The 55,425-nt window shown below is 54.5% G+C and carries 57 protein-coding genes and 3 pseudogenes (1 of these 60 running past the window's edge); 23 read left to right on the forward strand and 37 right to left on the reverse strand.

What is annotated here, in order from left to right; genetic code table 11:
• From EPD59_RS20715 to EPD59_RS20735, 5 genes are all read right to left on the reverse strand, one after another.
• Window positions 1-1,752: the start of a T9SS type A sorting domain-containing protein gene (locus tag EPD59_RS20715; protein WP_133274439.1), read on the reverse strand. 1,830 nt of this gene lie to the left of the window's left edge; 1,752 of the gene's 3,582 nt are visible here — the first part of the coding sequence; it begins with the start codon at window positions 1,750-1,752; the stop codon falls past the left edge of the window.
• A gap of 170 nt (window positions 1,753-1,922) precedes the next feature.
• Entirely contained in the window at window positions 1,923-2,450 is a 528-nt protein-coding gene (locus tag EPD59_RS20720) for a hypothetical protein (RefSeq protein WP_133274440.1), read from the reverse strand.
• Window positions 2,451-2,492: 42 nt separating this feature from the next.
• A complete protein-coding gene (locus EPD59_RS20725; RefSeq protein WP_240731541.1) occupies window positions 2,493-3,842 on the reverse strand; it encodes a DNA/RNA non-specific endonuclease in 1,350 nt (449 codons plus the stop codon).
• Window positions 3,843-4,213: 371 nt separating this feature from the next.
• Window positions 4,214-4,720, reverse strand: a complete 507-nt coding sequence (locus EPD59_RS20730; protein WP_133274441.1) for a GNAT family N-acetyltransferase — start codon at window positions 4,718-4,720, stop codon at window positions 4,214-4,216.
• A 223-nt stretch (window positions 4,721-4,943) separates the two neighbouring features.
• Window positions 4,944-6,536, reverse strand: coding sequence for a family 43 glycosylhydrolase (locus tag EPD59_RS20735; protein ID WP_240731542.1), 1,593 nt, complete (start codon window positions 6,534-6,536; stop codon window positions 4,944-4,946).
• 605 nt (window positions 6,537-7,141) lie between these two features.
• Here EPD59_RS20735 and EPD59_RS20740 point away from each other — a divergent pair.
• The 3 genes from EPD59_RS20740 to EPD59_RS20745 all read left to right on the forward strand — a co-directional run bounded on the left by EPD59_RS20740 (window position 7,142) and on the right by EPD59_RS20745 (window position 8,999).
• On the forward strand, window positions 7,142-8,173 hold the full coding sequence (locus EPD59_RS20740; RefSeq protein ID WP_133274442.1) for a Gfo/Idh/MocA family oxidoreductase: 1,032 nt from the start codon (window positions 7,142-7,144) through the stop codon (window positions 8,171-8,173).
• 212 nt (window positions 8,174-8,385) lie between these two features.
• A complete protein-coding gene (locus tag EPD59_RS23355; protein WP_262712916.1) occupies window positions 8,386-8,514 on the forward strand; it encodes a hypothetical protein in 129 nt (42 codons plus the stop codon).
• A 41-nt stretch (window positions 8,515-8,555) separates the two neighbouring features.
• The gene (locus EPD59_RS20745; protein ID WP_165963686.1) at window positions 8,556-8,999 is read left to right on the forward strand and encodes an Hsp20/alpha crystallin family protein; all 444 of its coding nucleotides are present in this window, start codon (window positions 8,556-8,558) and stop codon (window positions 8,997-8,999) included.
• 59 nt (window positions 9,000-9,058) lie between these two features.
• Here EPD59_RS20745 and EPD59_RS20750 read toward each other — a convergent pair whose 3' ends face one another.
• Entirely contained in the window at window positions 9,059-9,742 is a 684-nt protein-coding gene (locus EPD59_RS20750; RefSeq protein ID WP_133274444.1) for an alpha/beta hydrolase, read from the reverse strand.
• A gap of 239 nt (window positions 9,743-9,981) precedes the next feature.
• On the opposite strand from EPD59_RS20750, the gene EPD59_RS20755 reads away from it, so the two are divergent.
• Complete coding sequence (locus tag EPD59_RS20755; protein WP_133274445.1) at window positions 9,982-10,365, forward strand: Hsp20/alpha crystallin family protein; 384 nt, start codon at window positions 9,982-9,984, stop codon at window positions 10,363-10,365.
• An 84-nt stretch (window positions 10,366-10,449) separates the two neighbouring features.
• Here the strand turns inward: EPD59_RS20755 and EPD59_RS20760 are convergent, their stop codons facing one another.
• Entirely contained in the window at window positions 10,450-10,773 is a 324-nt protein-coding gene (locus EPD59_RS20760; protein ID WP_133274446.1) for a hypothetical protein, read from the reverse strand.
• Between the two features lie 45 nt (window positions 10,774-10,818).
• On the reverse strand, window positions 10,819-11,094 hold the full coding sequence (locus EPD59_RS20765) for a VF530 family protein (protein ID WP_133274447.1): 276 nt from the start codon (window positions 11,092-11,094) through the stop codon (window positions 10,819-10,821).
• A 117-nt stretch (window positions 11,095-11,211) separates the two neighbouring features.
• Here EPD59_RS20765 and EPD59_RS20770 point away from each other — a divergent pair, with 117 nt between their 5' ends.
• From EPD59_RS20770 to EPD59_RS20780, 3 genes are read left to right on the forward strand one after another with little or no spacing between them, the layout of a single operon-like run.
• A complete protein-coding gene (locus tag EPD59_RS20770; protein ID WP_133274448.1) occupies window positions 11,212-12,063 on the forward strand; it encodes a glycoside hydrolase family 25 protein in 852 nt (283 codons plus the stop codon).
• Window positions 12,064-12,103: 40 nt separating this feature from the next.
• Window positions 12,104-12,493 (forward strand): septal ring lytic transglycosylase RlpA family protein, encoded by a 390-nt coding sequence (locus EPD59_RS20775; protein ID WP_133274449.1) that lies wholly within the window; start codon window positions 12,104-12,106, stop codon window positions 12,491-12,493.
• A gap of 40 nt (window positions 12,494-12,533) precedes the next feature.
• Entirely contained in the window at window positions 12,534-12,728 is a 195-nt protein-coding gene (locus EPD59_RS20780) for a hypothetical protein (RefSeq protein ID WP_133274450.1), read from the forward strand.
• A 66-nt stretch (window positions 12,729-12,794) separates the two neighbouring features.
• Here EPD59_RS20780 and EPD59_RS21710 read toward each other — a convergent pair whose 3' ends face one another.
• A complete protein-coding gene (locus tag EPD59_RS21710) occupies window positions 12,795-13,307 on the reverse strand; it encodes a DUF6799 domain-containing protein (protein WP_165963687.1) in 513 nt (170 codons plus the stop codon).
• 67 nt (window positions 13,308-13,374) lie between these two features.
• On the opposite strand from EPD59_RS21710, the gene EPD59_RS20790 reads away from it, so the two are divergent.
• From EPD59_RS20790 to EPD59_RS20800, 4 genes are all read left to right on the forward strand, one after another.
• Window positions 13,375-13,713: a DUF3140 domain-containing protein gene (locus EPD59_RS20790; protein ID WP_133274452.1), complete on the forward strand. Its 339-nt coding sequence runs from the start codon at window positions 13,375-13,377 to the stop codon at window positions 13,711-13,713.
• 117 nt (window positions 13,714-13,830) lie between these two features.
• The gene (locus EPD59_RS23955) at window positions 13,831-14,292 is read left to right on the forward strand and encodes a DnaJ domain-containing protein (RefSeq protein WP_317128420.1); all 462 of its coding nucleotides are present in this window, start codon (window positions 13,831-13,833) and stop codon (window positions 14,290-14,292) included.
• Between the two features lie 2 nt (window positions 14,293-14,294).
• On the forward strand, window positions 14,295-14,777 hold the full coding sequence (locus EPD59_RS23960) for a DnaJ C-terminal domain-containing protein (protein WP_317128421.1): 483 nt from the start codon (window positions 14,295-14,297) through the stop codon (window positions 14,775-14,777).
• 45 nt (window positions 14,778-14,822) lie between these two features.
• Window positions 14,823-15,146 carry a chaperone modulator CbpM gene (locus EPD59_RS20800; RefSeq protein WP_133274453.1) on the forward strand — a complete coding sequence of 108 codons (324 nt, stop codon included), beginning with the start codon at window positions 14,823-14,825 and terminating at the stop codon, window positions 15,144-15,146.
• Window positions 15,147-15,158: 12 nt separating this feature from the next.
• Here the strand turns inward: EPD59_RS20800 and EPD59_RS22995 are convergent, their stop codons facing one another.
• The 8 genes and pseudogenes from EPD59_RS22995 to EPD59_RS20835 all read right to left on the reverse strand — a co-directional run bounded on the left by EPD59_RS22995 (window position 15,159) and on the right by EPD59_RS20835 (window position 20,019).
• Window positions 15,159-15,596 carry a ZIP family metal transporter gene (locus tag EPD59_RS22995; protein WP_240731543.1) on the reverse strand — a complete coding sequence of 146 codons (438 nt, stop codon included), beginning with the start codon at window positions 15,594-15,596 and terminating at the stop codon, window positions 15,159-15,161.
• Window positions 15,566-15,895 carry a hypothetical protein gene (locus tag EPD59_RS23000; RefSeq protein ID WP_240731544.1) on the reverse strand — a complete coding sequence of 110 codons (330 nt, stop codon included), beginning with the start codon at window positions 15,893-15,895 and terminating at the stop codon, window positions 15,566-15,568. The genes EPD59_RS22995 and EPD59_RS23000 overlap by 31 nt, the downstream gene beginning before the upstream one ends.
• Before the next feature lie 101 nt (window positions 15,896-15,996).
• Window positions 15,997-16,716 carry a class I SAM-dependent methyltransferase gene (locus EPD59_RS20810; protein ID WP_133274454.1) on the reverse strand — a complete coding sequence of 240 codons (720 nt, stop codon included), beginning with the start codon at window positions 16,714-16,716 and terminating at the stop codon, window positions 15,997-15,999.
• 245 nt (window positions 16,717-16,961) lie between these two features.
• Window positions 16,962-17,336, reverse strand: a complete 375-nt coding sequence (locus tag EPD59_RS20815; RefSeq protein ID WP_133274455.1) for a hypothetical protein — start codon at window positions 17,334-17,336, stop codon at window positions 16,962-16,964.
• A 119-nt stretch (window positions 17,337-17,455) separates the two neighbouring features.
• The gene (locus tag EPD59_RS20820; protein ID WP_133274456.1) at window positions 17,456-18,079 is read right to left on the reverse strand and encodes a hypothetical protein; all 624 of its coding nucleotides are present in this window, start codon (window positions 18,077-18,079) and stop codon (window positions 17,456-17,458) included.
• Between the two features lie 68 nt (window positions 18,080-18,147).
• A pseudogene (nadC, locus tag EPD59_RS20825) lies at window positions 18,148-19,006 on the reverse strand (carboxylating nicotinate-nucleotide diphosphorylase).
• 170 nt (window positions 19,007-19,176) lie between these two features.
• Complete coding sequence (locus EPD59_RS20830) at window positions 19,177-19,575, reverse strand: DUF4783 domain-containing protein (RefSeq protein ID WP_133274457.1); 399 nt, start codon at window positions 19,573-19,575, stop codon at window positions 19,177-19,179.
• 45 nt (window positions 19,576-19,620) lie between these two features.
• Window positions 19,621-20,019: a DUF4783 domain-containing protein gene (locus tag EPD59_RS20835; RefSeq protein WP_133274458.1), complete on the reverse strand. Its 399-nt coding sequence runs from the start codon at window positions 20,017-20,019 to the stop codon at window positions 19,621-19,623.
• A gap of 156 nt (window positions 20,020-20,175) precedes the next feature.
• Here EPD59_RS20835 and gpmI point away from each other — a divergent pair, with 156 nt between their 5' ends.
• From gpmI to EPD59_RS20850, 3 genes are all read left to right on the forward strand, one after another.
• Window positions 20,176-21,726: a 2,3-bisphosphoglycerate-independent phosphoglycerate mutase gene (gene gpmI / locus EPD59_RS20840; protein ID WP_133274459.1), complete on the forward strand. Its 1,551-nt coding sequence runs from the start codon at window positions 20,176-20,178 to the stop codon at window positions 21,724-21,726.
• Window positions 21,719-22,306, forward strand: a complete 588-nt coding sequence (locus EPD59_RS20845) for a hypothetical protein (RefSeq protein ID WP_133274460.1) — start codon at window positions 21,719-21,721, stop codon at window positions 22,304-22,306. The genes gpmI and EPD59_RS20845 overlap by 8 nt, the downstream gene beginning before the upstream one ends.
• 168 nt (window positions 22,307-22,474) lie before the next feature.
• Entirely contained in the window at window positions 22,475-23,608 is a 1,134-nt protein-coding gene (locus EPD59_RS20850; RefSeq protein WP_133274461.1) for a glycoside hydrolase family 43 protein, read from the forward strand.
• 98 nt (window positions 23,609-23,706) lie between these two features.
• On the opposite strand, the gene EPD59_RS20855 is transcribed toward EPD59_RS20850, so the two are convergent.
• From EPD59_RS20855 to prfA, 3 genes are all read right to left on the reverse strand, one after another.
• The gene (locus EPD59_RS20855; protein WP_205703456.1) at window positions 23,707-24,138 is read right to left on the reverse strand and encodes a secondary thiamine-phosphate synthase enzyme YjbQ; all 432 of its coding nucleotides are present in this window, start codon (window positions 24,136-24,138) and stop codon (window positions 23,707-23,709) included.
• Between the two features lie 8 nt (window positions 24,139-24,146).
• Window positions 24,147-25,664: a hypothetical protein gene (locus EPD59_RS20860; RefSeq protein ID WP_133274462.1), complete on the reverse strand. Its 1,518-nt coding sequence runs from the start codon at window positions 25,662-25,664 to the stop codon at window positions 24,147-24,149.
• 91 nt (window positions 25,665-25,755) lie between these two features.
• Window positions 25,756-26,826 carry a peptide chain release factor 1 gene (gene prfA, locus EPD59_RS20865; RefSeq protein ID WP_133274463.1) on the reverse strand — a complete coding sequence of 357 codons (1,071 nt, stop codon included), beginning with the start codon at window positions 26,824-26,826 and terminating at the stop codon, window positions 25,756-25,758.
• A gap of 407 nt (window positions 26,827-27,233) precedes the next feature.
• Between prfA and thrA the strand changes: the two genes are divergently transcribed.
• From thrA to EPD59_RS20890, 6 genes and pseudogenes are all read left to right on the forward strand, one after another.
• Complete coding sequence (gene thrA / locus EPD59_RS20870; RefSeq protein WP_133274464.1) at window positions 27,234-29,681, forward strand: bifunctional aspartate kinase/homoserine dehydrogenase I; 2,448 nt, start codon at window positions 27,234-27,236, stop codon at window positions 29,679-29,681.
• Window positions 29,682-29,896: 215 nt separating this feature from the next.
• Window positions 29,897-30,073: pseudogene (locus EPD59_RS23005) on the forward strand (hypothetical protein); the annotation flags it as partial.
• Window positions 30,074-30,165: 92 nt separating this feature from the next.
• The gene (locus EPD59_RS22020) at window positions 30,166-30,714 is read left to right on the forward strand and encodes a homoserine kinase (protein ID WP_205703457.1); all 549 of its coding nucleotides are present in this window, start codon (window positions 30,166-30,168) and stop codon (window positions 30,712-30,714) included.
• Between the two features lie 60 nt (window positions 30,715-30,774).
• Window positions 30,775-32,066 (forward strand): annotated as a pseudogene (gene thrC / locus EPD59_RS24260) (threonine synthase).
• Window positions 32,067-32,131: 65 nt separating this feature from the next.
• Window positions 32,132-32,842 (forward strand): c-type heme family protein, encoded by a 711-nt coding sequence (locus tag EPD59_RS20885; protein WP_133274465.1) that lies wholly within the window; start codon window positions 32,132-32,134, stop codon window positions 32,840-32,842.
• 36 nt (window positions 32,843-32,878) lie between these two features.
• Entirely contained in the window at window positions 32,879-34,138 is a 1,260-nt protein-coding gene (locus EPD59_RS20890; protein ID WP_133274466.1) for a protoporphyrinogen/coproporphyrinogen oxidase, read from the forward strand.
• Window positions 34,139-34,262: 124 nt separating this feature from the next.
• On the opposite strand, the gene EPD59_RS20895 is transcribed toward EPD59_RS20890, so the two are convergent.
• Window positions 34,263-37,292, reverse strand: coding sequence for a M16 family metallopeptidase (locus EPD59_RS20895; RefSeq protein WP_240731545.1), 3,030 nt, complete (start codon window positions 37,290-37,292; stop codon window positions 34,263-34,265).
• Between the two features lie 315 nt (window positions 37,293-37,607).
• Between EPD59_RS20895 and EPD59_RS20900 the strand changes: the two genes are divergently transcribed.
• Window positions 37,608-38,030, forward strand: a complete 423-nt coding sequence (locus EPD59_RS20900) for a hypothetical protein (protein WP_133274467.1) — start codon at window positions 37,608-37,610, stop codon at window positions 38,028-38,030.
• A gap of 58 nt (window positions 38,031-38,088) precedes the next feature.
• Here the strand turns inward: EPD59_RS20900 and EPD59_RS20905 are convergent, their stop codons facing one another.
• The 9 genes from EPD59_RS20905 to EPD59_RS20935 form a co-directional block, all read right to left on the reverse strand.
• Complete coding sequence (locus tag EPD59_RS20905) at window positions 38,089-39,186, reverse strand: glycosyltransferase (RefSeq protein ID WP_133274468.1); 1,098 nt, start codon at window positions 39,184-39,186, stop codon at window positions 38,089-38,091.
• A gap of 250 nt (window positions 39,187-39,436) precedes the next feature.
• Complete coding sequence (locus EPD59_RS23965; RefSeq protein WP_317128422.1) at window positions 39,437-39,565, reverse strand: hypothetical protein; 129 nt, start codon at window positions 39,563-39,565, stop codon at window positions 39,437-39,439.
• The gene (locus EPD59_RS20910) at window positions 39,562-40,854 is read right to left on the reverse strand and encodes an MFS transporter (protein ID WP_317128423.1); all 1,293 of its coding nucleotides are present in this window, start codon (window positions 40,852-40,854) and stop codon (window positions 39,562-39,564) included. Before EPD59_RS20910 ends, EPD59_RS23965 begins: the two co-directional genes overlap by 4 nt.
• A 95-nt stretch (window positions 40,855-40,949) precedes the next feature.
• Window positions 40,950-42,785 carry an alpha-amylase family glycosyl hydrolase gene (locus EPD59_RS20915; protein WP_133274469.1) on the reverse strand — a complete coding sequence of 612 codons (1,836 nt, stop codon included), beginning with the start codon at window positions 42,783-42,785 and terminating at the stop codon, window positions 40,950-40,952.
• A gap of 116 nt (window positions 42,786-42,901) precedes the next feature.
• Window positions 42,902-43,609 (reverse strand): SDR family oxidoreductase, encoded by a 708-nt coding sequence (locus EPD59_RS20920; RefSeq protein ID WP_133274470.1) that lies wholly within the window; start codon window positions 43,607-43,609, stop codon window positions 42,902-42,904.
• Between the two features lie 155 nt (window positions 43,610-43,764).
• On the reverse strand, window positions 43,765-44,004 hold the full coding sequence (locus EPD59_RS23010) for a cyclomaltodextrinase C-terminal domain-containing protein (RefSeq protein WP_240731546.1): 240 nt from the start codon (window positions 44,002-44,004) through the stop codon (window positions 43,765-43,767).
• A complete protein-coding gene (locus EPD59_RS20925) occupies window positions 43,938-45,680 on the reverse strand; it encodes an alpha-amylase family glycosyl hydrolase (RefSeq protein ID WP_240731547.1) in 1,743 nt (580 codons plus the stop codon). The genes EPD59_RS23010 and EPD59_RS20925 overlap by 67 nt, the downstream gene beginning before the upstream one ends.
• Window positions 45,681-45,834: 154 nt before the next feature.
• Entirely contained in the window at window positions 45,835-46,644 is an 810-nt protein-coding gene (locus EPD59_RS20930; protein WP_133274471.1) for a hydrolase, read from the reverse strand.
• The gene (locus tag EPD59_RS20935) at window positions 46,611-47,276 is read right to left on the reverse strand and encodes a hypothetical protein (RefSeq protein ID WP_133274472.1); all 666 of its coding nucleotides are present in this window, start codon (window positions 47,274-47,276) and stop codon (window positions 46,611-46,613) included. The genes EPD59_RS20930 and EPD59_RS20935 overlap by 34 nt, the downstream gene beginning before the upstream one ends.
• A 238-nt stretch (window positions 47,277-47,514) precedes the next feature.
• Between EPD59_RS20935 and EPD59_RS20940 the strand changes: the two genes are divergently transcribed.
• Together EPD59_RS20940 and glgP are read left to right on the forward strand one after the other, a co-directional pair.
• Window positions 47,515-47,967 carry a ferritin-like domain-containing protein gene (locus EPD59_RS20940; protein ID WP_133274473.1) on the forward strand — a complete coding sequence of 151 codons (453 nt, stop codon included), beginning with the start codon at window positions 47,515-47,517 and terminating at the stop codon, window positions 47,965-47,967.
• A 148-nt stretch (window positions 47,968-48,115) separates the two neighbouring features.
• The gene (glgP, locus tag EPD59_RS20945) at window positions 48,116-49,765 is read left to right on the forward strand and encodes an alpha-glucan family phosphorylase (RefSeq protein WP_133274474.1); all 1,650 of its coding nucleotides are present in this window, start codon (window positions 48,116-48,118) and stop codon (window positions 49,763-49,765) included.
• A 211-nt stretch (window positions 49,766-49,976) separates the two neighbouring features.
• Here the strand turns inward: glgP and EPD59_RS20950 are convergent, their stop codons facing one another.
• From EPD59_RS20950 to EPD59_RS20980, 7 genes are all read right to left on the reverse strand, one after another.
• Complete coding sequence (locus EPD59_RS20950) at window positions 49,977-50,552, reverse strand: arylesterase (RefSeq protein WP_133274475.1); 576 nt, start codon at window positions 50,550-50,552, stop codon at window positions 49,977-49,979.
• 75 nt (window positions 50,553-50,627) lie between these two features.
• Window positions 50,628-51,239: a TetR/AcrR family transcriptional regulator gene (locus EPD59_RS20955; RefSeq protein WP_133274476.1), complete on the reverse strand. Its 612-nt coding sequence runs from the start codon at window positions 51,237-51,239 to the stop codon at window positions 50,628-50,630.
• A 75-nt stretch (window positions 51,240-51,314) separates the two neighbouring features.
• Window positions 51,315-52,004, reverse strand: coding sequence for a carotenoid biosynthesis protein (locus EPD59_RS20960; protein WP_133274477.1), 690 nt, complete (start codon window positions 52,002-52,004; stop codon window positions 51,315-51,317).
• A 100-nt stretch (window positions 52,005-52,104) separates the two neighbouring features.
• A complete protein-coding gene (gene crtD / locus EPD59_RS20965; protein WP_133274478.1) occupies window positions 52,105-53,616 on the reverse strand; it encodes a 1-hydroxycarotenoid 3,4-desaturase CrtD in 1,512 nt (503 codons plus the stop codon).
• Between the two features lie 214 nt (window positions 53,617-53,830).
• Complete coding sequence (locus EPD59_RS20970; protein WP_133274479.1) at window positions 53,831-54,256, reverse strand: ArsI/CadI family heavy metal resistance metalloenzyme; 426 nt, start codon at window positions 54,254-54,256, stop codon at window positions 53,831-53,833.
• A gap of 73 nt (window positions 54,257-54,329) precedes the next feature.
• On the reverse strand, window positions 54,330-54,905 hold the full coding sequence (locus EPD59_RS20975; RefSeq protein ID WP_133274480.1) for a sigma-70 family RNA polymerase sigma factor: 576 nt from the start codon (window positions 54,903-54,905) through the stop codon (window positions 54,330-54,332).
• 75 nt (window positions 54,906-54,980) lie between these two features.
• Window positions 54,981-55,406, reverse strand: a complete 426-nt coding sequence (locus tag EPD59_RS20980) for an arsenate reductase ArsC (protein WP_133274481.1) — start codon at window positions 55,404-55,406, stop codon at window positions 54,981-54,983.
• Window positions 55,407-55,425 lie beyond the last annotated feature (19 nt).

Consider the following 55,425-nt stretch of genomic DNA (forward strand, 5'->3'; position numbering starts at 1 on the left):
TGCCGTCCAGTTGTTAGCTGTTAGCAGAGGGCCCGCTGCGTAATCAAAGTTTTCTTCCAACAGCAGAGCAGCGGGAGCAGCTGAGGTTTTCTGGATTAAAGTCTCGGGATTCGTTAATAGATAATTTTCGGCGTAGGGCGTATCATTATCATTGAAAGCGAAGACCGAAAAATGGTACGTGGCGTTGGCGCGCAGCCCTGTTATAGTCACATTGTCACCGGTGCCGTTGTAGACCACAAAGTTGCCAACACCCAGCACGGTTCCTTTACCGAACTCGGCATCTGCCGTGTACGTGGTTGCGTCAGTGGGCACGGCATCTACGGCACTGCCGCGGCGGGCTACTATCAGGTGCTTTTTGCCGTCGCCGCCCGCCAGGTTCAGTTGGAGTGAGGTACTAGTTACTTGGCTGGCGGTGAGTTTGGCCTGAGTAGTCGGCTCAGCAGCCAAAGGCACCGTTACGGTAGTGAAAGAAATCTCCTGGCCGTAGGCTGTGCTTACGCCATTAGTCGCATAAGCCCGCACGAAATAAGTAGTGCCGGGCACCAACTCCGTAATAGCGCTGGCGAAAGCACCTGTACCGGCGCCATTAACAGTTTTGGTAGTGACAGAAGTGGTTGGATTAGGGGTCTTAGCCCACACAACGCCACGTGCCGTTACCGCGCTACCGCCATCAGCAGCTACATCGCCGCCAGTGGTGGCACTGGTTGGAGTAAGCTCGGTCACAGCCGTAGTGCTTAGTGTAGCCGGATAAACAGGGTTGACACCTGTACCGGTAACTGCTACCGACTGATTATGTAAGCCAGCACTCGTCACGGGAATAGATTCGCTGTACGCTTGGGGAGCAGTTGGAGCAAATCGAACGTCAATTGTAGTGCTGGGCACATTGCCACCAGTCGGCTGCAACTCGATGGTGCAGCAGGCAAATGGGTTATTGCCCGTCCGGATTTCAAACCCGGCGGGTGGCGTGATAATAATGCCTCCCGTTAAGTTATTGCCCTCTACCGTAAAGCTTTTCAACCCGGTTCCGGCTCCAACGGCCAGATTACCAAAATCGGCAAGGGTGGATGCCGACACCAATAAGGCCGGCGTAGTAGGAGGCGCTGATACAGTTACCGTGATGGGCGAACTTTGGCCAGTTGCTGTGCCACAGTCGGTAGTGAGAGTGGCTTGGGCAACCACATAGTAAGTACCTACACCCGGAAAATCTGCCCCCCGCACGGTGTAAGAAGCGGTAGTAGCCCCACCGATAGCAGTATACGTACCAGATGTGCTAGTGCTATAAAGCCAAGAAAAAGTAGAAGTAGCCGAAGCACTAGCAGTAAGGGCATCTCCGGTGCCGGTAGTAAGTACCGACTGAGCAGTGGACGGCGTTACGGTAACTGGGTTGCTGTTAGCCAGTAAGTTAACAGTCAGGTCGGAGCCATTGGTGGAGCCGTAGGTAGCAGGTGCATCGTTGACTACCCGCACCCGATACTTGGTGCCACTCGGCGTAGCAGGCGGAATAACGGCCGCAATGGGAGAGCTAGTGCCGCTACCGATAATGTTGTCGGTTACGTTCGTTGGGAAAGAGCCCGCAGCATTTGACAGCTGAACTTTGAAGCCGCCCGTGAAGGTGCCGCTGCTGGTATAAGCTACATTGAAAGGAGTGCTTCCGGAACTAGCAGTGATGCAATAAGGGCTGTTAAAAGTTGAAGCGGTAGTGGTAATGCTGGTTGTTGGAGCAGGTGGAGTGCCCGTACCAGTAGTAACCACTAAGTTATCGATGCTAATTTTTGGACGGCTACCAGTACTGGGAAGAGCGTCTGTTGCTGGTGGTATTACTGAGGTTATTAAAAAGAAGCGGATTTTAGCATCCGGCTTGCCAGCCAATTCTGCCGGTAAAGGAAGATTAACAAAGCTGCCATTTGCAGCTACGTTATTAGTTATAACCGTTGTTGTAGCTGCGAGATCAACAAAAGCCCCCCGTCACCAGTGTTGGTTTGCACTTTAAAGGTAGACTGTCTATTTCCCGTTGAGTTGCTTATTTGAGCCCAATCGAAGCTAATGGTACCAGAAGAGGAGTTAGTAAAGTCTATGTTAAGATCAAAAGCGGAAGCATTGCTTCCACTAGGCGTACCAGTTGCTAACAGTACAATCTTTCCTTCGGTGGGAGAACCAACAACTCCTTTTTGCACACCACCTCCACTGCCAGTAGCAAATACCGTATTGGTGTTAGGTAAAGTAGGCGAAGGAGTTGCTTTGCTATAAGGAGCAGCACCAATACCGGAGGCAAAATCCGTCTGCCAGCCAGCTATATTGGTAAAAACCTCTGAGTAGGCACCCTGCGCTAGTTTATGTGGAACGGGTGCTACTACTTGTCCCCAACTCTGCTGTGCACCAAAGAAAAATAAGCAAATCAGAAAAGCTGACACTTGGCCAAACTTCCCAGTATTTTTATAAAAACTTGTCATATAGACGGTTATGTCGTTTTGAAAAGATCTGAAAGAATGGACTTAGTTGGTTGAACCAGTGTCAACTTTCGACTCAATGGCCGTCTGTACCTCTATTGGCAAGGCTGAGAGCAGGTCATAACCAGTAGACGCTTCAATGGCGTCAACGCTGGTGCGGTACGTGCCCCAGTTAGTATTTAGTATCGCCTGAGTATTAGGCATGTCCACGGCAATGACACGCGTGGAAGCTGATATGCGGGCCACATCATTATCGCCAACAGGAATCACTACAATCACCTTCCACGTGCGATTTGGGACGGTGATGCGACCCTGATCGAGGGTAGTGGTTACGCCACCGTTGCTACCGGTGCCGCCTATGCCATAGCTACCGCAGATAATGTACACCTCACTATTACCAGCAGGATTCGTTGCGCTAGGCAAGAAAGAGCGAGAATACTCCTCCAAATCCGCCCAGGGACCTTGGTTGTTACCTGGTGCCTGAGGCATCATGTTGGTCATGAAAAAAGTTGCCGCATTATCTTCTGGGCTAGAAGTGCGGTCGGCTGAAGGGCAGTTATGGCCGCGGTCGAAACCTGAGCCGGTGTAGCTATTCGCCTGCACCTGATACCACCCTTCAGGAAGGGTCGGGTCGGGTCCAAAAACGTCTACTCGGGGAGCAGTACCCCGATCTGAAGCATCAAGATGCCAGCTTACCCAGTTAGGCTTACCCTGATCCCGGTTGTAGCTTAGCTTATACTGAGGCTTTACTATCAGATAATTACTCGGAAAGCTTACATCGGTGACCGCACCGCTAGGATTACCTAGAGCCAGATGGTCGTTGTCGACGGAAGGCTGAGCGACGCCGAAGTCCGTTATGGCCAAATCATCGATATTCAGCCGGCTTGGTCCGCCGGACGTTTTGCGAATCTCAAACTTAACGTTGCCGGCAATATTGACGGTAAAAGCAGTGGCTTGGAGCGTACTGCTGGTCGTAAACACCGTGTTGCCCACCTTCGTCCACTTGTTGCAGTTGCACGATTGGGCTTGTGCCCATAGCTCCCAGCTGCTGCTGGCATCGGTGCCGTAAATGGCGTGTTGCACCGTGACGGTAGCGGCACCATTGGGCACAAAGAACTCCATGGTGAGCTTACCGTTCTGTTGTAAGCGTACGGCCTGAGCGCCGTTCTTACGGTCGGCTTCGGTATTGCCGAGTACGGCATCGGTCAGCGTCCAGGTGCCGGTAGCGAAGGCTACGGTTCCGGCTGCATAATCAGTCTTCGAACCAGTATCGAAGGTCTCCTGGGGGTTCGTTGCGGTGAGGCTGGCCGCCTGCTGACCGGCAGGAGCCGGTTGGAAAGCCAGACACGAAAACAGCAACAAAAAGCGAAATGAACTCTGTAGAAATTTTGGCATACTCGAGCTAAGAGAAAAGCATTCAAACAAGTTCCAGCTGCGCAACCTTGTGCAACCCAGCGACAAAAGTACAATGGGAATTGAACTTAGCTCTTAATAAAATATAAAATCCTATAATTAGTAACAAAAAATTAATGGGATAATATAAATGAATAGAGTTTATGTAATTTTTAACCGCTTCACTCCTCTACTAGAAAGAAATAGGCGGAGGGATTATAGCTAGGGCAGAAAGCCATTTAAGGACGATGGCTGGCCGGACGCTATTCAGCCGATTGTGTCCCTACCTAGACACAGAACAACGATAGCAGTAAGTACTTTACCGCTGGTTGAAATTATCCTGAAATCCGGTAATGTATTTCTTTGAGGAAGGCTTATGCCAATTGCTTTTCGTAACAGAAAAAGCGCAGCCCGGGCCGAAAAGCCAGCGTGATTTCGCCCGCGAAACGGTAGCCTAATTTGGGAAAAAGCTGTTGGGTAGCTCGGTTCTCCGAGTTGGTATCGACGCGCAATACAGGCAGCTTTTGCTCTATGGCCAACTGTTCAGCCTGCTGAAGTAGAGCAGCAGCTACGCCCTGCCCCTGCGCGGCCGGATCGACGGCCAGCCGGTGCGTAACGAGTGCGGGCAGGGAGGCATCCCAATCGGCCTGGGCATACTCGGGGTCCTGCTCGGTGGTAAGGGCCGCCACGCCAACGATTTTGCCCCCCAGCTCGGCAACCCACAGGTGTTTTCGGTCGATATCCTGCCGAAACACTGCTTCATTGGGGTAAGATGCTTCCCACTGATAATTGCCAGCGGCGTGCATTAGCGGCACCACCCGACTGATGAGCAGCAGAATACCAGGCAGGTCAGTGGTAGCAGCGCGACGAATGCTTAGCATGAGTAAGGGTAACGATGTAGGCTTTACTTGAAACGTAGTTACTAAGAACTTTGAAAACAGACCGAATTTGCACTCTGTACACTCAAGATGCTTCTTTTCTTTTTCGTCTGACTGGCAGTTACAAGTCAAGGTATTTATAGCCACTTCCGCTTAGGTTTTATCAACGCAAAAAAGCCCCCCAGCATTGTGCTGGGGGGCTTTTTTGCGTTGATAAAACTACCTCTTAGCGACAGTTGCGCAATGCAAAATTATCGAAGGCTACGGTGGCCGTTTCGGGGCCCTGAGCCAGTAAGCCCACGCGCACACCCCGATCCCATGGGGGCAGATAGGTGCCGTTCAGGGCAAAGCTATCGAGCACAACGGGTTGCCAAGCGGTGCCGCCATCAGTACTGAAGGCGAAGCGGAAACGGCTGCCGCCCCAAGCCTCCAGGCGCAAACTGAGCATCTTGCAATTTTCCAGCTTTACTTCCGTGAGAGTCAAATGCTTTTTGCCCTGCATGTGCCACAGTTGCAGATGGCCGTTGCCGGCTACGAGCGCCAAAGCGTTGTGGGGGTCGCCGATAGCAGCTAGTCCGGCGTAGGTGTTGGGCGCCAAGGCACCATAATCAAGTGTCGTAGCCGCTTTATAGGTAGCTGTAAAGGTCCGCTGAGCCACTAAAGCACCGAGGCCCGCAGGACGCGCCGTCAGGAGCAGTTGGCCGTCGCTGACGCCCACAGTTGGCTGCTCGTTCACCGGCCACTGCCAGGCAGCCGACAGACGGTTGCCAGGAAAATTATCATCCACATTTAGCACCCGCAAATCACGCAAGGGCTCTGCCTGAGGGCTGTTATTTACAAACTCAGGCCAGCCTTCGGCGTTCCAGGTGAACTCACTCAACAGGCCCTGGCGTCCTACAAACTCGTGGCTGTCGGTGTAGTAAGCGTGATGCAGCAGAAACCAGCGGCCTTCGTACTCCGTCACGGTGCCGTGGCCGGGGCATTTCCAGGTTTTGTTTTTCTTCAGAATGGGATTCTGGGGGCATTTTTCCCAAGGTCCGAGCAGCTTTTTGGAGCGGGCTACGCCCGTAGCGTACGTGCAACACTTGCCGCAGCAGCCGTTGCCTGCATAGAACATGTAGAAGTATTCGCCCTGCCGCACGATGGCGGAGCCTTCTACGAGGCAGCCTTCCCAAGGCGTATCGTTGCGGAACAGCTCTACTTTTTTGCCGAGCAGCGCCGTACGGCTTTCGTTCATGCGCTGGGCCCAGATGGGAGTGTCTTTGCGAAAGGCGTTGCCATCTTCTTTCCACACCATATACAGCGCACCGTTTTCGTCGCGGAGCGGAAAGCCGTCGATGGAGCCCATGCGCTGCCCCACCAAGGGGCCGTGGTCGGTGTAAGGACCGGCGGGGTCGTCGGCGCTGGCAACGGCGACGCACAGTTGGCCACGCTTGCCTTTTTTGCGGGCTGTGTAGCAGATGTAAGTTTTACCATTCTCATGGCTGATTTCTGGTGCCCAGAAATTGGAGTCAGCCCACTCGGGCAGCTTATCCGGAAACACATAGCTCACTACTTCCCAATCGACGAGGTTCGTAGACTTGAGAAGCGGGAAAATTGGCCCCCACTCCGCGGAAGTAGCGCTGGCCCAGTATGTATCACCGATTTTGGTAATCGTCGGGTCGGGGAAGTCGCCGGGAAGAATAAGTTTATCGTAGCTGGCCGCGGGCGCGGTCTCAATCAAGGGTGCAGTATTTACTACCGGCTGGCTAGCAACGGGGTAAGGTAGCGACCATTCGCTGGACGGAATGGAGGCGCCTGTTTCTAAATCGAAGGACACAAGTAGAGAGGAAAGGGTGGGTAGAAAAATTCTCTCGACAGCTGGTAAGCTCAGTGTAGTAAGTGGGCGGGTGGCCCAAGCCTAACTAGCTGTATGTGTGCCCTGAGCCTGTACTCAGGACCTATGAAGCGGCAAAAAAGGAGCGGAGAAACGTATAAGCGTCAATGACCTATAGTGGCCAATGAAAGAAATGCGCTGTAGCGCAGGAAGATGTAAAGAGCGACTTACCTCAACTTTCAGGTGGGATCAAAAAGGCAGCCTTACGTCGTGACCAACGCTTCGAACTGCATTTTTCTTATACATCCACTTGCCTGATCAGTTTTTACTCTGCCAACAGCACGTATTTATTGCTGGCAGAATCACGAAACAAAATTGAATTGAATTAGTGCCTCTGCATTTCAAATCGCAAACATTTTGCCAATAGCTCCTAGCTACCTAATTCAGCCCGAATTATTAACACCGTAGTGTTAATGTAAATATATACCCGTATTTATACTAGGATTAATTGCAGATTCTTTTTTACTCATTCTGGCAGTAGCCAGTATCTTGTGCTATTTGAGCCGTAAGCCTTTACCATGCAGGCCACAGCTGCCTTCCTTTCGACTATGACAACAACTTCGATTCAAGCGGGCCTCTTGGCCTATGGAATGTCGGGCAAAGTATTTCATGCCCCTTTTCTAGCTGCTCACCCAGGTTTTACTCTGCGAGCCGTAACGGAACGTCACCAGAAGCAAGCACAACAGGATTACCCCGGTGTGATTAGCTACGATAGCGTGGAAGCGCTGCTTGCAGACCCGAAAATTGAGCTGATAGTAGTAAATACGCCCAGCAACACGCACTTTGAGCTGGCCAAACAGGCATTGCAAGCGGAGAAGCATGTGCTGATTGAGAAGCCGCTAGTTACATCTTCGGCCGAAGTCCAGGAGCTGGAGGAGCTTAGTCAGCGCATGAACCGGCGCGTGTTAGCCTACCAGAACCGACGCTGGGACAGTGATTTTCAGAGCGTGAAGCAGGTAATAGACAGCGGGCAGCTTGGGCAACTTATCGAAGTTCACTTCCGCTTCGACCGCTACAAAACAGCGCTTAACACCAAAGCCTTTAAAGAAACGCCCATTCCGGGTAGTGGGCTGGTGTATGATTTGGGACCGCACCTGATCGATCAGGCCATTTGCTTATTTGGCAAGCCCTTATTCAGCCGCAAGACTACCGGAATATTTCGGCCTGGCTCGCAGGTTCCGGATTACTTTTCCTTCCACCTCCACTACCCTAATGGCTTGCAGGTATTTCTGACTAGCAGCCTATTAGTAGCCCAGCCCCAAGCTTCTTTTGTGCTTCATGGTACGCAAGGCAGCTTCAGCAAGGCCCGCACTGATGTGCAGGAAACGCAGCTTCAGCAAGGAATTGCCCCCCAAAATGCCACCTACAGCTTGGAAGCTCCTGGCCAAGAGGGTATTCTGACGTTAGCCAGCACCGACGGCAATTTCACAACTCATTCTCAGCCGGCGCCCAAAGGCGACTATATGCAACTGTTTGAGGCGTTGTATCAAACCATTCGGAACGGAATTCCTTACCCAATTAAACTGGAAGAGATACGGTGGCAGATGGAATTGCTGGAACAAACCGACGATGCGCAATAGTAGCCTGAGGGGCAACAACAAGGCCTTTTTTCCTAGGTAGCAGAGAGGCAGATAAATTGCCAGGCAAGAACACGCAGAGGCACTAGAAAAATTATCAAAAAATGCCCTGACGAGCTTAAAAAGGCGCATTTTTGTGAAACCTGGCGCAAAAAAAAGCGGTAAAAAGCCCGTGTTTGAAACAATGGTTTAACCTTCTAAACTTTGTTATCGCCATGGCTATTCAGCAATATCAGGACTCGTTTTCCGGATTGAGCCAGTCGCCTTTTAGTGCCATGCTCGACCGGTTTTTCAACGACACGGTAGCTTCTCGGGGCGGCTATCCAGTTTCTCGCCTCAGGTAGATGCGTATGAAACGGAGCGCGGCTATCAGATTGAGGCAGCGTTGCCAGGTATTAAGCGCGAAGACATTAAAGTTGATTTTCATCAGGGCCGCCTGACTATTTCGGGCGAGCGGCAGTTCCAGAATGAGCAGAACGACCGGCGCTACCACCTCGTGGAAAGTTCCTACGGATCATTTCAGCGGTCATTTCAGCTGCCCGACACGGTAGACCCCAGCCAGATTGAGGCCTCTTTCGAAGATGGCGTATTGCGCGTGATGGTGCCAAAAGACACCCAGAAAACTATGCGTCATCAAATCGATATTCGTGGGGGGCAAAATATAGGTAGCGGTCAGATGTCGGAGCGAATGGGCCAGCAAGCCAGTGATATATCCGTGCAGTCGGGCGAAGGCCAAAAGCAGTCGAACGGCAATCAATACAGCATGCAGGAAGGGCAGACTGATGGCAGTTCAAATGACAGTCGCAGCTCTGAAAAGAGGAAGTCCTAAAACCAGCCCTTTGAAGGCACCTCACGAAAAAAGCCCCCAGAAACATTCTGGGGGCTTTTTTATTCCGTAGGGTTGGGGTTTGGCTCATAGTTTAGGGCTTCGGCCCCTGCACCCAAAGCTGCCAGCGTGAGGCCATCCTCGGCTACATAGCTCAGCTGCGCCGTAAGGCCTACATCGAGCAAATCCTGCACGAGGCCTTCGCCAGCAGCTTCGGGCGTGTACATATCGACGGTGGTGGCTACTACGTTCACCGGCCGGTCGGGCAGACCTACGAGGGTAGCCCGGCGGTCAATTTCGGGCGGAAAGATGGCGGCGTACAGAATCAGGCGCTCGTAGGTGATACGGTTGCTGGCCAGCCAACGACAAGCAGCGGCCGCGCCATGCCCGTAGCCCAGCACCGTCACGGGCGTATCGGGTGGGCAGTCGGCCAGAATTGTTTCGGCCAGGGAATCCAGGTAATTGGTGAGGTCGGCGAGATCGGGTAGTAAGTCGGAGGCGGCAAACCAGGTAGCGCCTGTGCTCAGGGTGCCATCGGGACCGGGCGGCAAGGTGTAGCGCGAGAGGGCTTCGGGCAAAATCAGCAGGCGCTCGGGCGTCACGAGATTAACAAGTTGAGCGGCAAAATCGGCAACGGATTGGCCTTCGCCGTGCAAACAAAACCAGACGTGACGAATCGTCGGGCCGGCTTCGCCCACACAATAGTAGCGGGCGGTACGCGTCGTATTAAACGTTTGAAGCTGCATATAGTCTAACAGGAGCTGTACGACAAAGTATTCTATACGGAAGCGACGCGAGCCATGGTTGGGAGGCGCCCAAAGTTGTGCGTAGGCACAGCACTTTCACCTGCCACTATGGCTGTTTACATAGGTTTCAGACGGCTTTTAAGACGTCAATCTGGCCGAAACCCGGCGCTGATGGCGCATGATAGAGGTTGGTACATCGTTTGAAATAACCCCATCACAATCAAGAAAGAGACCTGACCATGAAGTTGATAAGCCAAGAATTCATTCGCAATATTGCCCCCCAGCTTAACCTGCTCAACACGTTGGGCGGTGGCACGGCCCAGGCGCAGCTGCGCGTCGATAAGGTGGCGAAGGGTGTGGTAGTGCGGGTGGCGGCGCCGTCGGTGCGCCCCGAAAATTTCCACGTATTACTCGATAACAACCGTCTGACCGTGTACTGCGACTACCGCCACGAGGAGGACGACCAGATGAGCGCTCCGCTATTTGCTCAAACCTTGGATTTGCCCGCCAACCTCGACCTCGACCGCATTGATGCTGTGCACGAGGAAAACGAGTTGCGCGTCCGCATTCCCTTCCAAGATTCGGCGAGCCGTCGCCGCGAAATTGATATCAAATTGCGCTAGGCTCCGCTTAGTTGCTTATAACGTCGGGACCGACCGACACCTTTTCACTGAAGCCACTGCTTAACCGCAGTGGCTTTTTTGGTCTTAATCAAATAGCGGTATCAGCAGCACAAACCCCGTAATGAGTGCCAGATAAAACCATCCCATCACCTGCCCCCGATACCGGCGAGGGAGCCGGTTGCTGAGCACAAGCACCGCTACCACTATCACCAGCAGGTGTAGCAGCAGAAACACCACGGTTTTCACCCAATTGCTGACAATCGTATTCTCGGGCTGCATCTGGTCGCTCATGCCGAGCCCGGAGGTAGCGAAACGCAAGACATAATACGTCACGGTTTCAAACACCACAAAGCACACGAAGCCAATCAGCAGCGCCTGGGAACCCGATTTCTGCGAAACGTCAGCCATTTTTTACTTCAAAGCGCTAGATGAATAATTGCCCCTAGTGTTACGTCAGTCACGTTTCTTGCTCAACACCTCCTGACTGCGGGTCTTGATATAAAGCTCCTCCACCTTGGTGCGGGCCCAAGGCGTCCGGCGCAGAAATACCAAGCTAGATTTGATACTGGGATTAACGGCGAAGCAATTGATATGAATGCGCTCATCCAAACCAGGCCAGCCATAATGTGCCACTAAGTATTCCAGAATCTGGGCCAGGGTGATGCCGTGCAGCTCACGGATGAGGTGGCCCGATTCGTCGCGGGCGTCGGAAAGGTTGGAAGTAGCCATGTGGCGGAGCGTTAAGAAGCGAAAGGTCGGGAAAAGCAGGGATTGGTAAGCAACCTGTGGTGGGTGGGGGGCTTTTTCTGTGTCGTAACCACTAGCTTAGGTACGAGCCAGGCAGGTATGTGCGTTACCTTTGTGATGGCCACGCTGATGAACCGACCCCGACCACGCCCTATTGCTCCCCGCCGCTCCGCTGCTTCTCGGTGGCGTTTGCCCCTGCTGATCTGCTTGGGGTTGCTGCTGGCGGCAATGGTTTTTTACGGGCGCAACTGGCGGCAGATCAACCGCTATGCACGGCTTACTTACGCTAAGTACACGGCTCATCAGCTGACGGGCCGCGAGAAAACGCCGCTGCTTACTGGCTATACGGTGCACGGTATTGATGTATCATCGTATCAGGGCCGCATTGATTGGCAGGAAGTGGCAGAGCACCAAGTGCGTTTCGCCTTTATTAAAGCCACCGAAGGCGTTACCCTACGCGACTCCCGTTTCCAGCGCAACTGGCGCGAAGCGCGGGCTGTGGGCATTTACCGCGGAGCCTATCATTACTTCCAGCCCAACTACGACGGCGCCCAGCAAGCCGATCTTTTTGTGCGCAACGTGCCCATAGCCGCCGGCGATTTGCCCCCCGTACTCGATGTAGAAGACCCTAAGTTTCACGATGTGGCCGTGATGCGGCGCAACGTAGCTACCTGGCTGCGCCTGATAGAGCGCTACTACGGCGTGCGCCCTATTCTTTACACCAACTACAACTTCTACAAGCGGCATTTAGCTGGTCACTTCGACAAGTACCCGTTGTGGCTGGCGCATTATGAGGTGGAAAAGCCCCTGCTGCCCCGCGACAAATGGATTATCTGGCAGCACAGCGACGAATCGCACGTGCCCGGTATCCGCGGTCCCGTCGATTTCAACGTATTTCAGGGCAACTTTGCCATGCTGCTTGCCATGCGCATTCCCGAAAAGCCGGAGTGAGTGTAGGCTCCGGCCTGTTTAGTGTCATTTATATTTGCGTATGCCTCAGATTTCTTTTCGTCGTTTTTGCTGGCTGCTAAGCTTACCGTGGTTGCTGAGTGCCTGCGCTGGGAGCGCCAACACGTTCACTCAGAGCGGTCAGGGCTCGTATTATGCCAACAAGTTCAATGGCCGCAAAACGGCTAGCGGTACCGTGTATCGGCCTAATAAGATGACGGCCGCCCACAACACGCTCCCTTTCGGTACGGTAGTACGCGTGACTAATACGCGCAACAACCGCTCAGTAAAAGTCACGGTCACGGACCGCGGGCCGCATGTGAAAGGCCGCATCATTGATTTGTCGCGCAAAGCCGCCCGCAAAATTGATTTGATTGACGCTGGGGTGGTTCCAGTAAAGGTGAGGGTGGTAAAGGCGGCGCCTTCACGCTAAGCTGGGGGCTTTTTTACCTGAATATTTCTATTTGTCTCGCATGAGAATTCGCAAAAAAGTACGCTGGACTGTACCTGCTGCATCAAGTCGCTTTGTAGCGCTGGCTGCGTTTGTGAAAGCCGCCGAAGCCCAGGCTTGGACCGATGCGGAAATCCAATATGTGATGGACGAGGTAGTGGAAGCCCGCGACGATGACGAGGCTGCCCTGATTTTGCTGGACTACACCCAGGTCTAAACACAGTCGGGCGGCCCAAACCCTACTGGTCTGAGCCGCCCGGCTGTGTGGATTGGTAGACTAAGCCTAGCGTTTCTTTTTCTTGCCTTTATTCTTGAGGTCCTCCTTTTTAACGAGAAGAAGGCTGTCTTGCGCTGCCTTTTGAGCACTGGTGGTAATACGGCCACTCAGCGAAACAATATCGCCCTCCGTCAGCTGAGTGCTCACGCCGGCAGGCGTCGTTATCGTGCCGGTCGGCGTTATTTTGGTGCCATTGATGAGGCTCATTTCCTGCGTCAGCGGTGTAGTACGCCCCATTTGAGTTACTAGCACTTTGCCTTCTTTCATCATCACGCCATCCTTCATAGTAGCCACGCCGGGCGTTACTGGCTTCGGACGAGGTGTTGCAGCCTTGCGGGGGGCATTTTTGTTTGAGCCGAAGCGGCTACAGCACTGGTAGTTAAGGCGAAAGCCAAAAGCACGATACCACGTAATTTCATGAGGGAAGTGGGATGGAGAGTGGGAGATATAAGTAAAGTGAATTGAAGAGGCAACCGCTGGGCGTGCACCAATACAAGCCAGCAACCCACCGTAAGCCAAGCGCGTTAGAAAAGAAAAATAGCCACATCAGTGGCACCTTCTTTCATCCTCTAAATCAGCAGTTCATATGGCGGCCGATAAAGCATCAAACAATATTTACGCCGATTTTAAGGCGCAAGTGAATATGACCGCAACCGAGCTAAAAAAATGGCTTGGCACGGAGGAATCCAAATCGGTGGGCCAAGACAGCGGCGACGGCACCAGCATCGGCCATAAGTCGGGCGAGCGTATTATTGAGATCCTGAACAAGAAAAAAGCGGACCTGACGGAAGCAGATGAGGCGCACATGCACAAGGTTCACTCGTACATTAGCCGACACCTAGCTCAAGGGCCCGAAAAAGACGTGGAGCACTCCCGCTGGCGCTATTCGCTCATGAACTGGGGCCACGATCCGCTGAAAAAGTAAGCGGCCTGCTGTGTGTTGAATTCTACATCAGGGTGCCGGCGTTCGTAAGTTGATATCTAAAAGCCGAAGTCGTTTATTCCGTTAAAATTCAGCATTCAACCTTCACTAACGCACCAAGTGGAATACAAGGATTATTATAAATCGCTGGGGCTGGATAAATCGGCTACTACCGACCAGATCAAGAAGGCATATCGCAAGCTGGCCCGTCAGTATCATCCCGACGTAAACCCGAACAATGCGGAGGCTGAGCGCAAGTTTAAAGAGATCAATGAGGCCAACGAAGTGCTCAGCGACGAGGAAAAACGGCGCAAGTACGACCAGCTAGGGGCCGATTGGCAACGCTATCAACAAACTGCCGGTGCGGGCCGCGCCGGCGGGGGCGGCTTCGACTGGTCGCAGTATGGGCAGCCCGGTGGCTTCGGCGGCTACGGCCAGGCCGGCGGCAGCGACCCATTCGGCAACACCGACTTCTCTGATTTCTTCAGCTCCATTTTTGGTGGTATGGGGGGCGAAGGTCGCGCTGGGGGCATTCTGCACGAGCCAGCGCCGGCCAGGATTATCAGGCTGAGCTGGAATTGACCTTGGCTGAGGCCTACGAAGGCGGCCCACGTACGCTCACCGTCAATGGCAAAAAGCTGCGTATTAACATTCAGCCCGGCGTAGAAGATGGCCAGACCATCCGTCTGCGCGACCAGGGTGCGCCCGGCCGCAACGGTGGCCCGGCCGGTTCGCTCTACATTACGTTTCGCATTGCCCCCGACCCGCGCTACACCCGCAATGGTGCCGACCTAACGCTGGATGTGCCAGTGAGCATTTATACCGCGCTGCTCGGTGGTCAGCAAGTGGTCGATACGCTATCGGGACCAGTTAAGATCAGTGTAAAACCTGAAACCCAGAACGGCACCCGCCTACGTTTGCGGGGCAAAGGCTTCCCCATTTATAAGCAGCCCGGCCAGTTCGGCGACTTGTATCTGCGGCTGGATCTGACCTTGCCTCAGCACATCACGGAGAAAGAAAAGGAGCTGTTTCGACAGTTGGCCCAGCTTCGGGGCGAAGCGTCATGATCTAATATCTGTTTTGCCGTTGCCACACGCTATTTACGATCTGCTATGGAAACGTCGTCCATTATCACCATTACCTTCCACGACTGCGCCATCCGCTACGGTATAAGTGAGCTTGACCTTCAGGAGTTTGTAGACTTAGGTTTGCTGCATCCGGCTGATACGCCCGATACGCTCCGCGCTGAGCCCGACGAGCTAGCCCGCTTGGCCCGCCTGCACCATGAGCTAGGCCTGAGCGCGGAGGGCATTGACATCGTATTGGCTATGCGGCAGCGTTTGCTGGAACTCCAAAGTGAGCTAGCCCACCAGCGCGCCCGCGTTGCTCAACTGGAGTATTTTCTGAACAAATCAGGACCGCTTTTAGATCTATAGCGGCCTTTACTGCTAAACATCAATGGCCAGCGCCAGCAAAGTGCCAGCCAGCGTAGCACCGAGCTTAGGCCAATTGAGCCGATGCTCAGGGCTGGTTTCAAAAAGAATGGTAGTCGATACGTGGAGAAAATTGCCCGCGACCAGGCCTAGCAGTGCGGCATACAAGCCGCCAGTCATCAGATCCTCCAACACCACATAATTGCTGACTACAATGCCTATGGGCGCGGCCAGCGCAAACAGCACCAGATACGGTAGAGCCCGCTTAAAACTGTGCAGGCGCAACAGCAGTGCTGCCATCAGGGCGAATGCGGCTGGGATGTGGTGCAAGGCTACGCCCCACAGAATCGCATAAAAGTTTTCGTTGGTGAGCGTGGCGTCGGGCTGCTTAATCAGAATACTACCTTCCAGAAAAGAATGGATTACCAGCGAGAACAGGAGCAGAAAAGGCACCTGACCATCATGCGCCGTATTGTGATGAATGTGGCCGTGCTCAACCCCTTGCGAGAAAACTTCCAGCAATAGCTGCCCAAAAAAGCCCCCAGCACATAATAACCGATGCGGTGCATCTCAGTGTTGGGCACCAGCAACAAGGCTTCGGGTAGCAGGTGGGTGATGGTGAGGGTAAACAGATAAGCTCCACTAAACGCCAGCAACGGCTTCATCCACGTGGTGCGGGCCGTAGGCAGCAGACGCGTAAGCAGGCCCGCGCCCAACACGGTTAGAAATAGTAGCAGAACGGCAATCCACATGGGTACTGTATTAATTAGGTATGCACTAATAAAGGGAATAGTGAAGCAGGATATAGCTCTCCTATTGTCGGTCCATCACCCCTATTTTTTTACGATAAAGATCATTCGGGGCTAAGGGCTTCGTTATACGGACCTAGTTGATAGTCGCCCAACACTTCAGCTAAGCGCAGCCCCGCCATCTGAAAATATTCTTCAAAGTTGTCTAAGCTCAGCGCTCGAACCCGCTCCTCGAATTGCTGCTCATACCCGAGCGCATCCTGAAAGCGAATCGTTTTGACGATAAAGCCGTCATCGAGGCGGCGGGTGATGTGGAAGGTGATACCGCTAACGGTTTTCTCTTCTTCGAGTACTAACTCGCGCAACGTGCGCTCAGTATTCATAAAGTCAATCACCATTTTGCCCCCCGGCCGCAACGCCGCTGCTGCCGAGTGCAACGCCACTATGCTTTCTGTCTCGTGAGCGAAATAGCCGAAGCTGGTAAACAGATTGAAGATGAAATCGAACGGCCCAAAAGGCAGCGGATTGCGCATATCATGCACCTGGAAATACAGGTGCTCGTGCGCATATCCCTGCGCGTAAGTGATGCTCTCCGGCGACAGATCGACGCCCGTGACTTCGTAGCCTTTCTGGCTTAGGTAAACCGAGTGACGGCCTTTGCCACACGCCAGATCGAGCAGCTTCGCATCCGGTTTGACCCATAGATGATCCAGCAAAGCATCAATGAAAGCTTTCGCCTCTTCCTCGTTACGGTCGTGGTACAGCAGATGGTAATAAGGGGAGTCAAACCAACTAACAAACCACTCAATAGAAGGGTGCAACATGAATGGATTGGAAGGAGATGCCTGCTGGCCAGACAAGCACTTTTAGAGAGTGCTGATGGACGATATTTGCAACAATGTTACAAATAAAATAACTTTTTCTGGCGGATGCGCTGTCATTATAGCGGCTGTAAGCAAGAGATTTGCCCCCAGAGGTTATTGAGACTAGCAGCTAAAGCAATAGCCGCCGTTGGCACGATACCAACGGCGGCTATTATTAAGTCACTGAATGCAAGCTTCTTAAATAATTAGCGCTGAATCTCACTGCCGTTTGCCATAGTATCGACTTGGCTAGGCTTAGCGTTGATCTTAGCGGCTTCTTCTTTTCTATTGGTGCGTATCGCTTCCTCGGCGTTAGCCGAGATGCTAGCTTCAGCTGAAGGCTTAGGCTTGCCGTCAACTCCTTCTACTGCCGAGCTAACTGGCTTTGGAATCGCGGCGCCTTTTGCTTGGTTGGTTTCGTAGGCCGTACCCTGGTCAAAATTGTCAGACGAACGGGAGCCAGGCGCCACTTGATCGACCGACACTTGCTTGTCGGGACGGAAGGAAGAAGGCTCGCTGCTACAAGCAGACATTAATAAGGCGAGGCTGGCCACGCCAGCGAGCAACAGGTTCTTATTCATAGAGTTAAACTGAGATGAGCTAGATGAAGGCGGAGCAATTACCTGGCTCTCTGCTTTTCCGAGCAGCAAGCCAGCAAACCATTCCACTAAGTAAGGATTACCGACCCTGGGGGCAAATGTTACGCAGCCGGTGCATCAGCGGAGGCTGTTGGTGCGGCCGGCAGCAGGTTTTTGCGGCGCAGCATGGCATCAAACAGCTTTATATCATTGGGCGAATTAAAGATTCGCAAAGGCAACAGCAAGAATACGGGTACATCAAAGGTGCGCGCAATCCAGCGCCGCCAGCCCGCTATCTCACCGGGCGCCTCGCCGGGGCGCAGCCACATTGTAAAGCCCTCAACATCGCGCTGAGCCCGCCCAATCATGTCCCAGCTTAGGTTCATTCCTTGCTTTTCATTCAAGCGGAGCAAAATCTGGCGCTGATCAATCTCGTAGTTAAACCGCTCAAATAGCGGCTTGCTCTGCTCCATCTGCGTCACGCTCGTAATTTGGGCTGAGCGCAGGAGCACAAACAGTACAGTCAGCAGAACCGCCAAGCCTATCCACCACCACGAAGGCCAGATGAGAGCCGGCAACAGCCCAATGGCCAGCGGAATAAGCGCATACCACCACTCCTTTTTCCACACCTGCGTCATGGCCATGCGGGTATAGGTATTGGTGTTCAATTGGTATTTCTTGGTACGGATGGCCAGTGGCGCGGCTCCTTGCGCCTGACGGAAGCTCCGTTGATTTGGTTGCTGCATTAGAGTAATGGGAATTGCTGAATGGGTAAATGGCTAATCTGTGGGGTCTGCGCGGCTCCGATAACCACTTAGTACGCTTTAAGGCTTAAGTCTAAGCTTTTGAGTGAGTGAGTAAGCGCCCCCACGGAAATAAAGTCGACACCCGTGGCGGCCACGGCGGCAATGGTATCTTCCGTAATGCCACCCGACGCCTCCGTAGGAAAACGCCCCCCAATAAGTGCTACCGCCTCCCGCAACTGACTGGGGGCATATTATCGAGCATAATACGGTCGATGCCGCCCGTATCAAGCGCCTCTTGTACTTCAGCCAGAGTACGGGTTTCTATTTCGATGGGTAGCTGGCGGCCCGTGCGCTTTAGATATGCATGCGTCGCTTCAATAGCGGCCCGAATTCCACCAGCGTAATCTACGTGGTTGTCCTTGAGAATAATTTGATCAAACAGACCGTAGCGGTGGTTTACCCCGCCCCAATAAGAACCGCCCATTTCTCACAGAGACGAAAGTTGGGAGTGGTCTTGCGTGTATCGAGCAGCTGGGCACTGGTGCCGTGAATGAGGCTGGTCAGATGCGCCGTGTGTGTGGCAATGCCACTCATACGCTGCATGCAGTTGAGCACAAGCCGCTCAGCCGTCAGGATACTCTGCGAGCGCCCCTCTACGCGAAAAGCAATATTTCCATCTTGAACGCGGGCGCCATCGCTCAGTAGTTCCTCTACTCGCAGATCAGGATCGACAGCACGAAAAATCTGATGCGCCAAGGCAACACCAGCCAGCACGCCTTCATCTTTCACTAATAAATGCGCCCGATTCTGAGCCTCCGCTGGAATAGAAGCAAGAGAAGAATGGTCGCCGTCGCCCACATCTTCGGCCAAGGCCGTGCGGATAAACGTGGATATGGCTTCAGGGGTAAGGTAGGGAGCGTTTTGCACGGTGCAAAAATAGAAAAACCACCTGACAAAGCCTCTGCCCCTTGGGCTCTTCGTACGGCACAAGCCATCAGCGCTTAAATATGCCTGAAAACAATAAACCCAGCATCTGGTCGAAGCTGGGTTTGAAATGTATGGCTAATGTGATAGACCTAAGCTGGTCAGCCTGCGCACTACTCCTTCGTAAAGTTGATAGAGTCGATAACCAAAGCGCCACCGATAGGCTTCATTTGCACAAACACTTGGTAAGAACCGGTTTTGCCAACGTATTTGCCGGCCGCATATTGAATGCTCTCAGCGCTGGTCTTCTGATGATCGTATTCAAAACTAGCCGGAGAGTTTTTGGCGAAGAAGTCCTTCATCACAAACTCGGCTTGGGTAGCACTGTAGCTTTGCTTATCACCATCGAAGGCGAGCTCTACCGTAGGGCCAAAGAATTGCGAAAGGTCACGGGCCGAGCCATTGCGAATTGCCCCCTTAACAGCCCCCAGCGACTCTCCTTGTGCTTGTACTCCAACAGCCAGCAAAGCAAACCATAGAATGGCGCAGAACTGGAGTAGTATTCGTTTCATATAAAAAATTCTTTGTCTGGCTATACTAAGCCGGTTACCCGGCCGTTATTCCTGGGTGAAGTCAATTGTGTCGATGGTGGGTGAGCCACCGCCGGGCTTCATCTTCACGAATACCCGGTAGGTACCCGCTTTGCCCGTGTACTTGCCGATAGCGTACTTGGTTCCCTCATTGCTACTTCCCTGATGTATAAAGTCAAAAGCGGCCGGAGGGTTTTTGGTGAAAAAGTTTTTGAGGGCTGATTCGGCTTCAGCAGCGCTGTAGCTTTTCTTATCCCCATCGTAGCTCAACTCTACTTTAGCACCTAAGTAAGGAGCTAACTCCTGAGCTGACCCATTGCGAATGGCACCCCGAACGGCTCCAAAGGCTTCGCTTTGTGCATAGCTCGCTATGGAGAGTAGTCCTAGCCAAACCAGCAGGCAAGCCCGAAAAACTTTGCGTTTCATACAGTGGAAAAGTACGAAAGTGTTAACTCCAAAACTATGCCAATAGGCGATAAATTGATTTATTCCCCCACTAATTTGCACCAGTCCTAAGATAATTGAAAAGATCTAGGAAGAACACAATCTAGGGTTCGGGTCCCTACCCTTATCTTTGTGGGTATGAACAAACAGGTGCTGCTCGTTATTCTGGATGGCTGGGGTCTGGCTCAAAACAAAGCTGTTTCGGCCATTGATGCTGCTAATACTCCGTTCGTTGACTCCCTTTTTCAACGTTTTCCTCACAGTCGCCTACAAGCTTCAGGTGAAGCCGTAGGCTTGCCCGATGGCCAGATGGGTAACTCGGAAGTAGGGCACATGAATATAGGGGCTGGCCGCGTGGTTTACCAGGATTTAGTCCGAGTCAATAAAGCTATCCGGGAACGTAAGCTAGGAACTATCCCCGCGCTGGAAAAAGCATTTGAGTACGCGCGCACCAATGGCAAGAACCTGCATTTCATGGGGTTACTCTCTGATGGAGGCGTACATTCGCACATCGAGCACCTGAAAGCTCTTTGCACACTGGCGCACGACGCCGATGTGCACAAAGTATTTATTCATGCCTTCACCGACGGGCGTGACACGGATCCGAAAGGCGGCGTAAACTACGTCAACGACTTAGAGAAGCACCTGGAGCGGAATAGCGCCAAGATTGCCACCATTGTGGGGCGCTACTATGCCATGGACCGTGACAACCGCTGGGAGCGGATCAAAGTAGCGTACGACTTGCTGGTAAATGGCAAAGGTACGCCGTCGCAAAATCTGATTCAGAGCATGCTCGACTCTTACAAGGAGGGCGTGACGGACGAATTCCTGCTTCCCATCGTGAAAGTCGGGGCTGATGGTCAGCCGATAGCTACTATTCAGGAAGGGGACGTAGTGATCTGCTTTAACTTCCGCACCGACCGTGGCCGGGAAATCACGCAGGCGCTTACCCAGCAGGATTTCCATGCGTTCAACATGCACCGGCTCAATCTGCATTATCTCACTCTCACGAACTACGACGCCACCTTTGTAGGGGTGACGCCGATTTTTGAGAAGGATAATCTGGACGACACATTAGGCCAAGTATTGGCTGAAGCGGGCAAAACGCAGATTCGGATAGCCGAAACGGAGAAGTATCCGCACGTAACGTTTTTCTTTTCGGGTGGCCGCGAAACGGTATTTGCGGGCGAAACCCGCATTATGCGCCCTTCTCCCAAGGTTGCCACCTACGACCTGAAGCCGGAGATGAGTGCCTACGACCTGCGCGACGCGCTGGTGCCGGAGTTGCTAGCTCGATCAGCTGACTTTGTGGTACTCAACTTCGCTAACCCCGATATGGTAGGTCACACGGGCGTCTTTGAGGCAGCAGTGAAAGCTGTAGAAACCGTAGATTCCTGCGCTAAAGACGTAGTAGAGGCTGCTTTAGCCAGTGACTATGCCTGTATCATTATTGCCGATCATGGCAACGCTGATATGATGATCAACCCCGACGGCACTCCGAATACGGCGCACACAACTAATTTGGTGCCCTGCATTTTGGCGGATACTACGTACCGTGGTACACTGGCCGATGGGAAACTCGGCGACATTGCGCCTACTGTATTAGCCCTAATGGGAATACCCCAACCGGCTGTTATGACGGGCCAGTCGCTACTGCAACCCGCTGCCATCAGTACTGCGAATGCGTAAGGCGTCCTCCTGGCTGCTGGGATTACTTGCTCTTGCTTCGGCTTGCGGAACTGAAGCAGCGGGCCCCACTCCGACGAAGGAGACGCGTAAGCCTATGTATTTCGATATCAAGGCTTTTCTGGACGCTCAAACTCAGGAACTAACCCAGCGTAATCCGGCGGTGGAAAAGCGTGTGGAGCTACGTGGGGGGCAAATGGAGACGACGCGCGTGCCTGAAGTAGACTGGAGCAAGGAGCTACAAATCTTCTACCAAGCCGATATCAATAAGCCAGCGCTGCGCGGTGCTTATGCCGTCGATTCGGTAGCTAAGGGCGATACCCTGCGGCGGACTTACAGCCGCAAAACAGGCATTGACAATGCTGTAGAGCGCATCACGGTTTTGTCGGTAGTCGCCACTCCAGCTGTAGCCCAGGAAATTACGGCCACACTTACGCAGGATAATCCGCTATTTTTTTCGCAAAAGCGCGTGGTGATGCACACTACAGATGGGCGCTTGTCCGACTATCAGGTGAAAGGTGTGCAAAAGCTGGTGCTATTCGATACGTTGCGCTATTCGGCAGCTGGGCGCGTACTGAAATAGCATAGGAGGCAAACTTTGCGCCTTGGTATTCAACATCTTTGAGCATAGGCGCTACATCTTAGAGTTGATTTTCTTTGCCACAGAAGCCGGAACTGCTATACTGCTTCTGCATTTCTTCCGTACGCATCGCTACCACTTCTCTCCTCCTTTCTGGTCAAACCATCATCTATGAAAAAAGCCCCCCAATTCCTGTTACCATCATGGCGCACGCTTGCTTTCCTGCTTCCGCTGGCGGTGGGCAGCGCTTGCCAGAGCAAGACATCTACAAACGAATCGGCCACCACTCCAGCCGACTCCACGGCAACTGCTTCTACCGATTCTGCTAGCGCGAAAAAGTACCTGAACAAGCCGCTGATTTCGGAGATTTATACGGCTGACCCTTCCGCGCACGTGTTCAATGGCCGCATCTATATCTATCCGTCGCATGACATTGAAACGGGTATGCCGGAGAATGACAACGGCGACCATTTTGCCATGCGCGACTACCATATTCTGTCCATGGACAGCATTGGCGGCAAGGTCACGGACCACGGCGTGGCGCTGGATATCAAAGATATTCCTTGGGCCGGGCGGCAGCTTTGGGCACCGGATGCGGCCTTCAAAAATGGCACCTATTACCTCTATTTCCCGGTAAAGGATAAGCAGGATGTTTTCCGCATTGGCGTAGCTACCAGCAAATCGCCAACGGGCCCTTTCAAGGCGCAACCCAAGCCTATAGAAGGTAGCTTGAGCATTGACCCAGCCGTGTTTACGGATACGGACGGCAAGTCCTATATGTACGTGGGAGGCATTTGGGGCGGCCAGCTCCAGCGCTGGCGCACCGGTAAATACGATGCCAGCAAGCCCAAAGAACAGGAACCTGCCCCGAATGAGGAGGCCGTGGGTCCGCGGGTAGCGCGCCTGAGCAACGATATGCTAAGCTTCGCGGAGCCCGTAAAGGAAGTAAAGATTGTAGGCAAAGATGGCAAGCCCTTTTTGTCGGGCGACAACAAGCACCGCTTCTTTGAAGGCGGCTGGATGCACAAGTATAACGGCAAGTACTACTTCTCCTACTCCACCGGCGACACCCACTTGCTCGCGTATGCCACTGGCGACTCTCCTTACGGCCCTTTCACTTACCAGGGCGTCATTATGAACCCTGTAGAAGGCTGGACAACTCACCACTCCATTGTGGAGGTTGACGGCAAGTGGTACATCTTCTACCATGACACCGAACTATCAGGCAAAACTTGGCTGCGCAACGTGAAAGTAACCGAGCTAAAGCGCAAGCCCGACGGCAGTATTGAAACGATTAATCCGTAAGCGGCTGCTTAGTAGCAAACAAAAAAAGTCCCCCACTTTGACAGTGGGGGGCTTTTTTTGTTTGCTCTATCTTCTACTCAAAGATGTGTGTGGCCTACTTATTTGCTGGCCATGCCCATCAGCGTGGCTACCACCCACCGTCGCCCACCGTCGTTGCGGTGCTCACCCAAATAAATTCCCTGCCAAGTTCCCAATGCTAACCGCCCATCGGTGATGGGTATGCTCACGGTCGTGCCGAGAAGCGCTGCTTTCAAATGGGCTGGCATATCATCGGGGCCTTCCTGAGTATGGCGGAAGTAGGCAGCGTTTTCGGGCGCTATACGACTAAAGAACGACTCGAAGTCTTGTCGTACCGTGGGGTCCGCATTTTCATTAATACTCAGGCTGGCGGACGTATGCTGAATAAAAAAGTGCGCAGTTCCTACTTTAATTCCTTCCAGCTCCGGCAATTCCGCCGTAAGCAAGTCGGTGATAAGATGGAAGCCCCGCCGCACAGCGGGAAGGCGCAGACGTTTTTGAAACCAAATCATAAGACAAACTATGGATTCAAGCGCTCGTAGGCACCGATGTCGGGAGCGGCAGCCGCCCGGGGCTTATTGAGCAAATCGCGGGCGAGCAAAGGGGCGAGCAGAGGACGATTGCTGGCCGGCGAAAGCGTATCGAGACGATAGTCGAAACGGTTGCCCCGAGGCCGATCGGGCCGGCTATAGAAATTTGGGTCCTTATTGAGGATATTGTCGGTGCCAGTTCCGCCAAAGCCGGGCTGAGAAGCGGCGCCTGGTCCCTCGTAGACCCTGGTACGGAGCAGGCTATTGCGAACCGTAATCTGATTCGTGTAGCGGCTTACGTTTTCAAACCCCAGCTCATCTACGTTATCGCCCCAAACAATGGAATTCAAAATACTTACCGTAGGCAGCACCGACGGGCCGGGCTGGCCATTCGCCAGCGTAAGCACATCGGAAAACACCAGCGAAGGATTGGGCCGCACAAAGCCGCGCGTATAGTTGGCGATGGTGCAGAAGTTGAGCGCGAAATTGCCCCCCTGCAAGCCCCGAACCGCAAACTCACCGCAGTTGGTGAGCAGACAATTGCGCAGGGTGAAGTCGCCGGAAAAGCTCAGAATGCCGGCGCCATCGAAGCTGGCGCTACCACTAGCAAAGTTGAGACTGGCCCCGGAGATATTCTTGATAATAGTATTCTCGACCAACACATTAGGCCGAGGCTGGCGGTTCTCAGGATTGAATACCAGTAACCCAAATCCGGCATTCTTGATTTCGGCATAGCGGACCACGTTGCCTTGGCTGGTAGCATCAAACTGAATGCCTCGCCACTGGCCGGGAATATCTCGGTAAGCCGCTTCGAGCCTGTCGCCGGCGAAGCGTACGAAGCGGGGGTCTTCGGGCTTCAACTCTTCATTGGGGGCCAAATCCGGGTTTACCAGCAAGCGCCCTCTGATTACAATCCCCGACCCAGCGTGCACATACACGCGAGCGCCGGCCTCAATGGTGAGCGTGCACCCCGCATCAACCCGCACGAAATCATAGATGACGTGGGGCTTATCGTTCCGCCAGACGGTATTGCAAGCCAGTGTTTCGGCCGTATGGAAGTAGGCGTTCTGGCCGTAAGCTACCAGCGCTACTTGCTGCTCATTGCCGTTAGTGCGAAACTGCACTTGGTCTTCTATCAGAAACGGGGTGTTTTCCGCCCCCGGTCCTAGTTTCGCCTTTACTAGCAACAGCAAACTATCACGGCCCCGAATCTCCACGTCCTGTGCCAATGGCCCAGTAGCGCCGCTGACAGTTAGCGTATAGGGTGAGTTGGCGGTTTTTAGGCCGATTTGCTCCACTAGCACGGCTCGGCGGTTGCGGTTATACACCCACAGACGCTTCGTGACGGTGCCCGTTTGCACGAATATGGTGTCGAAAACCAGCGTATCGGCCGAAAACTCTAGGCGGGCACTGGAGTCGCGCGTTACAATTTCTTCCTTCGGCTCACAGCCGGGCAGCAAGGCTGCGAAGCTCAACAGAATGAGTAGAATGGGAAAGAATAAGCGCACGAATCAACTAGATAAGTAGTAATCAAACTTAAAAAGCCCCCCGGTGAGTGTTCTCTCACAGAAAACACTCACCGGGGGGCTTTTTATACGTTTACGATACGCCTTCTTTCAAACGCTCCGCGCTTTCGGCAATCCGCAGCTGCTCCACGAAATCGTCGATGTTGCCTTCCATCACGCTGGCTAGGTTATACACCGTGTAGCCAATGCGGTGGTCCGTAACCCGACCCTGTGGGTAGTTGTACGTGCGAATCTTGTCGGAACGGTCGCCGCCGCCGATCATGCTTTTGCGCTGGGCACCTTCAGCTTCGTTTTTCTTAGCTAGCTCTATTTCGTAGATGCGTGAGCGCAACACTTGCAGGGCTTTATCGAAGTTTTTGAGCTGCGACTTCTGGTCTTGGCATTGAGCTACTAAGCCCGTAGGCAAGTGAGTGAGGCGCACGGCTGAGTAAGTCGTGTTTACCGATTGTCCCCCAGGACCCGACGACATGAACAAGTCCTTGCGCACATCATTCATATCGATTTCTACGTCCAGTTCTTCCGCCTCCGGCATTACTACGATGGAAGCCACAGACGTATGAATACGGCCCTGCGTTTCGGTGGCGGGTACGCGCTGCACGCGGTGTACGCCGCTCTCAAACTTGAGCTTGCCGTACACATCTTCGCCTTTCACCGACAGAATAATCTCTTTGTAGCCGCCGCTGGTGCCTTCGGTAGCGTCAATCAGATCCATGCGCAGGTTTTGCTTTTCAGCGTAGCGCATGTACATCCGCTGCAAGTCGCCGGCAAATATGGCCGCCTCGTCGCCGCCGGCCCCAGCCCTGATTTCCATGATTACGTCCTTGGAATCGTTGGGGTCTTTGGGCAGCAGCAGGTCTTTTATAACGGTTTCTAAGCGCTCCTGCTCGGGCATCAACTCGTCGAGTTCAGCCTTCGCCATCTCGCGGAAATCTTCGTCCTTTTCCGTGGATATAACTGCGCGGGCACCCTCAATATTAGAGAGCACCTCCTGGTATCTGCGATACTCAGCTACAATGCGGCCAAGGTCTTTGTATTCTTTATTGAGGGATTTGTAGCGCTTCATGTCGCTCATCGCCTCGGGCTGCATTAGCTGCTCATTCACGTCGTCGTAGCGCTGGCGAATGGCCTCCAGTTTTTCTAGCATCTTGCCTTCAGAGAATTATATTAGGACTGCAAAGGTACTGAAAACAAACAGGCCACGCGAACGACAAGTTGCATTGCACTAGGAAAGCTAACGCGACAATAGCACGTTCAACTTGCTTCTTTAACAATAATATAAAGCTCATTAAATATTATCCTTTCCGGAAAATCCCTACTTTACCGTCGTAAGTCTGTACCAATGACCGCACTTTCCAGTTTCAACGACGTATTTTTTGCTCTGGGGGCTTTTTTCCCGCGCCCACCATTGGCTACACAACAGGTATTACAACCCGCTAGACGGGCTGCGCTACCTCTCCTTGCCTTGATGTTCGCAGCCCGTCGCCGGCCGCTTCCTGACCCGAAGCCAAGCCGGTCCCGACGGGCTTTTTCGTGTCCTTTAGCTTCTGTCTTATGCAGGTTCTCAAATTTGGAGGAACGTCGGTGGCCACGGCGGCCAATCTTCAGCGCGTCGCGCAACTCGTCGAAACCGCTGCCCAGCACACGACTACCGTGGTTGTGGTATCGGCCCTCGGCGGCACTACCGATGCCCTGATCGAAGCCGGGCGCCTGGCCGCGGCGGGCTCGACGCACTATCGCACGCAGCTGCAGCGCCTCGAAGACCGGCACTTAGGCGTGGTGCGGGATTTACTGCCCATCTCGGAGCAAAGCGCGGTGCTCAGCTTGGTCAAAACCCACTGTAACGAGCTGGACAGCATCTGCGACGGCATATTTGCCTTGGGTGAGTTATCCGACCGCACGCTCGACCGGCTGATGAGCTTCGGCGAAATATTGTCGTCGCGGCTGCTGGCCGCCTATCTTAAAGCGCAGGGCGTCGCTCACCTCTGGCAGGACAGCCGCCAGCTCATCCGCACCGATTCGCGCCACGGCTTCGCAACCGTAGATAGCGAAACGACCAACCAGCAGATTCAGGCGTTTGTGGCGGCGCAGCCCTGTCAGATGTATGTCGTGCCGGGCTTTATTGGCAGCGATGCGCAGGGCGTTACCACCACGCTGGGCCGCGGCGGCTCCGATTATACGGCCGCTATTTTTGCGGCGGCACTGGCGGCGGAGCGACTGGAAATATGGACCGATGTGAGCGGCATGATGACCGCCGACCCACGCCTGGTAACGCTGGCCCGGCCTATCCCGCGCATCTCTTACCAAGAGGCCATGGAGCTGTCGCACTTCGGGGCGAAGGTATTGTATCCGCCTACGGTTCAGCCGGTAAGAAGCCAGGGCATTCCGCTCTGGATCAAGAACACATTTGCCCCCCAGGACGAAGGCACGCTGGTAGAAGTGAATCCGCCGGCCAATAAGGATGTCGTGCGGGGCCTGTCGAGCATTGCGCAGTTGGCCTTGCTCAACCTAGAGGGCAGCGGCATGGTAGGCATTCCGGGGTTCTCGCGGCGGCTGTTCGGGGCACTGGCCCAGCAGCGCATCAACGTGATTCTGATTACCCAAAGCTCCTCGGAACACTCCATCTGCGTGGCTGTCCGCGCCGCCGATGCCGAGCAGGCGCAAAAGTCTGTAGATGAGGAATTTGCCGCAGAAATAGCAACGGGCAAAGTAGAGCCGCTGCGCTGCGAAAACGACTTGGCTATTGTGGCCTTGGTAGGCGATAACATGCGCAATCACCCCGGTATCAGCGGACGCATGTTTAGCGCCTTGGGCCAGAATGGGGTGAATATCCGCGCTATTGCCCAGGGCTCGTCGGAGCGCAACATATCGGCCGTCATTCGGGCCACTGATGTGCGCAAGGCCATCAACGTGCTGCACGAGGCGTTTTTCGAGGCTACGGCGAAGCAGGTAAATCTGTTTGTGGCGGGTGTGGGCAACGTGGGGGGCAAATTACTGGAGCAAATGGCCCGCCAGCAGGAATGGCTGCGCGAGAAGCTTCGGCTGAATTTGCGCGTGGTAGGCTTAGCGAACAGTCAGCGCTTTGTATTGACCGAAAACGGCGGCATTGCGCTCGACGATTGGCAGGCGGCGCTGGCGCAAGGGCAGCCGCTTGATTTGGCGGAGGTCGTTCGGCAGCTTCACGAGCTGAATCTGCGCAATACCGTTTTTGTGGATGTAACGGCCAGCGCCGAGGTAGCGCAGATTTATGCGGCGCTGCTGGAGAAAAGTGTGGCGGTGGTAGCCTGCAATAAGGTGGCTTGCTCCTCAGACTATGCGAGTTATGCCCAGCTGAAAGAGTTGGCGCGGGAGTTCAACGCGGAGTTTCTGTTCGAAACCAATGTAGGCGCCGGTTTGCCCATTATTGGCTCGCTCAACGACCTACTCCGCAGCGGCGACGAGGTGCGGCGCATCGAAGCAGTGCTGTCTGGCACGCTCAACTTCGTTTTCAACCACTACGATGGCACCGTTCCCTTTGCCGATGTGGTCCGACAGGCGCAGGCCGAAGGCTACACGGAGCCAGACCCACGCCTCGACCTCAGCGGCACCGACGTAGCGCGTAAAATTTTGATTTTGGCCCGGGAAGCCGGCCAGGAAATGGAGCTGACCGATATTCACAACGAGTCATTCCTGCCGGCTTCCTGCCTGGAAGGAGATGTAGAAGCGTTTTACCAGCAGCTGGCCGTACACGAAGCTCATTTCCGTAGTCTGTATGATACGGCAGCGGCCCAAGGCCAGCGGCTGAAGTTCGTGGCGCGCTACGCCGACGGGCAGGCCAGCGTTGGATTGCAAGGCGTGGCGCCGGGCCATGATTTCTACGTGTTGCAGGGCAAAGACAATGCGGTGCTGTTCTTCACCAATCGATATTCGGAGCAGCCGCTGGTGGTGAAAGGGGCCGGCGCGGGCGCTGATGTCACGGCCTCAGGCGTTTTCGCCGATATTATTCGGGCCTCACGGGCGTAGCGACGCATACTGGTGCCTTGCCTCAGCCTGATTACGCTTGCTCTTTTCTATTCCCCAACTTTCGCAACGATTGAGATGCGTATTCGCATCTCTCCCCTTTTCTTATGCCTATTTCTGATTTTCTGACGCTGTACTCGCCGGCTACGGTTGCTAATATGGTATGTGGGTTCGACATACTGGGCTTTGCCCTGGAAGCGCCTTACGATACCATGCACATGCGCCTCACCGACCAGCCGGGCGTAGTAATTACGCATGAGGACGACTTCCAGCTCCCCACCGAACCCGCGCGCAATGTGGCTGGGGCCGCCTTGCTGGCCTTGCTGGAAGCAGCCCCAGCGGGTACGGGCTTCGAGGTGCGCATCAATAAAGCTATTCTGCCGGGCAGCGGCATTGGGAGTAGCGCGGCCAGCGCGGCCGGGGCCGTAGTAGGCGCCAATAAGCTGCTGGGGGCATTTTTTCGCCGGAAGAGTTGGTTCGGTTCGCCATGTTTGGGGAAGAAGTGGCCTCCGGTGCCCAGCACGCCGATAATATTGCGCCCGCTATCTATGGCGGCGTCACGCTTATTCGTGCTACGGAGCCGATCGATGTGGTGCCGCTGTCGGCGCCTCCGCTGCACGTGACGGTCGTGCACCCGCAGATTGAGGTGCGCACCGCCGACGCCCGCCAGATGCTTAAGCAGCAGGTATCATTGAAATCTGCTATCCACCAGTGGGCCAACGTGGCTGGACTGGTAGCCGGACTTTTAAAGGCAGATTACCAGCTGATTGGCCGCTCGCTCGAAGACGTTATTGTTGAGCCAGTCCGCAGTATTCTAATTCCGGGGTTTGCGGCCGTGAAGTCGTGTAGCTTGGAAGCGGGGGCTTTGGGCGGTGGCATTTCGGGCTCCGGGCCGTCCATTTTTATGTTGAGTGAAGATGAAGCCACAGCCCAGGCAGTAGCCAGCGCTATGCGGGCGGTATATGAAAAGCTGAGCGTTGATTTTCATATCCACGTCAGCACCATTAATTCAGTTGGCGTGCGCTTTAAGCAATAGCCCAGCCTGTCCAATGTGCGGTTCCAGAGCCGCCACCGACAATTAAACTCGCCTTAGTTTATGCGCTATTATAGCCTCAATAAGCAAGCTCCGTCCGTTGATTTTCAGGCCGCTACCATTGCCGGCCAGGCCCCCGACGGCGGCTTATATTTTCCGGAGCAGGTTCCAAAGTTCTCGCCCGATTTGCTCAACAACCTCAAAACGATGCCGCGGGCGGAGGTGGCGTTTGAGGTTATTTGGCCGTATGTGGGAAATACCATTCCGGCTGATGTACTGCGCACGATCTGCGCGGAAACCGTGGATTTCGAGTTCCCACTGGTGCCCGTGACCGAGCGGATAGCCGCGCTGGAGCTGTTTCATGGCCCGACGCTGGCTTTTAAGGATGTGGGTGCCCGGTTTATGAGCCGCTGCCTTGGCTACTTTTCGCGGCAGCAAAAAGCGACCATTACCGTGCTGGTGGCAACCTCCGGCGACACGGGCGGGGCCGTAGCCGACGGATTTTTGGGTGTAGAAGGCGTGGAAGTCGTTATTCTGTATCCGTCGGGCAAAGTAAGTCCGTTGCAGGAGCTGCAGTTGACTACGCTGGGCCAAAACATCACGGCGCTGGAAGTGCGCGGTAACTTCGACGACTGCCAGCGCCTCGTGAAGCAGGCTTTTCTCGACCCCGCAGTAGCCGCGCACCGGCAGCTCACCTCGGCCAATTCCATCAATGTAGCCCGCTGGCTGCCTCAGCAGTTTTATTACTGCTACGCCCTGCAACAATGGACGCAAAAAAGCCCCCAGTGGTGGCGGTGCCCAGCGGCAACTTTGGTAACATCTGCGCTGGCCTGCTCGCCCACGCGTCGGGGTTGCCTATCGGGCACTTTGTGGCGGCTTGCAACGCCAATTCAGCCGTAGCCGACTACCTGCGCACGGGCACTTTTACCGCCCGCACGGCCGTCGTCACGCTTTCTAACGCAATGGACGTAGGTAACCCCAGCAACTTCGGCCGCATCCTAGAACTGTTTGGGCAAAGCCACCCAGATATCAGTCAGTTGGTGAGTGGGGCAATTATTTCCGATGAGCAGACGAAAGAAACCATCCAGCGCGTGTATCAGGAATCGGGCTATTTGCTGGATCCTCACGGCGCAGTTGCGTTGAAGGCACTAGAAGATTATCTCACTGACCACCCTACTGACCAAGGCATTTTCCTGGAAACAGCGCACCCAGTGAAGTTTCCAGAAGTAGTAGAGCCCGTTATTGGAGCCGTAGTGCCGGTACCAACCGCAGTGCAAGGCCTGCTGAGCCGGACTAAGCGCAGTATCCTACTAGAGCCGGAGTACGCTGCTTTGCAGGAGTTTTTGCTCCGATAAAATTGTTGGCGAAACCTGGAGGTGGGGTAGCAGGTAGTTAGTGCGCTGGTTATCCTTTCTTTGCTGTGCCGACTTACTCTTTCCACATGCGCTATGGTTTCCGCCCGCTTGCCGGGGCTTTTCTGCTTCTTTCCGCCCTGCTGAGCGCTTGTAGCGCCGATCAGATAGAGCACATCAAAGACGGGAAGAAAATTGCCATCAAGCTGGAAAACATGGCGGTAAAGCGCATTATGCCCGCCGATCTGCTGCGCGCCACGCGCTGGGCCGGCGACTCGCTCACCAGCCACGCCGACCGCGAATTGCGCCGCGTACTGGACGAAAAGCTAGCCAGCGGCGGCGTAGCGGCGGCTCTCCCCTACTGCCGCCCCGAAACATTTGCTTCCGTCGATTCGCTGGCGAAGGTACTAGAGGCCGCACCGCGCCGCCTGAGCCAGCAGGCGCGCAACCCGCAGAACCAAGCAAATTTGCCCCCCAGCCAGCTTCGGCCGGATACTACGCGCCTCGTGAGCAGATTGAACATGGAGCAGTTTAGCTACCAGCGCCCTCTCACCCTCAACGACCAGCAGTGCCTACGCTGCCACGGCACAGTAGGCAGGGATATTAGCGCCGCCGATTACGCTCTGATTAAGCAGCGGTATCCGGCGGATAAGTCCACGGGGTTTCGGCTGGGCGAGCCGATGGGCGTGTGGCGGGTGCAGCTGCAGCGGACGGGCGTCGCGGAGCACTACACCATGAGAACGCGCAAGATTATGAAGCCGCGCCCGAAGCTGTTTTAGCCAAATTTGCCCCCCAGCCTTACTTTTCAACAACCTATGTCTACTACTGCCCCTGTTATCATTGTTGGAGCTGGTTTGGCTGGCTTGGCTTGCGCTAATTACCTACACCGCGCCGGCCGGCCGGTGCTAGTGCTGGATAGCGCCAATGCCGTGGGGGGCCGGGTACGCACCGATGTCACGCCCGAAGGCTTCCGGCTCGATCGGGGCTTTCAGGTGCTGCTCACCCGCTACCCGGAAGTAGAGCGCCTCCTCGACTATGGCGCGGCCGACTTAAGAGCCTTTCGCTCCGGGGCCGTAATTCGCCTGGCCGATGGTAGCGAAACAACCCTGCAAAATCCCTTACAGAAGCCCTTCGCAGCTTTTTCAGCCCTAACGTCGCCTATCGGGTCACTCACCGATAAGCTGCGGATTGTGCAGCTAGCGCTCGATGTACGCGCCCAAACGAGCCAGCAGCTATTAGCGCGCCCCGCCACCGACACGCTCACCTTTCTGCGGCGCTATGGCTGGAGCGAGCAAATCATTGACACCTTTTTCCGGCCCTTTTTCGGTGGCGTTTTCCTCGATCGTTCTCTGAGCACGGCCAGCAATTTCTTCGAGTTTGTCTTTCAACAGTTCGTCATCGGCGAAGCCGTGGTACCGGCCCTAGGCATTCAGCAAATCCCCGAGCAGTTAGCGGGTCGCCTGCCCGCGGGTAGTGTGCGGCTGAATACGCCCGTGGAAGCCGTGGGGGGCAATTTTGTGCAACTCAGCAATGGCGACACGCTGGAAGCAAGCGCCGTAGTGGTAGCCACCGACGGCGAGGCGGCCACCCACCTTTTGCCCCCCAACCCGCACGCCGCCCCAACAGTAGCCTGGCGGCGCACCACCTGCACCTACTTCGCGGCAAACCGCTCCCATGGCCGCGGCGACGGCTTGCTCCGCCTAAACGCCGCCCCTAATTCCTTGGCGCACAATATTAGCTTCCCCAGTGATATAGCACCCGAAATTGCCCCCCAAGGGCGCACGCTGGTATCGGTAAGCACCCATGGCGAGCACGGCCTCGACGAGCAAGCTCTTACCGAGCGCTTACGCCAGGAACTCACGGCCTGGTTTGGTTCGGAAGTAGCTAAGTGGCAGCATTTACGCACTTATCACATTCCGTACGCGCTACCGGTTTACGCGGCTGGCCAAGCGCCCCAGCAGGAGTTGCGGGTAGCTGATGGCTTGTACCGTTGTGGCGATTATGCGGCTTATCCTTCGCAGAATGCGGCGCTGGCTACGGGCCGCCAGGTGGCCGAGCTGTTATTAGCAGGCTAGTAGCCATTCTATAAACAAAGACGTTCGCTAAGGAATAGCAACCAGGTAAACGACGCTGTCTCATTCAAATAAAAAGCCCGGCTCCATGCGGAACCGGGCTTTTCTGTAGGAAGCAAGGGTCAGCTTATTTCGCTTTCTCGCTCTTCTCTTTGATTTTCATCTTTTTGCCGTCCTCTTTCATCTTCCGCTTGGCCTTTTTATCCGTGGCCGGCGCCGCTTCGGGCGCGGCGGCTGCCGGGGCGACCACGTTGTAGGAAGCGGACATGTCGGCTTTCACCGGGTTGCCATCCAGGTCCAGCTCGATGACTTCGTAGCCCAGCTTCTGCAACTCCGGCAATTGCTGCTTGTCGCCGGTCACCACCAGCACCATGCTCTCTAGGGGCAGATACTTCTCGGCACTAGCCTTCACGTCTTCTTTCGTGAAGTTCTGTAGGATCTCCGTTTGCTTCTTCAAGTAATCCGGCGTCAGGTCGTACTCCAATAAACGACCCAGGAAGGCGGCTTTCTGCTGGCCGGTCTCGTAGAGACGCGCATCGCTCTGACCCACCGACGACTTAAGGAACGCCAACTCTTCGTCCGTAATCCCAGTCTTGCGGTAGTCCTCAATCTCCTTCACGAACTCCTTCACCGACGCAGCCGTAGCATCGGCCCGCACGCCAGCAGCGGCCGTAAACGGCCCAGCGTAGCGGCTACCGGAGTAACCCGAGCGGGCCCCGTAGGTGTAGCCTTTGTCTTCGCGCAGGTTCAGGTTGATGCGCGAGTTGAAAGCGCCGCCCAGAATATAGTTAGACAAATACGCCTTATAGTAATCGCCGGTGGCGTCGTAGGGCAAAGCCAGGTAGCCAATACGGATTTCCGATTGGGCGGCCCCGTCCTTATTCACAAAGTAGAGCTTGGTCTTGTCTGGCTTGGCAGCCACGGTCATGGCCGGTAGCGCTACCTCCTTGCGGCTCCAATTCTCTAAGAAGCTCAACTTCGGCATGAGTACTTTTTGGTCCACGTCGCCGACAGCCACCAAATGCGAGATGTTGGGGGCGTAGTTTTTCGCATAAAACTGCTTCACGTCTTCCAGTGTGATATTCTGCACCGAGTTCTGCGTGCCGCTAGTGGGAATACTCATGATATCATCGGCCCCATAAAGCAGACGACTGTACGTCTTGTCGGCGATGACCACGGGTTGCGTGTTCTGGTTGGCAATATTTTCCAGCGTCTGCTTCTTGATGCGGGCGAAGTCGGCCGCATCGAAGCGCGGACGCATCAAGCGCTCCTCCACCAAGGCCATCGTCTGGTCCAGATTTTTGGTCAGCGACTGTACATATACCGTCGTGTTGTCGGCGCCGGCGCTTACTTGCACCGTGCTGCCTAGGCGGTCGAGGGCGGCACTAAACTCCTCCCCGGTGTACTTCTGCGAGCCTTCGTTGAGCATGGCTGCCGTGAGCGAGGCGATGCCCGCTTTGGTGCGGTCGGCTTGCTCTAAGCGATGCCCACCGCGAATGGTGAGCAGCATCGTCACCGACGGGATTTCCGTGTTGCGGGTGCCCATTACGCGCAAGCCATTTTTGAATTGCTCCTGCCATACGGCCGGCACCTGTACCACTGGGTTTGCGCCGCCTTTCGGCTGCTGGCTGCGGTCAAACGTGTCCTTGGCCTTCACGTAAGTCAGGCCTTTGTAGATGTCAGCCGGAGCTTTGTAGCCTTCTTTCGAGATAGTATAGTTGTCGGCCTTCGCCAATAGGTTAGGCGCTGTTTTCGGCACTACACTCAGAACTACCGCTTTTTTGCCCTTGATATACTGATTGTAGACGCGCACCACATCGGCTTTGGTCAGGGCGCGCAATTGCTTCAACTCTTCCGGCAAGCGGTTGGGGTTGCCCGTATACGTTTGGTAAGCGGCCAGCTGCGATACTTTGCCGCTCACGCTGGCCAGGCTATTGATTCTGTCAGCCTCACTACTTGACTTGAAGCGCTGCACTTGCTCATCCGTGACACCAGTTTTCTCAAACTCGGCCAGCGTTTGCCGCACCAGTACTTCCATGCTGTCCAGGCCTTTGCCCGGAAAGCTCAGGGCCGTAATGCCAAACTCACCGGCCAGTTCAGAAGAACGGTTAGAAACCGAAGCCTGTACCGCTTTCTGGCTCTTAACCAGGTTTTTATACAGCAAGGAGTTCTTACCCCGTCCCATGATTTCGGCTAAGGCGTCGAGGGCAACTTCGTCGGGGTGGTACTGCGGGACGGTCGGAAACACCATTTGCAGCATGGGGAAGCGCACGTTGTCCTGGTAGCTCACGTAGCGGTCGGCCGTCAGCTTGGGGGCGGGCAGCTTCATGTTCTCTACGGCCGGACCGCGGCCGATAGAGCCGAAATACTTCTCCACTAGCTTCACCACGTCGGCGGGCTTCACGTCGCCGCCTACGGTAATCGTAGCGTTGTTGGGGCCGTACCAGCGCAGGAAGAAATTCTTCAAGTCATTGACGTCCGAGCGGTCCAGGTCTTCGAGGTAACCAATGACATCCCAGGAATAGGGATGACCATACGGATACAGCGCTTGGTATATCGTTTCGCGCGCTCTACCATAGGGCTGATTGTCGACTCTTTGACCTCGTTCGTTCTTTACCGTAGAGCGCTGAACCTCAAATTTTTGTTGCGTTACGGCGTCCAGCAGAAAGCCCATGCGGTCCGCTTCTAGCCACAGTGCCGTTTCGAGCTGATTGTTCGGGACCGTCTCAAAATAGTTAGTCCGGTCGCGGTTAGTGGTGCCGTTGAGTGTACCACCCGAAGACGTGACAGTTTTGAAGTGCTGCTCGTCGGCCACGTTGTCGGAGCCCTGAAACATCATGTGCTCGAAGAAGTGGGCAAAACCCGATTTACCGATTTCTTCCCGCCCCGAACCGACGTGATACGTTACGTCGACGTGTACCAGTGGGTCGCTGTGGTCTTCGTGCACGAGCAACGTCAGGCCGTTGGGCAACAGGTATTTCTCGTAAGGGATAACTAGCTCGGTGCCTTTGCGAGTCACTTTTTCCACCAGCTTGGTGCCCCCGGGTGCGGGCGCTGGCTTGGTGGTTTTCTTAGGAGCTGGGGTTTGTTGCGCCACCACCGGATTCATCGCCAGTGTGAGGCCCAAGCCCAGCAGCCAAAATGATTTTGGGGTCATAAAAAGTACTTTACTACTGCGTGTGAGAAAAAGGAAGGGTGAGCAAAGACACAGTGCTATACCCTTAGGACGCACGTGCTCAGACTTAAGATTACCAGTTTTTTACCATAATCCCGAAATCAGACTGGTCTGGGGGGCTTTTCGCACGCAATCTTCCAGAGGCTAAAGCTTATTTCTGCTGTTCTGACTAAGCTTATCCAGCAAAAGCCAGAGCAGAAGCGCTCCTGTTAGAAGATCATAATCTTTTGAGGGCGTATAGCTGTTAAGATCCAACAAGCGCGGATATGCCGGTATCTTCGCAGGCTATTTGGCGCTATGCTCTCCCTCGACCTCGACTTTCTACGTCTTTCTTATCGGCCCGATTTACAACTGCTTTTTCTGCGTTGGACGCGGCCCGTATCTACGGCCGAGCATCAGCAGGGATACACGGCCGCACTGCATCTGGCGCGTTCGGCTGGTGCGGGGCAATGGCTGATCGATTTGCGCAGCCGCGGACTGGCATCGGCCGAAGATTTTGCCTGGGTTTTAACTGAGTTTCGGACCCGAATGGGTGCCGCACTACCGCATGTTTCGCGGCGTATTGCTTACCTAGTGACGCCTTATCATAGCGAGCTTATCCGGGAACGCCTGGCTTTGCTGGAGCCAACTTATCCGGTGGCCGTACAGCAAGGCGCGGCCATTCAGGTGTTTACCGAAGAGCAGCCCGCGCAGCAGTGGCTGCATATGGGCGGCGCCTAATTTGCCCCCCAACGCTGTTTTTAACTTTATACTCAGCGCTACTCAATTACAATAAGGCCTAGCCTTCCGCCCAGCGGTAGCGCCGCTCTTTCCACTGAATATAGCTCGGCCATAGCGTATAGCTCAGCACAGCTACCGACATCACCGATAGATACACCTCGTAGAGCAGCAGCACTGCCAAGGTTTCGCGGCGCCCGACTTGGCGTAGAGTGATGTGCAGGAATACTGTCTGCAAGGCCAGCTTGGCGCTGAATATACTGAGCACGACCGCAGGAGTAAACAAGCCAGGCCAGTACAGCACCATATAAAACAGGCCGTATAAGCTAAATAAAACGGAAAGTTGCCAGGGCAGGCGCGTGGCGCCTTTCATCCAGCGCTTGCGCTGACGCAGCAGGTGCATCACCGTCGGTTGGGGCACTGATACACCCAGCGTGCGCCGATCCATGAGGTTGCGGTAGCCCCATCCTTGGGCCACGATTTGGGCAAACAGCTGCAAGTCCTCGGTAATGCTGAACGCCAGCGCCTCGTAGCCCCCAATCGATTCGTACGCTTCGCGGGTGACGAGCATGTTGTTGCCCACTGCGGTTACGGGCTGGCCCATCTCGGTTAGCAAGCGGATGATATTCAAGCCAAACAGCCAGTCGAGGCCCTGCAAGCGACCGAATAAGCTGCCATCGGCCGTGGTGGCGCCCGTCACGACGCCCACGCCAGCAGGGGCAGCAGCCAGCATTGTCTGAACCCAATCCGGCGCCAGCGCCATATCGGCATCCGTAATTAGGAAAATATCAGCGGTGGCAGCCCGACTCAGGTGAGCCAACACGTTACTTTTACCCTTAGCCGTGCCCAGCCGGTGCCGAATGGGCATCAGCTTGAACTGCGGTTTATTTGCAATGAAGCGCTGCACAACGCCCATCGTATTATCCGTGGAAGCATCGTCGCCGATCAGGATTTCGAGCTGTTCGGGTGGGTAGTTGAGGCGGGTGAGGGAGGTGAGGCAGCGCTCAATAGTTGCTTCTTCGTTGCGGGCCGCAATTAGAATACTCACTTTCGGCCGCGCTGCACTCAGTGGCGCAATGGGTTGTATGCGAAGTACGCGGAGCAAAATGAGCGCACATAAAGCGAAGAACAACCCAAAGAAAACCCAAGCAATAACCATAAACTACCCTTTTTAATGCAACAGGCCGCGCTCAACTGCGCAGGGCAGGAATGCGGCCGTATAACTTAAAAGAATACGGTCATCTTTGGGGTTAACGTTGCTGCGTAAATGCTGATTTTAAAGCCTGATATTCACGTACTAATACGGAGCCGCCCCGACGATTTTTAGTGTCTCCGTCAGCTACAACTCCATAAAAAAGCCCCCCAACGGCCTTACAAAGGTGCTGGGGGGCTTTTTTTATCAGATCGTTTTAAAGACGCGGGTCGGTTTCCACGGGCGCATCGTAGGCGGGAGTATCCAATACAACCGGCTCGGAAGTGGGGATACGCACATCATCGGCATCATCTACGCGCAGGGTAAGCAGGCCAGAGATGATCATAGAAATGCCCCCAGCACGAGTGTATATACCGACTCGCCGGCAAATACATTCTTGGTGAAGAAGCCAAGTATAAGACCGGCTACTACCTGCGGAATCACGATAAAGAAGTTAAACACGCCCATGTAATAGCCCATTTTGTTGGCGGGCAGCGCGCCAGCCAACATAGCATAAGGCACCGACAAAATACTGGCCCAGGCAACTCCCACTCCTACCATCGACAGCAGCAGTAGGCTTGGGTCTTGAATAAAGTAAATCGAAATCAGCCCTAGCCCGCCAGCTACTAAGCACAGCATATGCGTGAAGCGGCGGCTGGTAGCACGTGCAAGGTAAGGCAGCAGTAAGGCCGCAATTGCTGACACGCCATTATACACGGCAAAGCAAATGCCCACCCAGTCGGCGCCTTCGTTGTAGAGTTTGGAAGTGGCATCGGTAGTGCCGTAGATGTGGCTGGTAACGGCGGGCGTGGTATAAATCCACATCGAGAACAAAGCCAGCCAAGAAAAGAACTGCACGATAGCCAGCTGACGCATGGTTTTGGGCATGGCAAAAATGCCCGCGAAGGACTCGCGCACGCCATTGAGGAAGCCAGCGTTGCGACGTTTATCCTCTTCAAACTCTGCCATGTTTTCGGGTGGATACTCGCGCGTACGCAGCACCGTCCAGAGCACGGCCAGAAAGAACGCGGCCCCACCCATATAGAATGCATACTTCACCGACTGCGGGATTTGACCGGCTGGCGCGGTATTCGGAACGTCAAACCAGTTGGTAAACATCCACGGCAACGATGAGGCAACTACCGCCCCAATGCCAATAAAGAACGTTTGGGCCGCAAAACCCGTCGTGCGCTGCTCCGAAGGCAGCAAGTCGCCCACCAGCGCGCGGAAAGGCTCCATGCTGATATTGATGCTGGAGTCCATAATCCAGAGCATACCAGCGGCCATCCACAGGGCTGTTACATTGGGCATGGCCAACAACGCCAGCGAGGCTAAAACAGCCCCCACGAGGAAGAACGGCCGACGACGGCCCCAGCGCGGGCTCCAAGTACGGTCGGAGAGGTAGCCAATGACAGGCTGCACCAGCATACCCGTCACGGGAGCGGCTAGCCATAGAAAGGCGATGTTGTCGGCGTCGGCCCCCATCGTTTCGAAGATGCGGCTTACGTTGGCATTCTGGAGCGCAAAGCCAAACTGAATGCCCAGAAAGCCGAAGCTCATATTCCAGATTTGCCAGAAGCTCAGGCGAGGTTTTTCGCGGGTACTAGAGGTGGCTACAACGGGGCTGCTTGCCATGGTAGGTGGGAAAGTTGGTGGGAGCGTATTATGTAGGTCAAAAACTCATGCTCACTCTTCCTGTATCAGCCTGACGAAGGAAGAGAGGGTCGCTACTATTTTGTCTTTATCTCAAACACGTAGGCGCTGAGCGGGGCTAAAGTCAAGTAGAGATTGTCAGTGGGAGGTGCTTCGTTGAGCAAGTCGGTGTAGGTGAATTGCTGCTGCGCATTCAAGCCCATGGCGGTCATTGCTTCTTTTGGAATGGTGATGGTTGGCTGCATGGTTTTGTCGCGACTGAAGTTAACCACAATCAGTAGTTTCTGCTTGTCGGTGTAGCGCAGGTAGCTGTAGGCCTGCTTTTGGTCGTACTCCTTGCTGAGATTGTTGGCGTCCTGCAACTCATAAAACTTGCCGCGCCGAATGGCGTCGGAGGTAGCTGTCAGATTGAGTAAGCGCGAGTAAAACGCACGGAGCTGGCGCTGCTCGGCGCTGAGGCGGCCGCCGTCGAACTTGCCGCCGTTCATCCATTTCTGGTGTTCGGGCACGCCCCAGTAGTCAAAGATGGTGGTGCGGCCATCCTCGCTGCTGAAGCCCTCGGCGCCCCGGCCCGGCTCGCCCACCTCCTGGCCCATATATACCATCACGGGCCCCGAAGCCAGCGTAGCCGATACCGTCATGGCCGGAATGGCCGTGCGTGGGTCGGTGGCAAAGTCGCGGGAGGCGATGCGCTGCTCGTCGTGATTTTCAAGGAAGCGCAGCATGTTGGAGCTGAAGCCGCGGCTTTCCTCCTTCCAGACTTTGGTAATGTCGTCGGTGTTGCCTTCGCCGCGCATCAGGCGACGCAAGCCGTCGTAGAGGCCTACCTTATCGTAGAGGAAGTCGAACTTGCCTTGGGCGATGTACTGCTTGTATACTTTCGGGTCGTAGGCTTCGGCAATGAAAACCAGATCGGGCTTCACCTTTTTTACCTCCGGAATTACCCAGGCCCAGAACTCGATGGGCACCATTTCGGCCATATCGCACCGAAAGCCGTCCACATCCTTTTTCGCCCAGAAAATCAGGATGTCGCGCATCTTCTTCCACGTATCGGGCACGGGCTCGAAGTAGTCTTTCCGCCCATTCTGGTAATCGACGCCGTAGTTGAGCTTAATAGTCTCGAACCAGTCGTCGACGCTGGGCGTAGCCGAAAACACGTCGTTACCAGTGACTTTGGCCGGATTCTCGGCGAACTTCTTGTCTTCTTTAGGTCCCGCTGCCGCGCCCAGCGGATTGTAGGAAGCAGGCACGATCAACGGTTTGCCGGGCAGGTAATAGAAGTTGTTCTGGGGGGCAAATGCCTTGGTTTTGTCGTCCTTTTCGCCCAAGTCTACCACGCCCGCGGGCTTCGCATCCGACTTATAGGTACGGGCTACGTGGTTGGGAATGAAGTCAATAATGAGTTTGAGCTTGTTGTCATGGGTGCGCTTCACTAAGGCCTCAAACTCCCGCATGCGGTTTTTTACATCTACCGCTAAATCGGGGTCCACGTCGTAGTAATCCTTGATGGCGTAGGGCGAGCCGGCGCGGCCTTTTACCACATCCGCGTCGTCGAGCGGGATGCCAAACTTGGTGAAGTCGGACATGGTCGCGTGCTCAATAACGCCCGTGTACCACACGTGCGAAACACCCATTTCCCGAATGGCTTGCAGAGCAGGCGCCGTAATATCATTGAACTTGCCGGTGCCATTTTCGGCGCTGGTGCCATAAGGTTTGTTCACCGTCTTCTTATTACCGAACAGGCGAGGTAGTAACTGGTAGATAACGAGCTTGTTATCCTGCGGAGTTTCGTCGGTGGTATTGGGGTCCGGCAGCGTAGTAGTATCGGTCACGGAAACAGAAGATGTCGAAGGAGAAAGCTGGAACGCGGCTAATGCCAGCGCGCAAGCGGCAATAGGTAGAAGTTTATGCATAGAAAGGCAAGATAGGAAGATAGATAGTTGATGCTATATAAAGTTGAGAAGCTCAGCCCTTGCAGTAAGACATGCAGCTGCTTTGCAGTCTAATTATACCACAGACCATCAAGCCCTTAATACTCTTGGGTAAGTGGGTGCAGCATCAACTCATCAACTACAACATGGGGTGGCGCTTCCAGGATATAGCGGACGGCTTGGGCTACATCGATAGGCCGGAGGTGGGTTTTCTCCGCTTCTGGGCCGCCAGGGTGAGAATCGTTGAAGTACGTATCGACCAGGCCCGGATAGATGGTGCTTACTTTAACCCCATGCGGACGCATTTCTTTGCGCAGGGCACTGAGTACGGCATCCTGGGCGTATTTGCTGGCGCCATAGGCCGCGCCCGTGACAAAGGTGCGCTTCGAGACATCGGAAGCTATGCCCACAATATGGCCGTAGCCTTGCAGCTTGAAGTGAGGCGCGGCGGCTTTGCACACCAGAAAGGTGCCCTTCACATTTACGCTAAAAATACGGTCCCACTCAGCGGCATCCACATTTTCGAGTAGGTCGAAACTGCCCACGCCGGCGTTGCAGATAATCATATCGAGGCGGCCGTAGTGGCGCAGGGCTACTTCAACGATATTTTGGGCGTCGTCCTCATCTGATATGTCGGCGGGCACGGCTAGGCCGTTTATTTTGTGGGCTACATCGAGCAGATCGTCGGCGGAGCGGGCCACGCAGACCACTTTTGCCCCCTGCATAGCCAGCAGCAACGCAATAGCCCGGCCGATGCCCCGGCTGGCCCCCGTAACGATGGCAACTTTATCGGTGAGGTCGGTCATATGGTTCTGTTAGGTTGCGCTGGAGAAGCAAGATTCCCATGTAACTCCTTGACCCCTCGTAAGATGGGAGTTTCAAGATACAGAACATTAAGATTTATTCTTAACGATTTGCCATGTAAATCTCAGCACCGTCGGCAGGCAGTTGCCTCTATGAGCTACCGCTTCAACTCTAGTACCCAGGCCGTTTGCCCCGGAATACGCAGCGTTTTCAAGTCGGGAAGTGTTGCTCCCGAAACCACGTTGGTGGCGGAGGTAAAGCCGGTCAGGCGTTCGGCAAAACGCCCCCCATCTATGGTTTTCTCCTGCTTATTGGCGTTCATCATCACCATCACCGTTTCGCCCTTGTCATTGTAGCGGAAGTAGGTGTACACGCCATCCTCCGGAATGTAGTGCATGAGTTTGCCGCTGTGCAAAGCCGGGTGGGCCTTGCGGTAGTTGGCCAGCTTGCTGACCAGCGTAAATACCTCTTGCTCAACTGGGGTACGACCCGCGGCCGTAAACTTATTCTCTTTATCTCCCGGAAATCCCCCGGAAAGTCGGCGCGCACGAGGCCGTCGGGGTTGGAGAAGTTTTTCATCAGAATCTCGGTGCCGTAGTAGAGCTGCGGGATACCGCGGCAGGTAAGCAGCCAGGTGAGGGCCATTTTCTGCTTATTCACGTCCTCGCCCAGCACCGAGAAAATCCGGCTCAGGTCGTGGTTGTCGAGGAAGATGACGTTGCGGTTCGGATTCTCATACAGCCAGTCGCTCTGGAGCGTGTAGTAGATCTTGGAAATCCCCTCCGACCAGCCGGGCTCCTTATTGAGGGCATCCTGAATGGAGTAATACAGCATGAAATCGGTGACGCCGTTCAGGTTGCTCTTGAAGCCATTGACGGCTGGGAAAGCGTTACGCGACCAGAATGCCTGCTGAGAAACCCCTTCGGCATATTGTACCCACGTCTCGCCAAACATGCCCAGCTGCGGATACTCTTCCTGAATGGCTTTCCCCCATTTCATTAGAAAGCCGGGCTCCGAATACGGGTACGTGTCGATGCGATAGCCATCGAGGCCGGTGTATTCAACCCACCACAGAAAGTTCTGAATGAGGTAGGTAGCCACCAGCGGATTTTCCTGGGCCGGATCGGGCATGGTCGTATCAAACCACGTGGTATTGAACATCTTGCGGTCCTCAGCCGAAGCGTAAGGGTCGTTCACGGTGCCGTCGCGATAGTTGCCACGGGTGAAAGTGGGCCACTGGTGAAACCAGTCTCTGGCCGGCTGATCCAGATACAGGTAGTTTTTGCTGCCCATGTGGTTGAGCACCACGTCGTGAATAACCTTCAGCCCGTTTTGGTGGGCATTGCGCACGAAGTTTACGTAGTCTTCATTGGTGCCATAGCGGGGGTCCACGGCGTAGTAATCGGTGAGAGCGTAGCCGTGGTAGCTGGCCTTGGGCATGTCATTCTCGACGAGGGGCGTGGGCCAGATAGCCGTGACACCCAGCTCTTTAAGGTAGCCAAAGTGGTCTTCAATGCCTTTTATGTCGCCCCCGTGCCGGGCGTACATGGAGTCGCGCGACACACGGTTTACCATGGTGCCTTTGATCACATCATTTTTCGGGTCGCCGTTGGCAAAGCGGTCGGGCATGAGCAGGTACACGAAGTCGGCGCTGGTGACGCCCTGTACCTTGGTTTTGTCGTAGGGCGTGGTGCGCTGCCGCAGTTCATACTCGTATTTTATCTTTCGCTCACCGTCAAATTCCAGTGGCAGCTTACCCGGCTTAGCGTTGGCGTTTATGGTCAGATTAACAAGCAGATAGTTCGGACTCTCCAGCTTTTGTATCCCGTCCAGGGTCACACCGTCGTACTTCAAGCTGACTTTGCTGGAGCCGATTTTTGGCCCATATACCAGCAATTGAAGCTTCGGATTTTTCATGCCTACCCACCAAAACGTGGGGTCGATGCGGGTGATGGGGCCGGCTTTTTTCTTCGATGCCGTAGTAGACGCTACTTCGGGCGCGGCCACGGCAACAGCGGCGGTAGACGCCAGCAAACCGGACGCGAGCAGAAGCAAAAGGCGCAAGAATTTCATAGGGTTGGTGGGATGGGGAGTAAGTAGGGGAGCAAGGTAAGCACATTCGGAAAAGCACTCTACTATCAACTGGATTGCGTGTGAGCATTATGAAGTTAAGAAAAAAGCCCCCAACCTAGGCTGGGGGCTTTTTTCAGCAATGTAAAGCGAGGAGCTACTGTAGTTTAGCCAACCACAGCGAGGCATTCATGTGCAGGCGCGAGTGGCTCGCGTTTTCGGTCCAGCCGTAGTACACAGTGTTGCCGGGCGAGCCGGTACCGTCGTCGGCCGGTGAGGAGTCGCCGACGATAACCACGCGGCCGGTACCAAATGTGCTGCTGGCGGCCATTGCCAGGTTGTTGCCTTGGGTAGAATTGGTGCGCCAAATGAGGCCTTGCACCGTCGAGTTAGCGGTAGGATTGAGCGTCATGCTAGCGCCATTATGGAAGGAAAGCTGACTAACCGCGCCTTGCGAACCATTCAGGATGGGGTTGGTGCTGGATACGCGCACGTTGCGGCTGTCCTCGGAGAAATTATCCAGGTTCACTTTGAAGCCGAAGGGGTTGGCCTGCACCGAGTTGTTAGCCATCAGATCATTCCAGATGTCGGGCGAATCGTAGCCGTCGTTGTTGCGGTCGGAGATGTCGTGGTCGGAAATCATGAACAGGCCGCCGCCGTTTTGTACGAAGCGCACAATGGCCGTTTTCTCAGCCGCCGTGAACAGAACGTTGGGCTCATCGACTACAAAAACGCTGTAATTAGCTAAGTCCTGCGGGTTGGAAGTGTTACCGTAGGTAAGCGCCGCGCCAACTGGCAGCTGCTCTACTTGGTGGCCGAGTTTGGCCAAAGCCACACCCCAAGCCGAAATAGCACCGGTCCAGTAGGTTTCGGGAGTGGTGCTGGTGATACCGCTTTGGGCCGGCGAGGGAAAGCGCACGGCTACGCCGTTTTCTACGTCGAGTACCCAATCAGCATTGCCGGCCAACTCGCCGTGCGAGCCATCAAATAAGAACTTTTTGCCCCCCGTGGTCGGGGCGGCGTGGTTGTAGTGCCGTACTGCTCCACGACAATATTGTCGAAGTTGATGCGGAAGGTGCCGCCCGATACTTTCCGGATTTGCAGGCGCACATTGCCGCTTTGGTTTACGGCAAACGTGGCCGTTTGCAGCGCAGTGCTGCTGGTAGTGATGGTCGAGCCTACTTTGGTGTAAGCGCCACTGTTTACGGATACCCACAACTCCCAAGTGCTGGTGCCATCGGTGCCGTATTTGGCGTGGCTGATGCTCACGGCGCCGGCGCCGGTGGTGGCGTTGAAGTTCATGGTAAGCGAACCGACATTGCGTACTCGCGCCGATTGAGCGCCGCTTTTGGCATCGGCGGTGGTGTTGCCGATGAGCGCGTCGTTCAGCGTCCAGGAGCCCGAGCCGAGCGTGACGGAGCCAGTGGTGTAGGCGGTTTTGGTGCCCGTCTCGAAGGTTTCGGGGAAGCCGGCCGAGCTAACGTCTTGCGGCGTGCTGGTAGTTGTGACGGTAGAAGCTTGTGGGTTAAGGTCTTCTACTTTGGCGCAGGCTACGGATAAGGCCAGCAGCGCGGCGGTGAGTACGCGTGATAGTTTCATAGACGGGGATAAGGATGGGAAAGAAGAGCTGTCGGATAAAAGTACCGGTTTAGTTTAGGGCTGAGTGTAATGCCATAATTATGTTTTAGTTACTAAATCCTATTTATGAGTTAGTTATGCTTCGCTCACGAGGCAATAACTACCCTTAAAATGCCAACCCTTTCTACGCTTCATCGTTTGCTATTTCTACCTGATTCGTCAGGCATTACTTTATTCTTTACCCTTACTACTCAACACTATGGCTACCGAAACCAACAACAGCATCGACACTTTGCAAGAACTGCTGCTCTTTGTAAATGACCGGATTGAGGGCTACAAAAGAGCGGTGGAGGAAACCAAAGACCACGAGCTGCAAGGCTACTACAAGCAGTTGGTGAGTCAGAGTCAGCAATTCTCGAAAGATTTGAATAGCCACCTGCGCAAGCTGGGCGGCGAGCCCGAAACCGGCACCACCATCAAGGGCAAATTCTACCGCGGCTGGATGGACGCCAAAGCACTCATCACGGGCTCCGACGAGAAAGCCATTCTGGGCTCCAATGTGTACGGCGAAGAATGGGCCCTCAAAGCCTACCAAGATGCCCTCGACGACAAAACCCTGCCCGCTGCCATCCGTACGGCGGTGGAGCGCCAGTTGCATATTTCCGAAAAGACCTACAGAAAGCTCAAGAAGCTAGAGCACAGCCATTCGTAACTACTTTCATCCTCCCGATCCTGCTTTACAGCGGGAGCCGAACATTTGATTCGGCTCCCGCTTTTTTTGAAACGAAATGCTGACCTTGGCCGCCGCAAAGGCCGAGCTTGGCCCGCCCCCTACCTTTTCATTCCGATTTTCCCCTTTTATGGCATTCAAATTCAACCCGTACACGCCCGCTCCAGAATTTGCCCCCCAGGCCGCGTATTTCTCCATGGAATTTGCCCTGGATCAAGCGCTCAAAACGTACTCCGGTGGCCTCGGCTTCCTGGCTGGCTCGCACATGCGCTCAGCTTATGAGCTCAAGCAAAACCTCGTTGGTATCGGTATTCTATGGTCGTTCGGCTACTACGACCAAGGTCGCAACGAGGACCAAACCATGCGCGCCGATTTTCGCCAGAAGCATTACACATTTCTGGAAGACACCGGCCTCGTGTTCCCCATCATCATTCATGATGTAGAGGTGAAAGTGAAGGCCATGTATTTGGCCCCCGATACCTTCGGCACGGCCCCCATGTTCTTCCTCACCACCGATATTCCGGAGAACGACTTTATCTCGCGCACCATTTCCCACCACCTCTACGACGCCGACACGGCCGCCCGCGTGGCCCAGTCTATTCTGCTGGGTGTGGGCGGTGGCAAGTTGCTGGATGAGCTAGGCGTGAAGGTTGACACTTACCACCTCAACGAAGGCCACGGTCTGCCGCTGGCTTTTTACCTCTACGATAAGCACGGCCGCAAGCTGGAGGAAGTACAGAAGCGCTTGGTATTCACCACGCACACGCCAGAGCTGGCCGGCAACGAGGAGCACGACATGAAGCTGCTCGCCAAAATGAGCTTTTTTGGTAGTGTGCCAGCCGACGAAGTAACTCGCGTGGCCGGCGTTGAAAACGACCGCCTGAACTATACGCTTACGGCCCTGCGCTTCTCGCGCAAAGCCAACGCCGTATCAAAAGTGCACGGGATTGTGGCCAACCAGATGTGGGGCGAAAATGCGGGTATCTGCCCCATTATCCCCATCACAAACTCCCAGAATGGCACCTATTGGCGCGACAAGCAGCTTCACGAAGCTTTAGAAGCCAACGATGATACGGCACTGAAAGCCCGCAAGCGTGAGCTGAAAAAGCAGCTATTCGACATAGTAGCCGACCAAACCGGCACCCTGCTCGACCCCGATGCGCTGACCGTAGTGTGGGCCCGGCGCTTTGCCGGCTACAAGCGCGCCGACCTGATTCTGCGTCGCTTTGAGCGCTTTAAGGAGTTAGTTTCCAATTCTAATCGGCCGGTACAGGTGATTTGGGCGGGCAAGCCGTATCCGAAAGACTACGGCGCCATCAACCTCTTCAACGATATCATCCGGCAAACCCGGCCGCTCAAAACCTGCGCGGTGCTTACGGGCTATGAGCTGGGCTTATCAGCGGCCATGAAGAAAGGCTCGGATATCTGGCTGAATACCCCCCGCTTCCCGCGTGAGGCATCGGGTACTAGCGGCATGACGGCCGCCATGAACGCCAGCGCCAGCCTGAGCATCGCTGACGGCTGGATCCCGGAGTTTGTGCGCCACGGCGAAAACGGCTTCCTCATCCCTCACGCCGAACTAAATCTCCCTGAACACGAAAAGGACGACCTCGAAGCCGACAGCCTACTGACGGTATTGGAAAACGAGATAGTGCCCCTCTACTACGACCAGCCCGAAAAATTCCTGGACGTAGTAAAAACCGGCATGCGCGAAGTAGAGCCAGAGTTCGAATCGAACCGCATGGCCACCGAGTACTACGACTTGATGTACAAAGCGTAATCGGCATTTAATCAAGGCACAAAAAAGCCCCCCAGATACTGTCTAGGGGCTTTTTTGTATTTTTAAACGAATTCACTTACATGAAAGCAACCGTCATGCAGAGCAGAGCGAAGCATCTCGCGTGTTTATTGAGAGTAGTAATCTAGAATCAGCACGCGAGATGCTTCGCTCTGCTCTGCATGACAAACGATTTTATCTTTCAATCAGCAGTTCAGACTAGAAGTGTTTGTAGAACAGCCCACACATTGTTCGCCAGAATTTTATGCCCTTCAGCGTTAGGATGCACGCCGTCCGGCAGATTCAGGGCGCGCACGCCGAGCACATTTTGCAGCAAAAACGGCACGAAGGCTACGCTGTTTTTGTCGGCCAGTGTGCGGAAAGACGCCTTAAATTCAGCGGCATAGCGGCCGTATTGGTGACTACCAAAGGCGCTTAAGTCAAAGGGAAACTCTAGGCCCACCAGTACAATCTTGGCCACCGGATACTTGAGTTTGACTTGGTCAATGATTTCCTGCAAATTCTGGGTGGTTTCGCGAACCGGAATGCCACGCAGGCCATCGTTTGCGCCCAACGCCAACACAAATACCTCGACAGGCTGCCGGGCCAATACACTGGCTACGCGGTGCCGGCCGCCGGCCGTGGTATCGCCGCTTATACCATAGTTTAGGGCTTTATAAGGCAGCTTCAATGCATCGATGCGCTGCTGAATGAGGGCTGGAAAAGCTTCGTTGGCTCGTAGTTGGTAGCCAGCCGTGAGGCTATCACCGAAGAAGATAATGTTCTGCATACAAGCGGGTTAAGCCATACGGTAAGTTTTATCCTCTGCGTTATTGCCACTGCGCGCTAGTGGCTGGGGGCTTTTTTAAAGCTTGGCAAAGTGCGACGATACCAGGCGCAGCCCCGAATCGGTGCATAGCCCCCGCATATAGTAGAAGAACCCGCTCCGCATCACTTCGGCGCGGCTGTATTGGTCGGGGGGGAAAAGGTCATGGTTTAAAGCCATATTCAGCATCTCCATTAATATCTTGGTTACCAGCCCAATATCAATATCGTGCCGCAGCTGCTGATGAAGTACTCCTTCCTGTATAAGGTCTCGGATCATCAGAAAGCCGTAGTTTTTTAAATGGTCCTGCATCATATTCCAGGCTTTGGGATGCAGATGCTGAATCTCGAGCAAGGAATTGCCCGTCACCTTACTGATCTCATTATAGCCGTGCGTACACACTGCCAATAGACGCTCGATGGGCGTCGAGAAATTAGCGAACAATTCCTGGTGCTCTTGCTTTTGCCGCTCCAAATCGTAGGCCATGGCTTGCACAACTAAGTCGTTCTTGTCGCGAAACATGCCATAAAAAGTAGCTGGGGCTACGTGCAGGGCTTCTATTAGCTCGCTTTCCGATAATCGATTGACGCCGTAGCGAGCAAAGACTAGCTGAGCTTCTTTCAGCAGGTTACTCTTAAAAGTTTGTAACATACTATAGCTACAGGAAAAGCGCGCCAAGTGCTTGCCTTCCTCAGTTAACAAGATGATTTCTAACTTTTTATCCTTCTATTTCACCAGCCCTAATCCGAAGAAGAATAGCAATTGCAATAGGTACACAAAGGGCACTAGTGCATTACGTTTGGTGAACTCTGTGCGGTTGAAATAAATTTGTAAAATAAACGAAATGATAAACCAGCCCTTGAAATTGAGTAGCGGAATCAGGTCGTATTGCCATTGCCAGAAATCCAGCGGGCCGGCCATGGGCTCGATACAGGCATCGAGGCCCACCATGAGCAGGGCCGCAACTACCGCCCGCCCAATACTGGGCAGGGGGAGGTAACGGGCCAGTATACCCGTGCAATAGGTTAGTATCCACCAGTTTACCCCAATCAGCAGCGGCACACCTAACACCTTTATACCCAGCGTATCGCCGTAGGTATACTGCCCAAATATGTAGCCCGTATTGATGCCCACTACTTCAATAAAGAAGCCGGTCACCATTACCACCAGACTAAACCAAATGAATGTGGGGCTATGGTCGGAGTGAAAAGCCAGCAGCAATGCCGCCGTCAGCAGCAGATTGAGAGGCGTGAATTGCAGGAAGAAGCTGGGATCTTGGGAAAGCGCCAAGCCCAGAAAGCCCGTAACGTGAAACAGGAGCAGAATGCCCTGGGCTATGCGCAAACGACGTTGCCCCGGATCGGTGCCCGTAGGCGGCGCGATGGGCAAGCTTTGCGTGGATTCGGAAAAAGACACAGAGGAGAAAATTAGCAATTGAAACCTAATAGCGGCAATTGGCAGACATAGGTTGTTTATCAGAGGCAGAAACAACGTGTGCTGCCTTAAATCATTTTCCTTAGCCTTTGATTAACTCAGCTGCTATTTTGGCCGAGAGCAAACAAAGCGGGATGCCACCGCCGGGGTGCACGCTGCCGCCACAAAAGTACAAGCCCTCAAGTTGGCGTGAAAAGTTAGGATGCCGCAGAAATGCGGCCAGCGCATTATTGGAGCTGCTGCCGTACAAAGCGCCCCCAAAAGACGACGTGCGTTCCTCAATCCCCCGCGGATCCCAGACCCGCTCGGCCCGAATGAGGGATTCTACGGCTACGCCTAAGGTGCGGGTTAGTTTGTCGAGCACGGCGCGGCGGGTTTGGGCAATTAGCGCATCCCAATCCTGGCCTTGATGGTGCGGTACATTCACCATTACAAACCAGTTTTCGTGGCCCGCAGGCGCGTCTGCGGGCGTTTTTTTGGATGTCACATTCACGTACACCGTCGGGTCGTTGCTGACGGTTTTTTGCTCGAAAATGGCCTTGAATTCCTGCTGATAATCCTGGGAGAAAAAGATGTTGTGCAGGTCCAATTCGGCAAAGTCGTGGGCTATTCCCCAATAAAAAATAAGCGCGGAAGAAGAGCGGGGCTGGCTCAGGGTGCGCTCGGGCGCGGGCTGCTTCGGTAACAGCCGACGGTAGGTCGGCACCACATCCATATTGCTGACTACCAAGCCAAAATCGTACACGTCTTGGGGCGTGCGTACGCCGGTCACGCGGCCCTTGGCAGTCAGAATTTCTTCGACGGGCTCGTTGTAGCGGAACTCCACTCCCAGTTCCTCGGCCAGACCGACAAGGCTTCGGGCAATGCTATAAATGCCCCCCACGGGATAAAAAGCGCCAATACCGTGCTCCAAATGCGGAATCAGACTGAGTGTGGCGGGCGCCTGATACGGATCAGAGCCGTTGTAGGTGGCAAAGCGGTCGAAAAGCTGCACTAAGCGCGGGTCGTTGAATGCCTTGGCGTGGCGCTGGTGCATGGTGCCCGTAAGGCCCAGCCCCGGTAGCGCCGCCACCGCCCGCAGCACGTCGGGGCTAAGATACGTAGCAGCTTTGTGCAATGATTTATGCAGAAACGTGCTTTCGGTGGCCTCATAAGCGGAGGCGCTGCGACGCAGAAAGCTTAGCACGTCGGCGGCGGGCACGCTTAGCTTTTCCTCTATTTCAGCGGCAAACTTCTCTTCGTCGGCCCAGGCTTTCAGGCGCGTGCCGTCGGCGAAAAAGTAATGCGTTATCGGGTCGAGGCGCTCGTAGCGAAAGTGGTCCTGCGGGTCGCGGCCAGCCAGCCGAAACAAGTCGTCGACCAACTGCGGCAAGGTGAACAGCGACGGGCCGGCATCGAAGCGGTATCCGCCAGGCAGCTCAAACTGATACATCTTGCCCCCAAACGACTCTTGCGCCTCAAATACCGTAACGGCGTGCCCCTTGAGCGCCAGCCGCACGGCCGTAGCAATACCAGCAATACCGGCCCCAATGATGGCAGCGGGTTGCTTAAGAGAAGATGCGGATGTACGCTTTTTGGTGCTGGTTTGCTTCACGCCAAGTGGGTGTGTACGGAGCCCTAGGGGCCTAAAAATAGCTATTCAGCAGCATGATTCCCCTTACATCGGCGGGGCACGCTGCTGAACTCTACCACCACTACACCACAATTGTTAGTGAGCAGGATGAAATACACCTACTTAAACTTCACACTACTGCCTTTGGGTTCATCAAAGTGTACCAATAAGGCACAAAGACGGTCGGGGGGCTTTTTTACACCTCAACAGCATTTTTCGGCTGGGAAGCGGGCCGGGCGTTCTGACCTTCGCCGTACACCGTAGCCGAACCGAAACTATAAAAAGCCTCCCAGTCGACGCCCTGTGAGTCCGTAATCCAGCTTTTCTCCGATTTGGCGTAGCAGCAGGTGCACTTGCCTTCCTCGCGGATAGCAGACTTGGCATTTTTGAGGCGGCCATATACTTCGGCTAGCTCCTCAGGGCTCTCGGCTTGAATGCCAAGGTGCTCAATGCCAGCATTTTCGGGGTGAAGCGAAATAGCGAAGTTGATGCGTGGATCTTCGAGCATCCACTTGGCGTAATCGTCCTTCAAGACGGTGGGCGCCGTGCCGAAAAGTGCTGTGTAGAAGGCTACCGATTCAGTGAGGTCTTTGATGCGGACGTTGACGTGGAAGCGTTTCATGGTCGGTTTATGTGGGATTAGAAATTAAATTCCCAGTCATGACGACCAGCCTCACCAAAAGACGCAGACTTTTTTACTTTTTTTCTAACGTCTGTTTGTAGGTCTGCAAGGAGCCACAATCACTTCGAATGGCGAAGCCCAGCAAGTGCCCCTGCGCATCCGTTTCAAGCAAGCAGCACTCAGTGAACACGTCGCGCAGCATTTCCCGCCCCCGCTGAATCCGCGACTTGGTGGCCGACAAGCCCAAGCCCAGTTGCTGGGCAATATCCTGCTGCTTCATGCCTTCCACATCCGCTAGGCGCAGGGGCTCAGCATAAGTGGGCGGCAGCAATTGAATCATGGGCAGAATATACTCGGAAGCTTCCTGATAAGCTTCGCTTTCAGATTCAGCTTCCACATCAAGGCCTTCATCCAGCGGCCGTAGTCGACGGTTTTTGCGCGCGGCATCCACAATGGCATTCTGGGTAATCTGGAACAGCCATGAGCGAACATTAGCCACGCCGGAGCGCGCCTGACAGAATCCGTACACTTTCAGTAAAACATCCTGCAATAAATCAGCGGCTTGCGCCTCGTCGGGCACGCGTTTGCGGATGTAGTTGCGGAGCGCATCCTTGTGCTCCAGCCAAAGGTTAGGTACGTCGCAATGCATGGGACGGCGATGAAAGAAGACTCCAGCAACCCAGTTCTATTCGGGTCACCCCGGAAATCTAATTGATAGCTAGAATTAACGAAAATATTGGCGCATGAATGCTTGAGCATACGTTTTCACCTGCTCGCGCACGGCCCGAAACTGGTCCAAAATTTTGTCGGGGGTACCGGTGGCTTTGGCCGGATCGGGGAAGTTGTGGTGCAGCATGGTGGCCGAGGATGGAAATACCGGGCAGGCCTCGCGGGCGTTGTCGCAGACAGTAATCACGTAGTCGAAGGGCACGGCCGCATACTCGTCCACGTGGTTGCTGGTATGGTGCGATATATCCACTCCATCTTCCCGCATTACCTCAATGGCTTTCGGATTGACACCGTGGGTTTCGATGCCCGCACTGTACACGTTGGCTTGGTCGCCCAGATACTTGGCTAAGTAGCCGTGCATGAGCTGACTACGGCAGGAGTTACCGGTGCAGAGTACCAGCACGTTTTTCTTATCAGACATACAAGGGAGTATATTGGAA

The organism is Hymenobacter radiodurans (genome assembly GCF_004355185.1).
In the GTDB taxonomy this organism is placed as follows: domain Bacteria; phylum Bacteroidota; class Bacteroidia; order Cytophagales; family Hymenobacteraceae; genus Hymenobacter; species Hymenobacter radiodurans.

What these genes read in the sequence shown, in the direction of transcription:
- glgP (WP_133274474.1), top strand. Translation starts at nt 48,116, where the DNA reads ATGGCATTCAAATTCAACCCGTACACGCCCGCTCCAGAATTTGCCCCC.
- EPD59_RS20770 (WP_133274448.1), top strand. Translation starts at nt 11,212, where the DNA reads ATGTGCGTTACCTTTGTGATGGCCACGCTGATGAACCGACCCCGACCA.
- EPD59_RS20920 (WP_133274470.1), bottom strand. Translation starts at nt 43,609, where the DNA reads ATGACCGACCTCACCGATAAAGTTGCCATCGTTACGGGGGCCAGCCGG.
- EPD59_RS20950 (WP_133274475.1), bottom strand. Translation starts at nt 50,552, where the DNA reads ATGCAGAACATTATCTTCTTCGGTGATAGCCTCACGGCTGGCTACCAA.
- EPD59_RS20725 (WP_240731541.1), bottom strand. Translation starts at nt 3,842, where the DNA reads ATGCCAAAATTTCTACAGAGTTCATTTCGCTTTTTGTTGCTGTTTTCG.
- EPD59_RS20935 (WP_133274472.1), bottom strand. Translation starts at nt 47,276, where the DNA reads ATGAAACTATCACGCGTACTCACCGCCGCGCTGCTGGCCTTATCCGTA.
- EPD59_RS20775 (WP_133274449.1), top strand. Translation starts at nt 12,104, where the DNA reads ATGCCTCAGATTTCTTTTCGTCGTTTTTGCTGGCTGCTAAGCTTACCG.
- EPD59_RS20980 (WP_133274481.1), bottom strand. Translation starts at nt 55,406, where the DNA reads ATGTCTGATAAGAAAAACGTGCTGGTACTCTGCACCGGTAACTCCTGC.
- thrA (WP_133274464.1), top strand. Translation starts at nt 27,234, where the DNA reads ATGCAGGTTCTCAAATTTGGAGGAACGTCGGTGGCCACGGCGGCCAAT.
- EPD59_RS23965 (WP_317128422.1), bottom strand. Translation starts at nt 39,565, where the DNA reads ATGATCATCTCTGGCCTGCTTACCCTGCGCGTAGATGATGCCGATGAT.
- EPD59_RS20845 (WP_133274460.1), top strand. Translation starts at nt 21,719, where the DNA reads ATGCGTAAGGCGTCCTCCTGGCTGCTGGGATTACTTGCTCTTGCTTCG.
- EPD59_RS23010 (WP_240731546.1), bottom strand. Translation starts at nt 44,004, where the DNA reads ATGCACTACATTCCGGAGGATGGCGTGTACACCTACTTCCGCTACAAT.
- EPD59_RS20780 (WP_133274450.1), top strand. Translation starts at nt 12,534, where the DNA reads ATGAGAATTCGCAAAAAAGTACGCTGGACTGTACCTGCTGCATCAAGT.
- EPD59_RS20740 (WP_133274442.1), top strand. Translation starts at nt 7,142, where the DNA reads ATGACAACAACTTCGATTCAAGCGGGCCTCTTGGCCTATGGAATGTCG.
- EPD59_RS20720 (WP_133274440.1), bottom strand. Translation starts at nt 2,450, where the DNA reads ATGACAAGTTTTTATAAAAATACTGGGAAGTTTGGCCAAGTGTCAGCT.
- EPD59_RS20940 (WP_133274473.1), top strand. Translation starts at nt 47,515, where the DNA reads ATGGCTACCGAAACCAACAACAGCATCGACACTTTGCAAGAACTGCTG.
- EPD59_RS20790 (WP_133274452.1), top strand. Translation starts at nt 13,375, where the DNA reads ATGGCGGCCGATAAAGCATCAAACAATATTTACGCCGATTTTAAGGCG.
- EPD59_RS20910 (WP_317128423.1), bottom strand. Translation starts at nt 40,854, where the DNA reads ATGGCAAGCAGCCCCGTTGTAGCCACCTCTAGTACCCGCGAAAAACCT.
- EPD59_RS20765 (WP_133274447.1), bottom strand. Translation starts at nt 11,094, where the DNA reads ATGGCTACTTCCAACCTTTCCGACGCCCGCGACGAATCGGGCCACCTC.
- EPD59_RS20855 (WP_205703456.1), bottom strand. Translation starts at nt 24,138, where the DNA reads ATGATTTGGTTTCAAAAACGTCTGCGCCTTCCCGCTGTGCGGCGGGGC.
- EPD59_RS22020 (WP_205703457.1), top strand. Translation starts at nt 30,166, where the DNA reads ATGTTTGGGGAAGAAGTGGCCTCCGGTGCCCAGCACGCCGATAATATT.
- EPD59_RS20820 (WP_133274456.1), bottom strand. Translation starts at nt 18,079, where the DNA reads ATGCAGCAACCAAATCAACGGAGCTTCCGTCAGGCGCAAGGAGCCGCG.
- EPD59_RS20970 (WP_133274479.1), bottom strand. Translation starts at nt 54,256, where the DNA reads ATGAAACGCTTCCACGTCAACGTCCGCATCAAAGACCTCACTGAATCG.
- EPD59_RS20900 (WP_133274467.1), top strand. Translation starts at nt 37,608, where the DNA reads ATGCTCTCCCTCGACCTCGACTTTCTACGTCTTTCTTATCGGCCCGAT.
- EPD59_RS20975 (WP_133274480.1), bottom strand. Translation starts at nt 54,905, where the DNA reads ATGCATTGCGACGTACCTAACCTTTGGCTGGAGCACAAGGATGCGCTC.
- EPD59_RS20955 (WP_133274476.1), bottom strand. Translation starts at nt 51,239, where the DNA reads ATGTTACAAACTTTTAAGAGTAACCTGCTGAAAGAAGCTCAGCTAGTC.
- prfA (WP_133274463.1), bottom strand. Translation starts at nt 26,826, where the DNA reads ATGCTAGAAAAACTGGAGGCCATTCGCCAGCGCTACGACGACGTGAAT.
- EPD59_RS20890 (WP_133274466.1), top strand. Translation starts at nt 32,879, where the DNA reads ATGTCTACTACTGCCCCTGTTATCATTGTTGGAGCTGGTTTGGCTGGC.
- EPD59_RS20750 (WP_133274444.1), bottom strand. Translation starts at nt 9,742, where the DNA reads ATGCAGCTTCAAACGTTTAATACGACGCGTACCGCCCGCTACTATTGT.
- EPD59_RS23355 (WP_262712916.1), top strand. Translation starts at nt 8,386, where the DNA reads ATGGCTATTCAGCAATATCAGGACTCGTTTTCCGGATTGAGCCAGTCG.
- EPD59_RS20800 (WP_133274453.1), top strand. Translation starts at nt 14,823, where the DNA reads ATGGAAACGTCGTCCATTATCACCATTACCTTCCACGACTGCGCCATC.
- EPD59_RS20815 (WP_133274455.1), bottom strand. Translation starts at nt 17,336, where the DNA reads ATGAATAAGAACCTGTTGCTCGCTGGCGTGGCCAGCCTCGCCTTATTA.
- EPD59_RS20895 (WP_240731545.1), bottom strand. Translation starts at nt 37,292, where the DNA reads ATGACCCCAAAATCATTTTGGCTGCTGGGCTTGGGCCTCACACTGGCG.
- EPD59_RS20915 (WP_133274469.1), bottom strand. Translation starts at nt 42,785, where the DNA reads ATGCATAAACTTCTACCTATTGCCGCTTGCGCGCTGGCATTAGCCGCG.
- EPD59_RS20830 (WP_133274457.1), bottom strand. Translation starts at nt 19,575, where the DNA reads ATGAAACGAATACTACTCCAGTTCTGCGCCATTCTATGGTTTGCTTTG.
- EPD59_RS20760 (WP_133274446.1), bottom strand. Translation starts at nt 10,773, where the DNA reads ATGGCTGACGTTTCGCAGAAATCGGGTTCCCAGGCGCTGCTGATTGGC.
- EPD59_RS20850 (WP_133274461.1), top strand. Translation starts at nt 22,475, where the DNA reads ATGAAAAAAGCCCCCCAATTCCTGTTACCATCATGGCGCACGCTTGCT.
- EPD59_RS20730 (WP_133274441.1), bottom strand. Translation starts at nt 4,720, where the DNA reads ATGCTAAGCATTCGTCGCGCTGCTACCACTGACCTGCCTGGTATTCTG.
- EPD59_RS20835 (WP_133274458.1), bottom strand. Translation starts at nt 20,019, where the DNA reads ATGAAACGCAAAGTTTTTCGGGCTTGCCTGCTGGTTTGGCTAGGACTA.
- gpmI (WP_133274459.1), top strand. Translation starts at nt 20,176, where the DNA reads ATGAACAAACAGGTGCTGCTCGTTATTCTGGATGGCTGGGGTCTGGCT.
- EPD59_RS20755 (WP_133274445.1), top strand. Translation starts at nt 9,982, where the DNA reads ATGAAGTTGATAAGCCAAGAATTCATTCGCAATATTGCCCCCCAGCTT.
- EPD59_RS23000 (WP_240731544.1), bottom strand. Translation starts at nt 15,895, where the DNA reads ATGTGGATTGCCGTTCTGCTACTATTTCTAACCGTGTTGGGCGCGGGC.
- EPD59_RS20905 (WP_133274468.1), bottom strand. Translation starts at nt 39,186, where the DNA reads ATGGTTATTGCTTGGGTTTTCTTTGGGTTGTTCTTCGCTTTATGTGCG.
- EPD59_RS20925 (WP_240731547.1), bottom strand. Translation starts at nt 45,680, where the DNA reads ATGAAATTCTTGCGCCTTTTGCTTCTGCTCGCGTCCGGTTTGCTGGCG.
- EPD59_RS20810 (WP_133274454.1), bottom strand. Translation starts at nt 16,716, where the DNA reads ATGTTGCACCCTTCTATTGAGTGGTTTGTTAGTTGGTTTGACTCCCCT.